The organism is Blautia sp. An46 (assembly GCF_002161645.1).
Taxonomy (GTDB): domain Bacteria; phylum Bacillota; class Clostridia; order Lachnospirales; family Lachnospiraceae; genus Blautia; species Blautia ornithocaccae.
Genome location: NZ_NFIF01000026.1, coordinates 1 through 47588, shown reverse-complemented (window position 1 = coordinate 47588; position 47588 = coordinate 1). Strand labels below are relative to the sequence as shown.

Annotated in this window: 46 protein-coding genes and 1 tRNA gene; 6 read left to right on the top strand and 41 right to left on the bottom strand. The window is 44.6% G+C overall.

Annotated features, from left to right (window positions below; translation table 11 throughout):
- Positions 1-124 precede the first annotated feature (124 nt).
- From B5G00_RS16790 to citC, 19 genes are all read right to left on the bottom strand, one after another.
- On the bottom strand, positions 125-970 hold the full coding sequence (locus B5G00_RS16790; protein WP_087274808.1) for a fumarate hydratase: 846 nt from the start codon (positions 968-970) through the stop codon (positions 125-127).
- A 31-nt stretch (positions 971-1001) separates the two neighbouring features.
- The gene (locus tag B5G00_RS16785) at positions 1002-1946 is read right to left on the bottom strand and encodes an alanine-tRNA synthetase second additional domain-containing protein (protein ID WP_087274807.1); all 945 of its coding nucleotides are present in this window, start codon (positions 1944-1946) and stop codon (positions 1002-1004) included.
- Positions 1947-2042: 96 nt separating this feature from the next.
- The gene (locus tag B5G00_RS16780) at positions 2043-3287 is read right to left on the bottom strand and encodes a methylaspartate ammonia-lyase (protein ID WP_087274806.1); all 1245 of its coding nucleotides are present in this window, start codon (positions 3285-3287) and stop codon (positions 2043-2045) included.
- Positions 3288-4305: 1018 nt separating this feature from the next.
- Complete coding sequence (locus tag B5G00_RS16775; RefSeq protein WP_087274805.1) at positions 4306-5754, bottom strand: methylaspartate mutase subunit E; 1449 nt, start codon at positions 5752-5754, stop codon at positions 4306-4308.
- Positions 5738-7126 carry a methylaspartate mutase accessory protein GlmL gene (glmL, locus tag B5G00_RS16770; protein ID WP_087274804.1) on the bottom strand — a complete coding sequence of 463 codons (1389 nt, stop codon included), beginning with the start codon at positions 7124-7126 and terminating at the stop codon, positions 5738-5740. Before glmL ends, B5G00_RS16775 begins: the two co-directional genes overlap by 17 nt.
- A 17-nt stretch (positions 7127-7143) precedes the next feature.
- Positions 7144-7575: a methylaspartate mutase subunit S gene (glmS, locus tag B5G00_RS16765; RefSeq protein WP_087274803.1), complete on the bottom strand. Its 432-nt coding sequence runs from the start codon at positions 7573-7575 to the stop codon at positions 7144-7146.
- Positions 7576-7609: 34 nt separating this feature from the next.
- A complete protein-coding gene (gene citF / locus B5G00_RS16760; protein ID WP_087274802.1) occupies positions 7610-9019 on the bottom strand; it encodes a citrate lyase subunit alpha in 1410 nt (469 codons plus the stop codon).
- On the bottom strand, positions 9016-9879 hold the full coding sequence (locus B5G00_RS16755) for an HpcH/HpaI aldolase/citrate lyase family protein (RefSeq protein WP_330396401.1): 864 nt from the start codon (positions 9877-9879) through the stop codon (positions 9016-9018). Before B5G00_RS16755 ends, citF begins: the two co-directional genes overlap by 4 nt.
- Positions 9880-9887: 8 nt before the next feature.
- Positions 9888-10160 (bottom strand): citrate lyase acyl carrier protein, encoded by a 273-nt coding sequence (gene citD / locus B5G00_RS16750; RefSeq protein WP_087274800.1) that lies wholly within the window; start codon positions 10158-10160, stop codon positions 9888-9890.
- 28 nt (positions 10161-10188) lie between these two features.
- Entirely contained in the window at positions 10189-10821 is a 633-nt protein-coding gene (locus tag B5G00_RS16745; RefSeq protein WP_087274799.1) for a cyclodeaminase/cyclohydrolase family protein, read from the bottom strand.
- A gap of 24 nt (positions 10822-10845) precedes the next feature.
- On the bottom strand, positions 10846-11736 hold the full coding sequence (gene ftcD, locus B5G00_RS16740) for a glutamate formimidoyltransferase (protein WP_087274798.1): 891 nt from the start codon (positions 11734-11736) through the stop codon (positions 10846-10848).
- Positions 11737-11785: 49 nt separating this feature from the next.
- Complete coding sequence (hutI, locus tag B5G00_RS16735) at positions 11786-13042, bottom strand: imidazolonepropionase (protein WP_087274797.1); 1257 nt, start codon at positions 13040-13042, stop codon at positions 11786-11788.
- A 16-nt stretch (positions 13043-13058) separates the two neighbouring features.
- The gene (locus B5G00_RS16730) at positions 13059-15104 is read right to left on the bottom strand and encodes a urocanate hydratase (protein WP_087274796.1); all 2046 of its coding nucleotides are present in this window, start codon (positions 15102-15104) and stop codon (positions 13059-13061) included.
- A gap of 214 nt (positions 15105-15318) precedes the next feature.
- Positions 15319-15561 (bottom strand): hypothetical protein, encoded by a 243-nt coding sequence (locus B5G00_RS16725; RefSeq protein ID WP_087274795.1) that lies wholly within the window; start codon positions 15559-15561, stop codon positions 15319-15321.
- 65 nt (positions 15562-15626) lie between these two features.
- Positions 15627-17681, bottom strand: a complete 2055-nt coding sequence (locus tag B5G00_RS16720; protein ID WP_087274794.1) for a beta-galactosidase — start codon at positions 17679-17681, stop codon at positions 15627-15629.
- A 32-nt stretch (positions 17682-17713) separates the two neighbouring features.
- Entirely contained in the window at positions 17714-18292 is a 579-nt protein-coding gene (locus B5G00_RS16715; protein WP_087274793.1) for a HutD family protein, read from the bottom strand.
- A gap of 52 nt (positions 18293-18344) precedes the next feature.
- Entirely contained in the window at positions 18345-19295 is a 951-nt protein-coding gene (locus B5G00_RS16710) for an alpha/beta fold hydrolase (protein WP_087274792.1), read from the bottom strand.
- A gap of 1 nt (position 19296) precedes the next feature.
- Positions 19297-20733: a citrate lyase holo-[acyl-carrier protein] synthase gene (gene citX / locus B5G00_RS16705; RefSeq protein ID WP_087274791.1), complete on the bottom strand. Its 1437-nt coding sequence runs from the start codon at positions 20731-20733 to the stop codon at positions 19297-19299.
- On the bottom strand, positions 20723-21781 hold the full coding sequence (citC, locus tag B5G00_RS16700) for a [citrate (pro-3S)-lyase] ligase (protein WP_087274790.1): 1059 nt from the start codon (positions 21779-21781) through the stop codon (positions 20723-20725). Before citC ends, citX begins: the two co-directional genes overlap by 11 nt.
- A gap of 168 nt (positions 21782-21949) precedes the next feature.
- On the opposite strand from citC, the gene B5G00_RS16695 reads away from it, so the two are divergent.
- Complete coding sequence (locus B5G00_RS16695) at positions 21950-23353, top strand: alanine/glycine:cation symporter family protein (RefSeq protein WP_087274789.1); 1404 nt, start codon at positions 21950-21952, stop codon at positions 23351-23353.
- A 71-nt stretch (positions 23354-23424) separates the two neighbouring features.
- Here the strand turns inward: B5G00_RS16695 and B5G00_RS16690 are convergent, their stop codons facing one another.
- From B5G00_RS16690 to B5G00_RS16680, 3 genes are read right to left on the bottom strand one after another with little or no spacing between them, the layout of a single operon-like run.
- On the bottom strand, positions 23425-23964 hold the full coding sequence (locus B5G00_RS16690; protein WP_087274788.1) for a hypothetical protein: 540 nt from the start codon (positions 23962-23964) through the stop codon (positions 23425-23427).
- Complete coding sequence (locus tag B5G00_RS16685; RefSeq protein ID WP_087274787.1) at positions 23955-24590, bottom strand: J domain-containing protein; 636 nt, start codon at positions 24588-24590, stop codon at positions 23955-23957. Before B5G00_RS16685 ends, B5G00_RS16690 begins: the two co-directional genes overlap by 10 nt.
- Positions 24580-25437, bottom strand: a complete 858-nt coding sequence (locus tag B5G00_RS16680; protein ID WP_087274786.1) for a DUF5685 family protein — start codon at positions 25435-25437, stop codon at positions 24580-24582. Before B5G00_RS16680 ends, B5G00_RS16685 begins: the two co-directional genes overlap by 11 nt.
- Positions 25438-25649: 212 nt before the next feature.
- On the opposite strand from B5G00_RS16680, the gene B5G00_RS16675 reads away from it, so the two are divergent.
- Positions 25650-26351 (top strand): GTP pyrophosphokinase, encoded by a 702-nt coding sequence (locus B5G00_RS16675; protein ID WP_087274785.1) that lies wholly within the window; start codon positions 25650-25652, stop codon positions 26349-26351.
- Here the strand turns inward: B5G00_RS16675 and B5G00_RS16670 are convergent.
- From B5G00_RS16670 to B5G00_RS16660, 3 genes are all read right to left on the bottom strand, one after another.
- Positions 26338-26961: a hypothetical protein gene (locus B5G00_RS16670; RefSeq protein WP_087274784.1), complete on the bottom strand. Its 624-nt coding sequence runs from the start codon at positions 26959-26961 to the stop codon at positions 26338-26340. The two genes, B5G00_RS16675 and B5G00_RS16670, sit on opposite strands and share 14 nt — an antisense overlap.
- Before the next feature lie 216 nt (positions 26962-27177).
- Entirely contained in the window at positions 27178-27534 is a 357-nt protein-coding gene (locus tag B5G00_RS16665; protein ID WP_087274783.1) for a P-II family nitrogen regulator, read from the bottom strand.
- Positions 27535-27549: 15 nt separating this feature from the next.
- Entirely contained in the window at positions 27550-28791 is a 1242-nt protein-coding gene (locus B5G00_RS16660; protein ID WP_087274782.1) for an ammonium transporter, read from the bottom strand.
- 335 nt (positions 28792-29126) lie between these two features.
- Here B5G00_RS16660 and B5G00_RS16655 point away from each other — a divergent pair, with 335 nt between their 5' ends.
- Positions 29127-29918: an N-acetylmuramoyl-L-alanine amidase gene (locus B5G00_RS16655; RefSeq protein WP_087274811.1), complete on the top strand. Its 792-nt coding sequence runs from the start codon at positions 29127-29129 to the stop codon at positions 29916-29918.
- A gap of 55 nt (positions 29919-29973) precedes the next feature.
- On the opposite strand, the gene B5G00_RS16650 is transcribed toward B5G00_RS16655, so the two are convergent.
- Positions 29974-30444, bottom strand: a complete 471-nt coding sequence (locus B5G00_RS16650) for a methylglyoxal synthase (RefSeq protein WP_087274781.1) — start codon at positions 30442-30444, stop codon at positions 29974-29976.
- Positions 30445-30600: 156 nt separating this feature from the next.
- Between B5G00_RS16650 and B5G00_RS16645 the strand changes: the two genes are divergently transcribed.
- The 3 genes from B5G00_RS16645 to B5G00_RS16635 all read left to right on the top strand — a co-directional run bounded on the left by B5G00_RS16645 (position 30601) and on the right by B5G00_RS16635 (position 33112).
- Complete coding sequence (locus B5G00_RS16645; RefSeq protein WP_087274780.1) at positions 30601-31524, top strand: diacylglycerol/lipid kinase family protein; 924 nt, start codon at positions 30601-30603, stop codon at positions 31522-31524.
- 13 nt (positions 31525-31537) lie between these two features.
- Positions 31538-32377, top strand: a complete 840-nt coding sequence (locus B5G00_RS16640; RefSeq protein WP_087274779.1) for a glycerophosphodiester phosphodiesterase family protein — start codon at positions 31538-31540, stop codon at positions 32375-32377.
- Positions 32378-32461: 84 nt separating this feature from the next.
- Complete coding sequence (locus B5G00_RS16635; RefSeq protein ID WP_087274778.1) at positions 32462-33112, top strand: phosphatase PAP2 family protein; 651 nt, start codon at positions 32462-32464, stop codon at positions 33110-33112.
- A 95-nt stretch (positions 33113-33207) separates the two neighbouring features.
- On the opposite strand, the gene B5G00_RS16630 is transcribed toward B5G00_RS16635, so the two are convergent.
- The 15 genes from B5G00_RS16630 to B5G00_RS16560 all read right to left on the bottom strand — a co-directional run bounded on the left by B5G00_RS16630 (position 33208) and on the right by B5G00_RS16560 (position 47421).
- Positions 33208-34224, bottom strand: coding sequence for a glycosyltransferase family 2 protein (locus tag B5G00_RS16630; RefSeq protein ID WP_087274777.1), 1017 nt, complete (start codon positions 34222-34224; stop codon positions 33208-33210).
- Positions 34225-35277: an A/G-specific adenine glycosylase gene (mutY, locus tag B5G00_RS16625; protein ID WP_087274776.1), complete on the bottom strand. Its 1053-nt coding sequence runs from the start codon at positions 35275-35277 to the stop codon at positions 34225-34227.
- Positions 35278-35294: 17 nt separating this feature from the next.
- The gene (sfsA, locus tag B5G00_RS16620) at positions 35295-35978 is read right to left on the bottom strand and encodes a DNA/RNA nuclease SfsA (RefSeq protein WP_087274775.1); all 684 of its coding nucleotides are present in this window, start codon (positions 35976-35978) and stop codon (positions 35295-35297) included.
- Positions 35975-36814: an HAD-IIA family hydrolase gene (locus B5G00_RS16615; RefSeq protein WP_087274774.1), complete on the bottom strand. Its 840-nt coding sequence runs from the start codon at positions 36812-36814 to the stop codon at positions 35975-35977. Before B5G00_RS16615 ends, sfsA begins: the two co-directional genes overlap by 4 nt.
- Before the next feature lie 79 nt (positions 36815-36893).
- The gene (locus B5G00_RS16610; protein WP_087274773.1) at positions 36894-37262 is read right to left on the bottom strand and encodes a DUF1667 domain-containing protein; all 369 of its coding nucleotides are present in this window, start codon (positions 37260-37262) and stop codon (positions 36894-36896) included.
- Complete coding sequence (locus B5G00_RS16605; protein ID WP_087274772.1) at positions 37262-38551, bottom strand: NAD(P)/FAD-dependent oxidoreductase; 1290 nt, start codon at positions 38549-38551, stop codon at positions 37262-37264. The genes B5G00_RS16610 and B5G00_RS16605 overlap by 1 nt, the downstream gene beginning before the upstream one ends.
- 26 nt (positions 38552-38577) lie before the next feature.
- Entirely contained in the window at positions 38578-40002 is a 1425-nt protein-coding gene (locus tag B5G00_RS16600) for an NAD(P)/FAD-dependent oxidoreductase (RefSeq protein WP_087274771.1), read from the bottom strand.
- Positions 40003-40106: 104 nt separating this feature from the next.
- Complete coding sequence (locus B5G00_RS16595; protein WP_087274770.1) at positions 40107-40673, bottom strand: glycerol-3-phosphate responsive antiterminator; 567 nt, start codon at positions 40671-40673, stop codon at positions 40107-40109.
- Between the two features lie 204 nt (positions 40674-40877).
- A complete protein-coding gene (locus B5G00_RS16590) occupies positions 40878-42521 on the bottom strand; it encodes a L,D-transpeptidase family protein (protein ID WP_242971402.1) in 1644 nt (547 codons plus the stop codon).
- Between the two features lie 249 nt (positions 42522-42770).
- Positions 42771-43985 carry an ABC transporter permease gene (locus tag B5G00_RS16585; protein ID WP_242971401.1) on the bottom strand — a complete coding sequence of 405 codons (1215 nt, stop codon included), beginning with the start codon at positions 43983-43985 and terminating at the stop codon, positions 42771-42773.
- Positions 43982-44863, bottom strand: a complete 882-nt coding sequence (locus tag B5G00_RS16580; protein WP_087274769.1) for an ABC transporter ATP-binding protein — start codon at positions 44861-44863, stop codon at positions 43982-43984. Before B5G00_RS16580 ends, B5G00_RS16585 begins: the two co-directional genes overlap by 4 nt.
- Positions 44847-45605, bottom strand: a complete 759-nt coding sequence (locus B5G00_RS16575; RefSeq protein ID WP_087274768.1) for a hypothetical protein — start codon at positions 45603-45605, stop codon at positions 44847-44849. The genes B5G00_RS16580 and B5G00_RS16575 overlap by 17 nt, the downstream gene beginning before the upstream one ends.
- Before the next feature lies 1 nt (position 45606).
- Positions 45607-46113, bottom strand: a complete 507-nt coding sequence (locus tag B5G00_RS16570) for an RNA polymerase sigma factor (protein ID WP_087274767.1) — start codon at positions 46111-46113, stop codon at positions 45607-45609.
- A gap of 515 nt (positions 46114-46628) precedes the next feature.
- Positions 46629-47171 (bottom strand): Uma2 family endonuclease, encoded by a 543-nt coding sequence (locus B5G00_RS16565; RefSeq protein ID WP_087274766.1) that lies wholly within the window; start codon positions 47169-47171, stop codon positions 46629-46631.
- Between the two features lie 179 nt (positions 47172-47350).
- Positions 47351-47421 (bottom strand) — tRNA-Trp (locus tag B5G00_RS16560).
- Positions 47422-47588 lie beyond the last annotated feature (167 nt).

Genomic DNA, 47588 nt, shown 5'->3' with positions numbered 1-47588 from the left:
CTATAGGATTTGTACTAACCAGCAAAGTCAGCAAATCTTATTTTACTCTGAGGTATCTTTTTTTCTCAACCACCTTTCGTGGAATTCCCTATATTTGTATTATACAGGAAGCTCCTGTAAATTCTTAGATGGTCCGCACTATATGGCGGTTTACATGGCAGCACATATTCACTGCCACTGGAAGTCCCGCAATGTGGGTAGCATAAGTATTGATATTCACTGCCAGAGCGGTAGTATCTCCGCCCAATCCAGCAGGGCCCAGACCAATCTCATTGATCTTTGCAAGAAGCTCCTCCTCCATCTCCTTTATATGAGGCAGGGGAGAATGGGTCCCGATTTCTCTTGTTAAGGCTTTTTTAGCCAGAATGGCTGCTTTCTCAAATGTACCTCCGATACCTACTCCTACGACTACTGGGGGACAGGCGTTAGGACCTGCTTCTCTTACTGTATTCAGAATAGCCTCTTTAACTCCTTCTGCTCCATCTGCAGGTTTCAGCATCAAGATTTTACTCATGTTCTCACTTCCAAAACCTTTTGGCGCCAAAGTGATCTCCACCTGGTCTCCGGGAACAATCTCATAGTGGATTACCGCAGGCGTATTGTCTTTCGTATTCACCCTCAAAAGAGGATCTCCTACTACAGATTTTCTCAGATAGCCTTCTTCATATCCCCGGCGAACACCTTCATTCACTGCTTCTTCTACACTGCCGCCTTCAAAATGTACATCCTGGCCGATTTTCAGGAAGACTACGGCCATACCTGTATCCTGGCAGATAGGAATCATATCCTCTCCAGCAATGTCCAGATTTTCCAGAAGCTGGCCCAGTATCTGCTTTGCCAGGGGCTTTGATTCCTTGTCATAAGCCTCCCGCATAGCCTTCTCCATATCAGGCGCCAGATAATGATTTGCCTGAATGCACATTTCTTTAATGTTTTCTGTGAGCAGCTCTGTATTTACGCTTCTAATCATATCTTTATTTTCCTCCAATGTTACTAGTGCACTAACTTCTATGAAGCTGCCGGTTCAGATCGATACGGTTCAGCTCATGGATATCTTCTGTTCTGTTTCCTCCGATCAGACCGATCAGCATATAATACCCTGTAGCCGGATCCTGTGGATAATCTTTAACCAGCGAAAAGTCCTCAATCTTTCCTGTGCTGGAAATATGCATTCTGGGTCCCAGGCACTCTATGATATAATCTCCGATCTGCACATGGTTTTCATCGTAATAAGATACCGGCAGGTCCTTTTTTACTGCTTCCCGGACCTTCTCCTCCAGCCATTCCAGATCTACAGAGGGCTTTTCCTCAAACAGCAGAACGAAGCCATGGCGTACATCTGATCTGGGGCCGTCCTGGGCATAGCCTTCCCCCATGAAATACACACACAGGTCTTCCAGGGTATGGGCCATTTTCCGGTAGGCTACAGACTTATGCACAATGCCGGCAATATTCTCCGGCAACGGCCCAAACATATTAGGCCTGGTAATAATGATCTCCTCTCCGATTCCTACCAGGAGATCCGCATTTCTGTTCAGGAAAGGATGAATGAGCTCAAAGTGCTCTACGATCACCATTTTCCCATACCTGGCAGCCTCCAGAATGGCATCTGCCAGCACATGCATCTGGGTAAAGGCAGACTCAAAACGGATATCCAGGTGGTATGTATGGGGAGAAAAGGGGTCTGACAAGTCTTCATGGAGAAGGGGAAGAGGACGGACATTGACGCCTTCGTCATCGTTGGTCAGGTCCAGTCCGGGAAACATTCCCTTAATGAGCAGGCTCTTTCCTGCTCCCGCATCCCCGATTATACCGATAATGTGATCAAAGGGGCTGAGGTACATCTGGCTCAGCTGCATCCCCAGATCTGCCATACGGCGGTTTCCTCTGGGGGCAAAATAAAAACTGTACAGGTTACTGTCCTGCATTTGTCTTGAATATGCCATAAAATTTTCCTCTCAGATTTAAAGCCAGAAGGCCAAACACGCTTTACGAATCCTTCTGCAAGCGGTTTGGCCTTTCCATATCCTATATACTTCCTGCTATTTTCTTGCTTTTCTCAGAGCAAGGATTCTCTCCATCTCATTGTAAACAATCATGTAGCCTTCGTCAACACCCATACCAGGCTTTGCCAGGATCTGATCCGGTTTTGTGGCCATCGCACAGTTTACGCATACCTGAGCAGACCGGTCTGTCTCATTGCAGGTTCCACCCTGGTAAGCGCCGAAGCCTTTCTCTTTGCAATAGAGAACAGCCTCTACGATATTGTTGATGCCTCCCAGATCCGGAGTCTTGATCTGAGCCATATGTCCGGCTTTATTGTCAGCAAAATATTTTACATCTTCCAGGGTATTGCACCACTCATCTGCAACCAGCTCTACGTTAATGCCCCTTCTGTCAACTTCTTCTCTGAGACCTTTCAGGCAGAGCATCTGTTTTTCTCTTTCCTCTGCATCCATAGGACCTTCAATTCTTAAATGGAATGGCTTAGCTGTCTCTTCCAGCTCTGCCAGATAATCTGCCATAGCCGGGTAATTGTCCACGCCGAAAACCGCTCCGATAGTTCCATATACGTCAATGTGGAAAATCGGCATATAATCTTCGTCATGGCGGAGCTTCAGCACACGGTCTCTCAGCCATGCCACATACTCCTTCAGAATCTCTCCATGCTCGCCCAGCTTTGTCTTTACATTATTGATCAGAGCATGAGGCATTACTGCAGCACCCTTTAAGATCATCTTGTCTGCATTATCATAACGGCTGTCACCAGACTGGGTGAAGATTGGAATCGGCTCCTCTGAAACTGTTGTGCCATACTCATCTGCCACTACTTCACACATAAGACGTTTGGTAGATTTTGCCACAGCATCCAGAATGGCCTGGCTTACACCGTAGCGGATAGCTGTGTGAAGACGTTTTCCATCTACCTGGATATTCTCCAGCATCTCACACAGTCCCTTGAAGCTGTCTGCCTCTTTGCCAACCAGTTCCGGTTTGATATATTTCTCAATAATGGGGATAAAATCCTCAGCCAGGAACAGAGGATCACGTCCGCCTGCTCCAGAATACTGTACAGCGGCGCAGTCACCCCAGGCAATCTGGCCGTCTTCCAGGATCAACATAACGGAGATAGCCTCTCCCGCCTGTCTCACAGACTTAAACCCAGGGGTTACAGTCTCACCAAAATAAGCTGCACCGTCAGAAACGGCACCTTTTTTAATTGCTCTCTGATCATCAAAGAAAAATCCTGTTCTGGCTTTGGAACACACAAGATCTACTATTTTCATTTTTTTCTCCTTTTTTGCGGAGCCGAAGGGGATTTTTGGCGAAAACGAAAGGAGTGGGAAAGGGAGGTTATAATGGTCAGTCCCTTCAATGCATTGCATTCGCCTCAGGGGACATAGGCGTCTTTTCTTGCTCAAAACCCTTTTCAATTCGCAGAAAAGACGCCTATATCCCCTGAGGTGTTCAGATTTCTTGCAGGGACTGGGATTTAGGTTTTCTTTTCCCTGGTTTTCATTTTCGGCAATATGCAGCCGGCGGCTTCGCTAATATTTGCCAGCCGCCCATCCGGCTGTTGGTTTTTGGCTCCGATTTGTTTATGATTTGTTTTTTTGGTTTTTGATAATTCGCAAGGGGTGGACAGTCCCTTCAATGCAGCATGTTCGCCTCAGGGGATATAGGTGTCTTTTCTTGCTCAAAACCGTTTTTCATTCGCAGAAAAGACACCTATGTCCCCTTCGGCGTTCATTTTTTTTGCAGGGACTGGGATTCAGGTGTTCTCTTTTCTGAAAATACCATTCTCAGAAAAGACTTCTGCAGCAGTTCCAAAAAACTGCCTGTAGCTTATCCAACATAGCCACAGAACTATATCCCAGCCTCAGTGGACCCAGGTGGTGGGGGATAGGCGAATTTAAACGCCTTTGAGCCTAGACCCCACTTCCTGGGACCTCTGGGGCTGTACACCACCCTAAGTTTTCCCCGCAGCTCTGAGGTACAGTCCCGACCTGCGCTATAAAACTGTATCCCAGCCCCAACGGTCCCTGGTAGTGGGGGATAGGCGAATTTTAAACGCCTTTGAGCCTAGACCCCACTTCCTGGGGCCTCTGAGGCTGTACACCACCCTACGTTTTCCCCGCAGCTCTGAGGTGCAGTTCCTCTCTGCGCTATAAAACTGTATCCCAGTCCCGGTACGCCAGGCTGGGGAGCCCAGGCGAATTTAAAACGCCTTTGAGCCTGAGCCCCCAGCCTGGCGCTCCGGGACTGAACACAGCTATATCACCGCCCGGAACTGCCCCCTCAGTCTCATTTCGGCTTTCCTACCAGTCTTCCTTTGCTGATGGCATATACATCGTCGATGACCATCTGGAAAGAGGCTTTTCTCTTTTCCATTTTTGCTCTGTGCTCAATCTTATTTAAGTTGTAATTTACCAGTTCTTTTGGCAGAGGCACGTGTGCCGGGTTCAGATACCGTACTGCACCTTCAAAGTCACGAGCCGGAAGCATTTTTCCGTAATTGTACTTGCTGGGTGCAAATGGAATATCAATAACGCCTGCTTTTACCGCCCGGATAGCGCCAAGGGCCAGGTCTCCCTTTCCAAGCTCAAAACTCTTGTCTACGATGGCTCTGGTTTCTTCCTTGATGATCGCTTTTTCCAGCTCCAGTGCAGAACTCTTCAGTTCCTGATCTGCCAGAAGGGAAATCGCCTGTTTTGTACATCTCAGACCCTGAGCGTTAGCCTCCATAGTCGGCACGCCGATAGCCTCATGAGGAGTCTTTACAATAACTTTTGTGGCTTTTGCCAGAGCTGCTACAGAGCTTCCCCAGGAAATAACTGCAAAAGCTTTTGCCTCGTCCTGAGGGAATCCGCCCATCCACTGATGGAGAACAGTGGTTACGGTTGTATCCTCGTAGCCGTACTGCTCCAGATATTCCTCAGTCAGCTCTTCCAAAACACGGAGAGCGGCTACGTCCTGAACCAGATTTCCGCACTGTCCGTATCCCACAGTGATATTCTTTACACCCTGTTCTGCTGCCAGCATAGCCTCAATAATTGCCACTGCGTTAGACATAGACGGGGGTACCAGGGTACCGGTAAGAGGTCCGTAAGGCTCACGGTTAATGGATACTCCGGCTTCTTCATAAATGCCGGTCAGTCTGTCCACATACTGCCAGTCATAGATTGTTCTTTCAAGAGGAACATCTTTTGCGTATGGAATATTGTAGGAAATACCGCCTCCCTCATAGCTGGTAAATCCTCCTGCGTAACAGATTTCTGTGAGAAGGCGGGCATCCGGAGTTCCGTGACGTACCTGTACCGGAATATCCAGGTTTTCGATAATCTGACGGCAGCCGTACACTCCATGGTTTACTGCCGGGAAGCCATTGAGCATAGACTTCCTGGTATGTATAGACTCTTTGATTCCATTCTCCGCTTCTTCATAGCGGTTCTGTCTGGTATAGGAATCAATCGTGGTAGGAAGCAGGTCCGCTTCTCCGTTATTCTGAAGATACTGGAGAAGTTTAATATGCTCATCGATCAGAGCTACTCCGGCTCTTGGCTGGATTAAGGTTTTCCGTTCTTTTTTTGCTTCTGACAATTTTCTTGAAAAGCTCTTTGATTCCGGCATGCTTTTGTGATATTCAATAGCCTCATCTAAGTCTACATCTTTGCCAGTGGACCACTGTCCCAGAATTTCTTTTCGGATTCCGTAAAACTCGTCATCCGACAGCTTCTTATTCATAATGTCCATAATCAGCAATCTCCTTCTTCATTATTTCCAGAGCAGCCAGGGGATAGTATTGAGAAAGCAAGCCCATAGCTGCCAGAATATACTTATCATCAATCAGAATCTTGGCGTTTTCCGGTCTCAACGACTCCGGTGTCTGAGGATCATAGAGAGCCTTCCCGGCAATCTCCCTGACATTTTTGGCATGGATCAGTGCTCCTCCTGTAGCCACCACATATTTCACGCTTCGCAAATCTTTTCCGCTTTGGAGGAAGGTCAGCCCTGTAGGGGTATAAACCTGCTCCAGAGTACCTGCATGACGGGAAACTGCTGTTTCTACCGCTCCACAGGCCAGAGCGAAATCCATCTTTTCCATTTCTTCGTTATCCGGTATATAGTCTGTATGGCTGCCCAGGAAATCCACCAATTCTGCAACTCTTTTCCTGTTAATACCTGAAAGTAAAGACAGTTTTCTGTCCCCTGCCGCTTCCAGGATTCCATGAACGCTGTACCGCATTCCAATATCGCCTTCTACGCTTCTCTTGGAATAGGGCTCTTTAAGTCCTTTCATGACTGTGCCTATATTGGCAGGATTTCCATCTGCAATAGAATATACGTCTGTAGTAGCGCCTCCCAGGTCGACAGCTACCAGCTCTCCGATTCCCGGATGGTCCTCCCACCCTTCGGACAGCAGTTCCATAGCTGCCAGCATGGCAGAAGGCGTAGGCATAATGATCCCGGATACCAGGTCCGCCGCTTCTGAAAGCCCTTTTCCCTGAACAATTCTTTTCAGAAAAATCTCCCGGATCTGCTTCTGGGCAGGAAGCACATTCAGCTCTCCCAGCCTTGGCATCACATTTTCACATACATACACGCTCCGGTCTTTCAGAATCTCCTCACACTGGTCAGCTGCATTGCGGTTTCCCGCAATTACAATAGGGCAGTCGTAGCTCAGCCCGGAAAGAACCTGGGCGTTATACAGAATGGTTTCTGTATTTCCCCCGTCAGTTCCCCCTGTCAGAAGAATAATATCGGGATGATATTCCTCAATCTCCCTCATATCCCCTTTAGTAAGCTGAAAAGAATAAGTCTTCCATACTTTGGCTCCGGCTCCCAGGGAGGCTTCTCTGGAGGCCTGAGCAGTAAGCTCCGGCACCAGGCCTATAGAAATCATCTTCAGCCCTCCTGCTGCACTGGAGCAGGCGTACCGCTCTGCAAATTCTAATGGTCCTGTGGTTTTCTCCAGGATTTTCAGAGCATTTTCCAGTCCTTCATTAATGTCTGTTTCTACTGTGGTATAAGCAGTGGCTGTACCCAGGACTCTGTATTCTTCCACATCCACAGCCGTTACCTTTGTATTGGTACTTCCAAAATCCACCAACAGGATTGGTTTCATTTTCTTCACCGCCTTGCTTATGCTTCTTCTTCTGGTTTCTGCATGCCAAAGTCTTCATATAAAGCGGCAATGGTAGTCTCTGGAGCAGTTCCGGGACCAAATACCCTGTCAAAGCCCATGGCTTTAAACCGCTTTTCCACCTCGTTAAAAGGCTGCTTTCCTACTACAATATTCCCTCCTACATAGAGAAGGATTCCTTTCAGGCCTGCCTCGTCGCATTTATCACGCAGTCCCCGGCAGTCCAGTTCTCCATGTCCGTACAGAGAAGAAACCAATATAGCATCTGCTGCTGTCTCAATAGCAGCGGAAATGTATTCTTCCTGGGATACCATAACCCCCAGATTGGTCACTTCAAAACCTGCGTCTTCGAAAGCATGCTGAAGTATAGTATTTCCAACTGCATGGACATCCGCACCGATAACGCCGATCACCAGTTTTTTCTTATCCACTGTAAAACCTCTCCCTTCACATTGTTCTTATCTGTTATATCTTTGGCACATTTCGGATCGTATCCAGCAGAGTGCCGTCACGGTAGAGAACCTTTGCTACAACTCGGTTCCCCATCTCAATCTGACGGGGAACTCCGGCAATTTCCTCTGCCATTTCTTTCAGCTCACGGATATCCTTTACAGGAAGTCCTGCTTTGAGCAGTTTCTCTTTCAATTCTTTCTGTCTGGGGTTTACTGCAATTCCTCTCTGAGTAACCACCACATCTACCGTTTCACCCGGAGTGGATTTACAGAGAACCTGATCTACGATCAAAGGCAGTCTGGCCCGGATCAGCGGCGCCACGATAATGGACAATTTAGAACCTGCCGCTGTATCGCTATGTCCTCCAGAGCCTCCCATAATATAACCGTTGGAATCTGTATGTACATTTACATTAAAGTCCAGATCCACCTGGGTAGCGCCCAGGATTACCACGTCTAGGCTATCCACTGCAGCGCTTTTTGCTGCCGGTGAAGCGTATCGCATAGCGGAAATCTCCCGATGTCTGGGATTCTCCCGGATAGATTCAATAGCTTTCAGATCAAAGCACTGTACGTCTAATATGGTATCAAAAAACCCTTTATTTGCCATGTCGACCATGTGTCCGGTAATACCGCCCATACAGAAGCTTCCCTTGATATGGTCTTTTTCCATCATCTCTTCTACATATTTCGCCACTGCCAGTGAGGCGCCTCCGGCTCCTGTCTGGAAAGAAAATCCGTCCTTTAAATAGCCGGAATGTTTTACTACCTGAGCAGCCAGACCGGCAATCCGCAGCCCTACCGGGTCTCTGGTAATCTTCGTCGTTCCTGAAACGATTCTGGCAGGATCTCCAATCTGTTCTGTCTGGACTACATAATCCACATACCCCTCTTCAATAGAAGCATCTCTTAAAGGATAGGGAACCAGATGATCCGTAACTGCCACTACTTTTTTAGCATACATCGCATCAGAAAAAGCATATCCTAAAGAGCCGCAGGCCGAAGGTCCATACTTTCCGCTGAGATTTCCCATGTCATCGGCACAGGGTGCTGCCAGAAAAGCAATGTCGATTTTGGAAGAGCCATTTTCCATATCTCCGGCACGGCCTCCATGAGTCCGGAAAATCACCGGTTTTTCCATGATTCCCTGGGAAATAGCCTTTCCTACCTTGCCGCCCATATAGTTACACTCGATCTGAGTCACCACTCCATTTTTAATGTGCTCGATAATGGGTTCATGGATATCAAAGATAGAGCTGGCATTTACCGTAAGGTCCCGGATTCCCATAGCCGCCGCTTCTGCCAGGACCATGTTCAGCACATAGTCGCCGTTGCGCATATGATGGTGGAAGGATATGGTCATCCCGTCTTTTAATCCGGCTTTTTCTATAGCCTCCCGGATGGTTCCGATTAATTTACTCATCTGCAGCCACCTCCGTATATCGCCTTTTCCATTTCCAGCACCTGCTGAGCTCTTTTTACAATAGGTGCGTCGATCATTTTTCCTCGAAGGGAAATTACGCCTTTGCCCTGACGCTTGCCATCCTCAATGGCGTCCATAACATCGTGGGCGTATTCAATCTCCGCCTCTGTAGGGGAGAATACTTCATTGACGATATCCACATGCCGGGGAGAAATTACTGCCTTTCCTGCAAATCCAAGGCTTTTGGCAAATTCCGTATCCTTTCTCAGTCCCTCCATGTCTTCTACATCTGTAAAAGGTGTGTCATAAGCCTCTATACCCCAGGCTCTGGCCGCACAGACAAGACGTGTCCTGGCGTAAAAGATTTCCTGACCTTCTTTCGTTCTCTTACAGTGCATATCTGCCGTAAAATCTTCTCCTCCCAGGAATAGTCCGGTCACCCGCACATCTGACGAAGCAATCTCAAAGGCCTTTTCCACACCTAAAGCTGTTTCAATAAGAGGAAGGATCTTCACACTGCCTTTTTCAATGCCGCTCCTTTCCTCTACCTGGCCCATATAAGCAGAAACTTCCCGGATCATCTCTCCTCCGCTGACTTTTGTAGGCATGATCATGTCCGGCTTCAGGGGGATCACTGCATCCAGGTCTTCCTTCCAGAATTCTGTATCTGTAGGGTTGATCCTTACAACTACCTCGCAGCCTGAAAAATTCTGATATTTTAAAGCGTTTCTCACCAGGATCCTGGCGGCGTCCTTTTCATCGGGGGATACTGCATCTTCCAGGTCGAAGATCACCGTATCCGCTCCCAGAGTGTCACCGTTTATCAGCATATTCGGGGTATTCCCCGGCAAAAATAACATTGTCCGCCTCATTCTTTTTCAACGCCCCCTCTTTTCAGCGCAGTTTCCATGCGGGCTCGTATCACACAGTCCAAAGCACCCTTATCTTTAATAAAAATCTTTCCTGTAGAAACATCAAATTCTTTTAAAGTATCCAGGACTGCTCCCCGGATAGCATCCATATACTGGTTTGCCACTACAGAATCAATTTCCAGCACCAGTTCTGTATCGTCCGGCTCGATCTGGATAAACAGGTCGCTGGACTCCAGAGTCCCTGCTACTGCATTTTTCAATATTTTCACAGGTCTCCTCCTTTCCTTACCCCGAAACTTATTCTACTGCACTTCTGGAAACCTGAGCCTGAGCCAGGATTTTCTTTTCCTGTTCTATAGCCTGTTTTTCCAGTTCTGCCACTTCTTTACCAATTCTGTCTACATATTCCTGATCCTTAATAGATTCCAGGTTGATCTTTACGTTAAACCCGGCTCCCAAAACCGCTGTTCTGGCCATCATAGTAGCTACAAGGGCATCTGTCACTGCTGTTTTGTTTCCTTTTACTACCATAGTCTCAGCGTAAGGCAGGATACCGCAGGCTGCCTTTGCCACAGATAAAGGAACTTCTACTGCTGCTTTCAGGCCGTTCTGCATAGCTTCTGTTCTGGCTGCTTTCTCCTCTTCTGTTTCTTTTGGTAGAGTCAGCGCCTGCATATACTGATCAAAAGATTCGCTGTCTCTCTTAATGTCGTCTAAAAGCTGTGCGCAGACTGCTTTCATAGGCTCTACAGCCTCTTTCATCTCTTCTTCCACATCCGCATATTTTTTCTTTCCTATGGTCAGACCTGCCACCATTTCTGTCAGAGCAGCCGCCAGAGAACCTGCGAGGGCGGAAATACTTCCGCCCCCTGGTACTGGTTCATTAGAGGCTGTCTGCATGGCAAATTCTTGAATTGTCATATTTTTCATGGCATATACCTCTTATTATCTTTTTTACAGTCTTGTCTCTAATACCTGTTTGGATTCAAAACCTTCCAGTCCTAAATAATATTCTGCACAATCTACCAGAGCCTGAAGCGGGATCAGTCCTACTACTTCGCTGCCCAGAACGTTTACTCCGTAACGTCTTGCTTCCATCCGTACAGTTTCAAATACTGTATAAACAGATGTCTTTGTGTAATCTGTAAGGTTCATGGATACCTGTGCGATATTTCTGTCTTCCAGCATTACGCCCATGGCTTTGCAGTAACGGAAACCGCCTTTGATATGACGGATCTTGTCTGCGATCCTCTGTGCGATTTCCAGGTTGGAAGTATCCAGATTGATATTGTAAGCGATCAGCGGCATTCTGGCTCCGATAGCAGTAACGCCTCCGGTTGGATGAATGGTGTCGGGACCAAAATCTGGTTTCCACTGTGGATCTTTCATCTTCTCAGCCATTCCCTCAAACTGTCCCTGGCGAACTTTAGCCAGATTTTCTCTGTGAGGAGCTGTGGCAGATTTCTCATAAAGGAAGAAAGGCTGTCCGAATTTCTCAGAAGCTTCTTTGGCTACCGCTTTTGCCAGAGCATCTGCTTCTTCTACTGTAGTATTGCGGATAGGGATAAAAGGAACTACGTCTACACAGCCCATACGTGGATGCTGTCCCTGATGTTTTGTCATATCGATCAGCTCTACTGCTTTTCCGATAGCGGCAACCATAGCCTGTCCCAGTGGTTCCGGCTCACCGATCACGGTAACAACGCTTCTGTTGTGGTCTTCATCAGAGCTGTAATCCAGCAGTTTTACCCCTTCCACATTCCGGAAGCAATCCACGATCTTCTCGATTTTTTCCTTGTCTCTTCCTTCACTGAAATTTGGTACGCATTCAATAATTTTCTCCATGGTCTTTTCTCCTTTATTTCTTACGCATTTTCCATGTTTACAATTACATTTATAACCATTCTTTGTGATATACGGTTTCTCCGTTCTTAATTACCGTTTCTACCAGATTAATCCCTGTATGGTAAGGCAGATAGTAGACAGAAGGATACTTGAGAAATACCATATCCGCCTGTTTTCCCGGCTCAATGCTGCCAATCCTGTCTGCACGGTCCACAGCTGCCGCACCGTTTATAGTAAGGGCTGTGATAACCTCTTCCACAGACATATTCATATAGATACATCCAAGGGCTATAAGCAGAGGAATGGAGTTGGTAAAGCAGCTTCCCGGATTCAGGTCTGAGGCAATTGCTACTGCACAGCCTTCATCGATCATCTTTCTTCCCGGGGCATATTCCTCTTTAAGGCAGAAAGCCGTGGCAGGAAGAAGTGTGCTGATCACACCCTGCTCCTTCATCTGCTGGATTCCTTCATCAGAAGCTTTCAGCAGATGGTCTGCTGATACTGCTCCTACTCTGGCTGCCAGCTGGGCGCCTCCAAGAGGATACATCTCATCTGCATGGATTTTCAGCTTAAATCCCATCTCTTTGGCCCTTGTGAGATAATACTCTGAATCTTCAATATTAAATACGCCCTGCTCTGTGAAGATATCTGCAAATTCTGCCAGATTTTCTTCTCTGACCTTGGGCATTACATTGCAGAGCATCTCATCCAGGAATTCTCTTTCTCTTCCTTTCCACTGAGGAAGAACACTGTGAGGTCCCAGGAATGTCCTTACTATATCTACCGGATGTTCCTCATCCAGCTCTTTCATAGCCCGAAGCTGCTTCAATTCTGTATCGCAGTCCATGCCATATCCGCTTTTTCCCTCTACAGTTGTGACTCCGAACTCCAGCATACGGTTCAGTCTTTCCCGTCCAGCCTCTTTAAGCTCTTCCTTGGAAGCCTCCCGGGTGGGATTTACCGTGGCATTGATGCCCCCTCCTCTTTCCATAATGGACATGTAGCTGTCCCCTTTTAATCTCCAGGAGAATTCATCTGCCCGGTATCCGCCGAAGATAAAGTGGGTATGGGAATCTACGAAGCCCGGAAGCACCGTTTTTCCCGATGCATCCAGAACCTCATATTCCTCCATGTTCACTTTTTTATCCAATTCTTCGGTGGTTCCCACTTCTATGATCTTATCATCATGAATGATCACAGCTCCATCCTTGATCAGGCCGATATCCGCCATTTCTTTTCCGAATTTCGGTGCCTTTCCTCTGCAGGTAACAAGTTCAGAGGCATGGCGTATATATCTTTTTTTCATATTTTGTCTCCTGTTATCAGTGATGTTTGTGATGGTGAACCTCTGGAACTACATCTTTGCATACTCTCTCGATCAGCTCTTCGCTGGCAAGATAAGGCATAGTGATATAGTCCTCTCCGTTTCTGATCTTATTGTATTCTGCTACAGTCTCGATAGAGTGCTCGCATCTGCCCCAGCTTCTTCTGGAAACACCGATCATGGTATCCCACGGAATTGCTGCCTTAAGGATCTCGTCAACTCTCTCGCTTCCATCCAGAACCATGCCAAATCCACCGTTAATAGATTTGCTGATACCTACGCCGCCTCCATTGTGGAGAGCTACCAGGCTCATGCCTCTGGCTGCATTTCCTGCATAGCAGTGTACTGCCATATCTGCAGTAATATTGGAACCATCATAAATATTTGATGTTTCTCTGTATGGAGAATCTGTTCCGCCTGTGTCATGGTGGTCACGACCCAGCATAACCGGTCCGATTTCTCCGTTTCTTACCATTTCGTTAAATTTCAGAGCAATGTCTCTTCTTCCCAGAGCATCCTGATATAAGATACGGCACTGAGTACCTACTACCAGTTTATTTTTCTCTGCGTCACGGATCCAGATATAGTTATCTCTATCCTGACTTCTTCTGTTCGGATCAATGATTTCCATTGCCGCATGGTCAGTCTTTCTCAGATCTTCCGGTTTTCCGCTTAAGCAGCACCAACGGAAAGGTCCATATCCATAATCAAACAGTTCTGGTCCTAAAATGTCTTCTACATAAGATGGGAAGATAAAGCCTTCGCTGGTATCTTCGCCGTTTTTAGCAATGTCTTTTGCACCTGCATCAAATACAGCTTTCATAAAGCTGTTGCCGTAGTCGAAGAAGTAAGCGCCTCTTTCTACCAGAGTCTTGATCAGGTGGTAATGTTTGATAAGTGTCTGATCTACCAGCTCGCAGAAACGATCTTTGTCATTAGCCAGCATCTCTGTTCTTTCTTCAAATGTCAGGCCCTGTGGGCAGTAGCCGCCGTCATATGGCACATGACAGGATGTCTGGTCAGACAGCAGTTCGATCTTAATATTATTGTCTACTGCATACTGCAGAAGATCTACAATATTTCCATGGTAAGCAATAGAAATGGTTTCTTTCTTATCCATGTATTCCTGAGCAACTCTGAAGGCTTCTGCGGCATCTTCGATTACCAGGCTTACCCATCCCTGGTCATGACGTGTCTTGATTCTGGAAGCATCTACCTCTGCAACGATACCAACACCTCTTGCAATTTCAATGGCTTTTGGCTGAGCGCCGCTCATGCCGCCAAGACCGCTGGTAACGAACAGATGTCCTGCCAGGTCTCCGTCCTGAGGTACGCCCAGGAATTTACGTCCTGCGTTCAGAATTGTATTAAATGTACCATGAACGATTCCCTGTGGTCCGATGTACATCCAGCCGCCGGCTGTCATCTGCCCATAGGAAGAGCAGCCCATTGCTGTAGCTTTTGCCCAGTCCTCCGGATTATCAAACATACCGACCATAAGACCATTTGTGACAATAACTCTTGGGCTGGATTCATGAGATTTGAATAATCCCATAGGATGTCCGCTCATCATGACCAGTGTATGATGATGGGTCAGTTTTTCCAGATATTTCTTGATCAGCTGATACTGCATCCAGTTCTGGCATACCTGTCCTGTCTCCCCATAGGTAACCAATTCATAAGGATAAAGAGCTACCTCATGATCCAGATTATTGTCGATCATTACCTGGAAGGCTTTTCCCTCGATACATTCTCCCTTGTACTCATCAATGGGTTTTCCGTAAATCCTTTCCTTCGGCATAAAACGATATCCGTAAATACGGCCTCTTGTCAAAAGCTCATCTAAAAATTCGGGAGCCAACTGTTCGTGAAGTTCTTCCGGCACATATCTCAAAGCATTTGCTACTGCAAGTTTAATCTCTCTTTTATTCAGTGTCAGTTCTCTTTTCGGTGCTCTTCTTACGCCCTCTTTGAAAGTAGGGTACTCCGGAAGCACCGGATCCAGCTTAATTACCATTGCTTTTCCGATTTCCGCATTGTTCATTTTTCATCGTCTCCTTTACTTTTTTTACGATTGTACCATCAACACAGTCTAAAAAACGTCTATTTCTTGGTGATTTTTCAAAAAACCCACAACTTCTTTGGTGATTTTTACTTATTACTCTTTCTTCAATCTACTGTGATAAAGTGATTTTACACAAATTGGCGTTTTATTGTCTCCCCCTCAGATAAAAGAACGCAAAAATACCGCCATATTTTCACAGAGGAGAATAAAGCATCAGGCCGGCAATCATCTCCACCGGAAGTCTGGCAGCCAGGTCTTTTGCCCGTTCTTCATATCCCAGTCTCCAGTCTTCATATGGAAGAAGCTCCCCTGTTCCAGCCAGATCTTTAAAGACGCATCCGTCCTGGATGATCACTCTGTCTTTAGAGGTGCCGATTTCAGGTCCGTTTTCATTTTGGTACAACACATACCCCTTTTTCACCTTTTTGCTGAACATAAAAACCTCCTTGATAACATATGTTTCGTTTATAACTACCATGTTACCAAGGAGGTTCTGATACGTCAACAGCAGCAGTAGACTTTTGTCTCGTATCCTTTTAGCACTGCCTGCCCCTGAACCTTATCTCCTGTATCCAGGTCTGTCACCGGCACCTTCAGCACAGCCTTCTGTTCTTCTGGAGAGTAATTTAAAATGATGATATATTGCTTTCCATCCTTTTCTCTTACACAGAGTTCGCACATTTCCGGCAGTTCCACCATCTCTTTAAAAGCTGAAAGAACTCCCCCATAGGCCAGAAAATCTTTTATATTTTCTCTTGTAAAGGTTCCTCCAAAATGCAGGACTTTTCCTTTTCCTGTATGATTCTCGATCAGCGCAGGACGGCCCTGATAATAATTAGAAGAATAGGAAGCCAGTACTTTGGCTCCAGGGCCTGCTGCAAGAATATCGTTAAAGATTCCTGTCTCTACCTGTTTACCCTCCCATTCCATAGAAACCTGGTCATCTGCCGGACCTAGAAAGGTAAATTCTTCTACTGTAGTTCCTGTGATATCTTTCAGAAGTCCCGGCATCACATCCATGACGCACTTCCCTGTCTCGTCCTTTAATCCGGTGCGGGCTCCCAGGATCAGGCAGCCGCCTTCTTCTGCATAGCGTCTGAGAAGCTCTGCCTTTTTCTCTGACAGGATCATAGGATGCGGATAAATAAGTACCGGATATTTCAGCAGTTCTTCCACTTCTGTGGAATCCAGAAGGTACACATAATCCATAGGCGTATGGCTTAACTGAGCCCCTATAAAAATTTCTTCCTCACTGGTCCAGGCCAGCCTCTGGTGCCATTTATCCACCTGGGCGTCCCATACATTACTGTAATCCCGTATCACTCCAAAGGCAGCCTTGTACTGGGCCCCGGTGATCTCTTTCATTTTTTCTACTCTCTGATGGATTTTCTTCACTTCCGCCAGTTTCCGGTTGTCCCTGTTATCATAGTCCAGGATACCATGCCAGTAGATCTCTGTTCCCATAGTACAGGTCCGCCACCTAAAGAAGCTTACATAGTCTGCGCCGTGGCCGATACTCTGCATAGCCCAAAGCATCATCTGTCCCGGTTTGGGAGCCGGAGCTTCCATGCGGGTATTCCATCCGTTGGCACCTGACTGCTGCTCCATAATACCAAAGTGAGGGCAGATAGAACGGACTTCTGTCAGCTTGTCACTCCAGCGTCTGTCATTCAGATTTTTGGAATGCTTTGGATCTTCGCAGAGACAGTAGGCGAAGTTTGGATAGGAATCATAAGTATAAACATCCAGGGCTTCGTCTGTCATAGCATGATTGTCCAGATTCTGGAACATACCATTGGTCGTAATAAAGTCTCCCGGCTTGATATATTTTCTTAAAATATCACTTTGCATCTTGCAGAAACTAATAGCGCTGTCTGATACAAACCGGATATAATCCAGGGTCTCATGGGGATTCGTGGAATTATGTATGGTAGTTCTGGGAACATACACCTGTTCCCACTGGGTATACTCCTGATTCCAGAACACTGCGCCCCAGGCCTTGTTCAGTTCTTCCAGAGTTCCGTATTTCTTCTTCAGAAATTCCCGGAATGCCAGAGTGTCGCTCTCAGAATAAAACTCCGCTACCTCACAGTTGATCTCATTGTCGATCTGCCAGCCCACTACATTTTTATGTGGAGCATAGTGTTCTCCGAATTTTTCCACGATTTTGGCACTGAGCTCCCGGTACACTTTGGAATTATAATTGTAATGCCGGCGCATACCGTGACGGTATTTTACCCCATCCATGCGGCAGTTCAAAACTTCCGGATACTTATCTGTCAGCCAGGCAGGAGGTGTGGCCGTAGGCGTTCCAAAAATCACCTTCATCTCTGTCTGGGCCACTACCTCCAGAAAATCGTCAAAAAATGCAAAGGTAAATTCCCCTTCTCTGGGTTCCACTTTGCTCCATGCAAACTCTCCGATACGAATTGTGTGGATACCATTTGCCAGCATCCTGTCCAGATCTTCCTTCCACAGGTTTCTGTCCCAGTGCTCCGGATAATAGCAGGTCCCCAGGGACAGTTCTTTCCATTGATAGTTTTGTGCTTTTCTCATAATACCTCCCTTTTGGCTTTCCCGCAGTTCTTTTAAAGAACAGCTCTGCAGATTCCTATTTTACTATTGGCATTCCCCACACTATAGATGACAGCTTTTTCACTCCACCTTTTTATAACAATCATTTGATTCTCTTTTACTTCATTTTCACCTATCTGTATTTCCCCTTTTCTCACATAGACTGCCAGAAAATTTTCATCTTCGTCAGGAATAATTTCAAATTTCTGCCCTGCCTCCAGGCAAAGAGCCTCCATTCTTCCTTTGGCCCCGTTTTTCAGCATCAGATTAAAGTCCACCACTCTTCCATAACTGACTGTAGGCACCCCGCCGTCGAAGCGGTCCACTTCATAGGGTTCCAGGGAAACTTTCTTTTCTTCTCCATGGACCATATCCAGATGTCCCTGAAAGATCATTAGATAACGCTCCACTCCCGGCAGACTGGTAAACTCTGACCGGTCTACATCTACTGTAGCACTGCTGATCCGCAGCTGAAAATTCCCGGATTTATAATCTCCATCTTCAGGGTACAGGTAAAGCTCTGTAGTATCTCCTCCTGACCATCTGGAAACCTTATAGTCTTTCTCTGTTCTCACAATCATTTTCTCACACATCTGTAAAAACCTCCCATTTAGTAAGTTTGATATTCTGCTTAGCTCATTGCTCTCAGGAATAAAATTTCAGCACCTTATTGAGATAAGGTCTCAGTATATCATTTCCACTTCTGTAGATCTCGTGTTTCGCTCCCGGCACTCTTATGAGCTTCCCCTGGGGCAGCCGGCGGATAAATCTCTCCTGAGGTCTGGGGTAGACCAAAGTATCCCGCTGAGCCTGAAAAAGGACCACAGGTATGTCTATCTTTTTCCAGGAACGGGCTAAAATTTCACGGCTCATGCGGTAAGCCTCCAGTCCCCACTGATAGCTGGCTCCATTATTCTGAAATTCCGGCACCCTTCTCCTCTTCTCATAGTAATGATCAAATCTGGCTCTGGAGAGACAGGAACTTTTTTCAAAAGTTTCTTCATCCCGAAATCCATGCTGTCCCAGAGCATATTCTTCACCCTTTCCCAGGGAACACATAAGAAAAGACGCCATATAGGCCAGAACAGGAGGAATATTTCCTGTACGGTGGAGAATCATAGGGGGGTTTAAAATTCCCTTCTGAAATCTCCCCGGATTTTCTGCCAGTGTTACCGCAGCAATGGCTCCTCCCATAGAATGTCCCAAAATAAACATGGGCAATCCGGGATTTTCCTCTGCCGCCCTGTCAGCAATAAAACTCAGATCTTTCACATATCTCCAGAAATTGTCTATATGAACCTTGCTGGGGTCCTTAGTCAGCCGGTAAGACCGTCCATGGCCGCAGTGTTCCGGAATATACACGGTAAAACCTGCCTGATAAAAATACCAGGCCAGCTCTTTATATTTTTCTGCACTCTCACAGAAGCCATGAGAAATCAGGATGACTCCTTTAGCCTCTTTTTTATGTAGAGAAAGGCAGAAAATCTTCTTTCCCATTTCTCTGGTATAGTAACTTTCTCTTCCCCAGGCGTCAAAGCAGGACTCTACATAGTACTGCATTTCTTCTGAAAAATTTTTCTCATCTAAAAGTCTCAACTCATTCTCCCCTTTCTGTGTCAAAGGTTTCAAAGGGACATTGTATATTTTTGAGGAAATGCAAAAAATAGGTCAACGCCAGCATGTCTGCACTTCCACCAGGACTGATATTCTTTTTAACAAAACATGTATCCAGGGCTGGGATTATTTCCAGCTGTTCCTCAGGTCCGGATGTCTTTAAAAACTGTTCCAGCTCTTTCTGTATTTTCAAAACCGTGTGGTAATCAGACCGTATGATCATATTGGTATCTTCCACAGAAGAAATATACTGGAGCAGGGTAAGGAGACCGGCATCATTCAGACTGTAACCTTTCTTCAGGAGTTTCTCAAAGTAAAAAATCCCTCTTTCCAGGACATGAGGAAAACCTCTCCAGGCTTCTCCCCGTATTCCTTCTACCTGGTGTTCTGCATAAAGTTTTTCCCCGTGGGTCCTGGGACCTCTCTCTTCCAATCCCTTATAATCTTCCATCAGATTGGCGGTGAGACTCCTGCACACTTCCCCCAAAATCTTTGGAAAATCATTGTTGCGAAAATCTGCCATCAGACTTCCTGCTCCATATCCGGCGCAGCAGCAGAATATCCCGCCGGAGAATACCATGCCTTTATGGGTATTGACTCCTCCCGTTGCCTCCCTCATGTTTTTTTCTCCTTCTATTCCCAATGCCCTTAATTTTTCAAAGAGTCCTGGAAGTTTCTCCTTTTTCCCGGTAAAAGCCAGCCCTTCCCTGGCGCATTGAATAAAATAAGGGGTCAGGGCATATGCGCTGTCTGCAAAAGTTATAAGGCTCATATCCTGATGGGCTCCGTTGTGGGCCCGGTCTACAAGCCCCGGCTTTAATGTGGCGTTTACTTCGTAAAGAAGGCTTTTCTGCATCAAAAGTCCAATATGGGAGGCCATTCTTTCTATATAAAAGTTTTCCATCATCTGGATTTCCCGGTGAAAAACTTCTTTGGCAGAATGTCTTCTGGACCGGCTGCAGTAAAAAGCCGACTCACCGCAGAGAAGACACTTTCTTTCTGAGAATCCCAGTTCCTGCCTGGAAACTTTTCTTCCGGTGCTGTCCAGCACATCAAAGTCAAAGAGCCTTCCCAAAGGGTGCTTGTCTTCCGCTGTGGTAAGGCTTCTTTTTATTTTTTCAGGGGACAGTGTCAGTGAATAAAAACTCTCACACCCTGTATTTTCTCTGTTTTCCAGGCTATAGATAATCTCTCCCTCTTCTTCTTTCACCGCCTGCTGTATCAGCTTATTTCCCACATCAAAAAGCCAGACTACAAAAGGAAATGTTTTCACCGGCCCTGGAATGTTCAGTGTAAAGCTCACCAGAGAAGCCGGTTTCTCTTTCATAAGTTCTCTCTGAATTTCTCCCCGTCTTTCCCTTGCGTCTAAAATTTCCCCCAGAGAAGCTTCTTTTCCCTCTGTCCATAACTCAAGTCTCATCTCTACTCTCCCTGTTCAGCAGTTTTTCTCTCAGCCCCCGTCCTTCTTCGGAAGTCAGATAAGCATAAGTTGTTTCAGGCACCATTTCTTTCAGAGTCTCCCAGTCTCCCTCCAGAAACTTTTTCCGCACATATGTGGCGCTGATTACCTGTTCCCGGTTTCTGCACCGGGGAATCTCTGTTACCTCTATCCCATAATCCGGAAGGATTTTTTTCATTTCCTGATTATACACTCTTGTGATTTCTGAAAAAGGCTCCTCTCCCACATAGCGGCAGTCTATGTGAAAAGCCTCCTTAAAATAAGTTCCGAAAATTTTCAGATCCAGCAGCACTGCCTCACCTGAAGCTTTTGCCTTGTCTTTCAGAAAATAATCCGGGAAGGTGGCATGGGAAATAAGATAATCTGAACTGCCATGGACATAGACATTTTTCAGATCCTCACAGCCTTTTTTTACCAGGTCCAGTCTTACCTTTGCCGGAAACTCCGAGGCGTCCTCTGACAGTACGAAAACATGAAGAATCTCACAGCTTGCCGCCGCATATTCCACCAAATACCTATGGCCCTTGGTAAAAGGATTGGCATTCATCACAATAGCTCCTGTCTTTAAGGAAAAATGTTCTTCATAAGGAGCAGCTTCTTTTTTCAGATAATCTCTGATCCCGTTTATTTTATTTTCCATAAGCAGCATATCCTGGGTATCCATAATGGGCCAGAACCCAAGATCCTGAAAATAGCTTTGATTGACTGGCTTTGTAAACACAAACAGATGGGTAATCCTCTCTTCCCAGGCGTTTTTCATAAGGAAGGACATCAGTTTCACCATCAGCCCTTCTCCCTGAAACCCAGGGTCTACAGCAATACATTTCAGTACATTCCCCTGCCGGGAGCCACAGGCTGCAATCTCTCCCTCCCTGGTACGCAGCACTACAGAATACTGAACCTTTGTGTCAAAGTCCAGCCCCTGCCGGGCTAAAAAATCCTTCATTTTCTCCAGTTTTCTTCCCCGAAAGGGACGTCCTTCCTCCTGATAAAACTCAAATCCCTCCATGTCATTCCCCTTTCTTCTGAACTAATCTGATTCTACCATATCCTACTCAAAACAGCCAGGCCCTTATTGTCTTTCCGTCCTTTTGAAAAATTCTTGTAGACAAGCATATCTTATTACGATATTATAGGAGAGCGATTCTATAAAGCAAAAGAAGGGAGACTGATAATCATGCTGACTGATTTTATCAACGGACTAAGCGACCTGCTCTACAGTTATATCCTGATCATCCTCCTTTTAGGAACAGGAATCTTTTTTACTTTCAGAACACGTTTCGTGCAGTTCCGTCTTTTCATCGAATCAATCCGTGTTGTGGCTCAGCCTGGCTCTGATGAGAATGGACTTTCCTCCTTCCAGGCGCTGATGGTATCCACTGCCTCCCGGGTAGGAACCGGAAACATTGCCGGTATCTCAACCGCCATCTGTCTTGGCGGACCAGGGGCTGTTTTCTGGATGTGGCTTACCGCCATCCTTGGAAGCGCATCTGCTTTCATCGAAAGTACTCTGGCACAGATTTATAAAAAACGTGCTGAAGACGGAAGTTCTTACGGCGGCCCTGCTTACTATATTCAGGCCGCTCTCAAAAAACACTGGATCGGGGCCATATTCGCTGCATTCCTGATCCTGACCTATATGGGCGGCTTCAATCTGGTAGCCTCCTTTAATATCGCAGATTCTTTCCGTGCTTACAGTTTTTTTGACGAAGCAGCTACTCCTCTGATCGTAGGTTTCATCCTGGCTCTGATCTTTGCTCTATGCATCTTCAGAGGCAGCAAACAGATTTCTAAGATTACAGAAGTACTGGTACCTTTTATGGGAATCTTCTATCTGGCAGTGGCTCTTTTTGTAACTGTGACCCACTATACCCTGATTCCCAGGATGTTCTCTGACATTTTTTCCAACGCCTTTGATTTACAGGCCATTTTTGGAGGATTTACAGGCTCCTGTGTTATGAATGGTATCAAAAGAGGGCTTTTCTCTAACGAGGCCGGTGTAGGCTCTGCTCCTAATGCTGCTGCCAGCGCTTCTGTTTCTCATCCGGTGAAGCAGGGTCTTGTGCAAATGCTTTCTGTGTTTATTGATACGATCCTGATCTGTACTGCTACTGCCTGTCTGCTGCTGTGTTCCGGCGTAGCCCCAAGTGAAGAACTGAAGGGTATGCCCTGGGTCCAGGCGGCTGCTTCAGAATCTCTGGGCAGTTTTGGAACCGTTTTTATCACCGTAGCCCTGTGCCTCTTCGCCTTTACCACACTGATCGGTAATTTCTATTACGCAGAAATGGGACTGAAATACCTGTGCGGAAAAACTCCCGGAAAGGCTCTTCTTAATCTTTTCCGTGTCATTGCTTCCCTGATCGTACTGGCAGGAGCTGTCATGGAATTCGGCCTGGTATGGAGTACAGCAGATGTTCTCATGGGCTTTATGGCTCTCATCAATCTGCCCGTTATCCTTATACTGGGCGGCACTGCTGTCCGCTGTATGCAGGATTACGTAAAACAGAAAAAAGAAGGAAAAGATCCGGTATTTAAAGCCTCAGACATAGAACTGAAAGATAAAACCGATTTCTGGAATTAAAAAATGAGGAGCTGCTGTGCCAGGTTACTGGCTGCCACAGTTCCTCATTCCATATTCTTTTAATTTTCTTTTTATCCTTTTCCAAAAAGCTTTTCTCTTACCTGTCCCCACAGATGTATCAGAAAATAATCATAAGCCCGGTCATACACAAACAGGGCCGCCTGGCCTCCAAGAACAAATACCAGAAGCATGGTTTTCGGTATTTCTCCGGCAAAAAGGAGTTTTGGAAACAAAAAAAGGGCCGGAAGATACATGATATTAAAAAGGAGCAGCTTTCCCAGAATAAGAAGTATTTTTCTGCTTTTCCACCCCGGATGTTTTCCAAGAAAGTCCCAGAGAAACTCTACTCCCAGGACATAAATGCCCATCATTGCATAAGTAATACAGTAAAGTTTCTGAGGCGCCAGGAGTACTCCCAGAACAAGGCTTCCCACAAAGAAAGCCAATCCATATTTCAGATCAAACTCCCGAATGATCACCCCAACAAGAAATGCTGCTGCTGCCAGAAGAAACAGCGTATTAAAATCAATAATGCCGCTTAATATGATCAGTACCACGTCGAAAGCCATAAGAAGCCCTGACACAGCAAGTTTTCTGGTATTTACATGCATGAACAAAGATCCCCTCCCATGCACTCACAAAGAGTATCTGCACACCACAGGTCGCAGCACATATTTCCGGTTCCGCAGGAAGAACCTCCGGTTCCGCCGCCATAGTAGCTTCCTCCCTGATACCGGTTGCTGTTCCACTGAAGACGATTTACCAGGTTGGCATACTCCGGATTTCCCGGGTCCATGCTCTGAGCCTGGCGGGCCAGATTTAAAGCATTTACATTATTGCCCAGTCCCATATTGGCACAGGCGCTTAAATAGTACCACTGAGCGTTTCGGTTCTGCATTCTGGACAGAACATTCAGGGCCTGCTGGTACTGACGTCCGTTAATATAGTTGTAAACAGCCTGATACTGGAGGTTATCCTCGCTGGAAGCAGTATTCTGATAGCTGCTGTTGTTTCCATAGCCTTCATATCCGCTCTGATAGCCTCCGTCTCTCTCTTTCATGATCTGGTCATAGGCTTCCTGAACTTCTTTAAATTTTTCTTCTGCCAGATCTGCCAGAGGATTATCCACATAGGAATCAGGATGATATTTTCTGCTCAGATCCCGATAAGCCTTCTTTATTTCGTCGTTAGTGGCGTTTGGTGAAACGCCTAATATTTCATAAGGATTATTTACCATGGTTTTCTTGACTCTCCTGTCTTTCTTTTTGTATTTTATTATATTTTGCCCAAACACCGCTGTACAGAATATTTCTCAAAAGCTCTGCATCCTGAAGGCAGGGCAGTTTTTCAAAAGCACCTGTGGCCTCTCCCATCATCATGATGAGCATCCGGCGCACTTCCTGTTCATACTCTTCTTCACTCCGGCATTTCTTTCTGGTCACACTTAAAGGATTATACGCCCCTGTCTCTCTGTCCTTAGGGAGGTCATCATAGGCATCCATAATATATATAAATTTTCCCAGATAAAAACCGAATTTGCGGAGAGTTTCTTCCCAGTAATCCTCCCGGATCACAAACAAATCTTCCATCAAAGCACCAAAGGCCCCTGACACAATATCAATATCCATCAATTTCTGTTCTTCATAAACAGCCAGCTGGCGAAGCTGTTTTTTGATCACACTGGCCTGTCTTGGATATTCTTTGCAGATTTGGGCTGCCTTTTTTCTGAACAAATGGATTCCTGCGATTCCCGGCAGGCTTCTATCATCCTTCCAGTCATCTTCAAACTTAAAATAAGTAAGAAGAATGTTCATCTTCGCCCCGTATTCTGAGATATCATTCTGGAGCATGGGGATTTTTTTCACCGGATGTAAAGGACAATGAGACTGAAATTCCCTGTTGTCCGCCTCATAAAGAGAGGAGAGAAATATGATCAGAAAAGTCATATCATAAGTCAGGGTCATCCTCCCTCTGAATCCGTACTCTTCTTTCAGCTTCCGACACAGCCCGCAGTAATAGGCCTTGTATCTGTAAAACTCCTTTACCTTCAGTTCCGGCTTATCTATCATTACATATCCAAACATTTTATTACTGGACCTTTCTGCAGAACCTCTGCGTATATGATGTTACAGTTTCCATTTGCTTTATATGCCTGTCAGCATCATATCAGTCTATTATACTATAAGTTATTTCAAATTGCTATCTTTTCTTGCCATTGACGGACATACGTTTTTCCGCTATACTGAGGAAAGCTTTTAACGGAATGCAGCACACAAGAAAGAGGTGTTAAAGTACTATGAAAAATAATATTAATCAAAAATTCCCCCTGGAGGAAAAACTGGATATCGCTTCCCCGGAAAAGTTTATCAAAAATACAGATCATTTCAATTCCCTGATGATGCGTTACCGCTGTGCTATTCGTGAGATAAGCACCAAGCTGGAAGTCCTAAACGACGAGTTTTCCATTAAATATAACCGCAATCCTATCTCCTCAATTAAAAGCCGCATTAAAACTCCTCTGAGTATCTATAATAAACTTCAGCGTCTTGGCTACGACTTTACTGAGCAGAATATTGAGGAACAGCTCAATGATGTTGCAGGAATCCGGGTAATCTGCTCTTTCATGGACGATATCTATATTATGGCAAAACTTCTGGCCGATCAGGATGATATTACCGTCCTTAGGATTAAGGACTATATTCAGAATCCTAAAGACAACGGCTACCGCAGCTATCATATGATCGTGGAAATCCCTGTGTTTTTCGCAGAGGGAAAAACGCCTATGCGAGCGGAAATTCAGATCCGCACCATTGCTATGGACTTCTGGGCCAGTCTGGAACATCAGCTCCGATACAAAAAAGAGCTGGGCAGCAATGATCAGTATGCCATGATCAGTCAGGAATTATATGACTGCGCATGTACCATTACTGCCGTTGACAAACAGATGCAAAATATCAAAAATCTTATTGAAGAATACAGCACCCTCACTCCCCAATAAAAGCCTGCAATAGTTTTTCATTGGCGGAATAGTAATCCTGTATTTCTTCCTTTTCACTCAGTCCGCTCTCACCATCTATAATGCGTAAAGCTACCTTATATTCACTGGCGGACTGAGGGCTTCCCGCATCCTTATATCCCTGGCATTCCTGGATGGATACGTAATCCTCTTCATTTTCCGGAAAAACGCCCTGGTCTTTATACTCTTCATAGTTTTCCTCATTCATGAAGAAAATCATACTGGTACCTTCCTGAACATCAACGATAAATCTTGTCTGCATGGCAGCAAAGACCTGGGGATCAAATCCATCATCCTCTTCATCCGGACAGCTGTAATCAGAAATCTGTACATGGACCTGGCCGTCACCATTCAAATCCTCACCATGTTCCTCAAACCATGTCTGAAGAGCCTGGCTGTCTTCTTCGGTCATAGAATAATCTCCCAAAAACGCAATGCTATAATCATAATCAATTTTAGTCACCATGTCTCTGATAAAGATAATTACAAAAAACAGGATAAAAGCCCCGATCAGCACATGGAACTTGTAGTAGTAGAAAAAGTTTTCTATCTTTTTCTTTTTTTCCTCTGAAAGTAATTCTTTTTTCTTCATTTTTTCTGTTTCCTTTACTCTGTTGTAATTCACTGCTCAAAATTTTAACACTTTCCTGTGGACAAAGGAAGTCCAACAGATAAAATTTATGAGATTTTAATATTCTTTTCATATTGTGCTGACTCTTTCACGCAAACCGCCCTGCAGAAAAGAAAGGAAAGCTTCTTTTCTGCAGGGCAGTTTCTGCCAATATTTTATCCTATTTCTGTTCCGTCATCAGTCACTTGCCTGGATCGCATCATATCCTGTCTCTTTGGTACGGATCTTATATGCGCTTTTGATCTCGTAGCTGAAGATTTTTCCATCGCCGGCCTCTCCGGTATAAGCGGCTTTCTGTATGGCATCAATGGTTTTCTTCTCCCATTCCTCAGAAGAAACCACAATCTCAAACTTAATCTTGGGCTGCATCTGCATATCCACCTGCATACCTCTGACTACCTCTTTATATCCTCTCTGGATTCCCACACCCATTACCTGGGATACGGTCAATCCGTTTACTCCAATCTCGTCCAAAGCTGCTTTTACATCTTCAAATTTTTCTTCTCTTACCATTGCTTCTATTTTAATCATCATACATCTCACCTCACACTACTGATCCAGTCCATTAAAGCTCGGATATGCACTTTCGCCATGCTGTGTAATATCAAGACCAATCTGCTCTTCTTTGACTGTAACGCGAAGAGGCGTGATCACTCTCACTACTGCCGCACATATCAGCGTTCCCACCACTGCTATGGCAATAGTCACCAAAATACCGGCAATCTGGGCAAGGAAAAGACGGTAATCTCCGAATACCAGCCCATTCCACTGAGCAGTATCATTAATTGAACTCATACCGAAAAGACCTGTAGCAATACCTCCCCAGATACCGCCAAGCCCATGGCAGCCAAAGGCGTCCAGGGCATCATCAATTTTCAGTTTTTTCTTCACTAATTTTACCCCAAAGTAGCAGATAGGACTTACCAGTCCTCCGATAATAAAGGATGACCAGATTGGTACAAAACCTGCGCCGGGAGTAATTGCCACAAGACCTACTACAAGACCTGTAGAAGCGCCTACCAGAGTTGGGCGTTTATCTTTGAGCACATCCAAGAGCATCCATACCAGCATGGCCGCTGCAGAGGCAATACCAGAGGTCATAAATGCATGAGCAGCCAGGCCGTCTGCGGCCAGAGCGCTGCCTGCATTAAATCCAAACCATCCGAACCACAGCATGGTTGCCCCAAGTACCACAAAAGGAATATTGTGTACACGATATACGGTAGTCTCATATCCCCGGCGTCTTCCAAGGATAATAGCCATAGTCAAGGCGCTGACTCCGGAACTGATGTGTACCACATTTCCTCCCGCAAAGTCTACGGAACCGATAGAAGCCAGAAAGCCTCCTTCTCCCCATACCATATGGGCCAGCGGATAGTACACAATAATTGACCATAAAATAATAAACAGGAATAAGGCTTTAAAACGGATACGTCCAACCAGGGATCCCGTTAAAAGGGCCGGTGTGATTACCGCAAACATCATCTGAAAAGCACAATATACCAGATGGGGGATATTGTCTGCATAAGGTCCTGCTTCCATGTCTACACCGTTTAGCCCGAACCAGCGGAAATCACCGATAACTCCTCCGTGGTTTCCTCCAAAAGCCAGGGAATATCCGAACAGACACCACATTACAATAGCCACTCCCATGATCGCCACACAAGCCATCATGGTATTTACTACATTTTTTCTTCTAACAAGACCTCCGTAAAAGAAGGCCAGACCGGGGGTCATAAAAAACACCAGCGCAGCCGAAATAATCATAAAAGCAGTATCTCCACTATTCATAAACTCTCACTTTCCTTTCTCCTCCCAGAACTTCTCTGCCATAAAGGCAAAAAGGTTCTGTCATATTTTCTTTTTCATCTGTGGGCAGAGAAACTATGCCCGATGAAGATCGTTTTTTTGATTTTTACTGCGCAGTGTTTCAATGCTACGGAAACTTTCATTTCCGAAAAAAGAAAAGGCGTTCAAAATGCTCCTGCATTTCAAACGCCTTCGTTTTAACAAACTTTAGTCTAGCACAGTGTTAACAAAAAAGCAAGTGTTTTTTTTAGATTTTGTAACTCTTTTTCATTCTCTGCATATCCTGAATGGAGAGAAATTCCATGGAGTGCAGACCTATGGCCTATAAAATCATGATTGACAGCGGGCACGGGGGTAATGACCCGGGCGCCGTATATGAAGGACGGCAGGAAAAAGATGACGCTCTCCGACTGGCTCTTGCGGTGGGAGATATTTTATCAAGAAACGGCGTAGATGTAGAATATACCCGGACAGGAGACGTTTACCAGACACCTTTCGAAAAAGCACAGATTGGAAATGCCTCTGATGCTGACTTTTTTATTTCTTTCCACCGAAATTCCAGTCCTACACCTAACCAGTACAGCGGGGTAGAAACTCTGGTTTATGACCAATCAGGGCGAAAGCTGGATATGGCAGAAAACATTAACGGAGCTCTGGGAGAATTAGGTTTCCAGGAGCTTGGTGTAAAGTCCCGGCCCGGTCTGGTGGTGCTGCGGAGGACAAAAATGCCGGCAGTCCTTGTGGAAGCCGGATTTATTAACAGTGATGAAGATAATGAAATCTTCGACTCTCAGTTTCAGGATATAGCCCAGGCAATTGCCTCTGGAATTCTGGGAACTCTGAATGAAGAGACAGTAGAAACCCCAGGAAATTCTCAGGATATTTTCTATCGTGTTCAGACAGGGAGCTTCAGAGAGCGGGCAAATGCTGATAATCTCCTTTATGAACTGGAAGATCAGGGATTTCCCTCCTTCATCCTTCGCGAAGACGGTCTGTATAAAGTGCAGGTTGGAGCTTTCAAAAATCTGGAAAACGCCGTAAAAATGGAAAGGTCTCTTAGGAATGCCGGGTACAGCACCTGGATTGACGCTGCCCCTGCTACTTACTGATGAAAATCCAAATACAAAACGGAAAGAGGACCGGGGATATCCTCAGTCCTCTCTTTTACATAGATTCTGCTCTTTCTTTTATATTCTTCTTAAAATTAATTACTTCGTGATCATATTCTTTATCCATATACAGAGAAGTGATCATGAAATCTGCGGTAGCTCTGTTAACAGCCATGGGAATATCATAGACCTGGGCAATCCTCATCAGGGCTTTTACATCTGGGTCATGGGGCTGAGCGGTAAGTGGATCTGAAAAGAATACCACAAAGTCAATGACGCCTTCTACAATCTTGGCTCCTATCTGCTGGTCTCCTCCTAAAGGTCCGCTGTTATAGCCTTTTACCCTAAGACCTGTTCTGTCAGCTATCATTCTGGCGGTGGTTCCTGTTCCATAAAGATTATGATTCTTTAAAACCTCACTGTGGTCCATACACCACTGTATGATCTTGGCTTTTTCATTATCATGGGCAATCAAAGCAATATTCTTTTTCTTTTTGATCGTAAATGTCATATACTCATCATTCATCTTTTTTCTCCGCCTTCCTTTGCATATTTTTTGATTTCTTTCGCCTTTTTTCAGGAATTATTTAATAATAATTTCATCTTATTCTAACATAATTTCCTTGTTCTCACAATGGGAAACTGCTACAATGGTACCCAGAGGAAAGCAGGTGTTTGAATAATGTTTTATTTCATTGTAAATCCCCATGCCCGTTCTGATCAGGGCATGGATATCTGGAAAAAGGCAGAAGAGATTCTTGCCGCTGAAAAAGTAGAATATGAAGTATTCTTTACTAAATATACTGGGCATGCCAAAGAACTGGCAAAACAGATCGCTGTTCTTTCTCTTCCATGTACTTTGACAGTACTGGGAGGAGACGGGACTCTGAACGAAGTCATTGACGGCCTTGCCCAGACAGATTTTTCTCGTATCACCCTGGGCTATATTCCCACAGGCTCAGGAAATGATTTTGCCAGAGGTCTGGGAATTTCTTCAAATGTGACAGCATGTATGAATTCTATACTTTCTCCTTCAGACTATGCTCTGGTAGATGTAGGGATGTCCAGGACGTCAGCAGGAAAACATTATTTTCTTGTAAGCAGCGGCATAGGATATGATGCGGATATCTGCCGCAATGTAATGAAAACACCTATGAAAAAAGCTTTGAACAGGCTCCACATGGGAAAACTCACTTACGTTTATGTAGCTCTGAAGCTGCTGCTGGGCTACCAGTGCTGTCCTGTGTCTGTCCGGATTGATAAAAAGGAAATCCACCGGCTGCCCCGGTTCTACTTTCTGGCTGGTATGAACATGAAGCAGGAAGGCGGTGGGGTAAGATTTTGTCCCGGAGCCCGATACCAGGACGGCCTTCTTGATGTCTGCCTGGTAGGAGACCTTCCCAAAGCCAAAATCCTTACACTTTTCCCTACAGCCTTTATAGGGAAACATACCAGATTTCACGGAATTCATATGTATCGGTGCCGCCGCATAGATATTATCAGTGAAAAACCTCTTCCCATCCACTGTGATGGAGAATCAGCAGGTTCTCACCGGCACCTTACTATTTTAAATACACAGAAAAAGATAAAGGTTATTCTAAAGTAACAGGAGGAAACATATGAAGATACTTTTTATTATTCCAATTGTCTTACTTGTACTTTTTTGTCTCTATTTCTACTGTATCATGCCGCGGCTGACCAGAAAGAAAGAGGCTCAGGACTTCATTCATCATCTTTTTGCCCACAGAGGGCTGTTTTCCAAAGATCAGTCCATCCCTGAAAATTCTATGGCTGCCTTTGCAAAAGCTATAGAACACGGATACGGCATTGAAATGGATATCCAGCTTACAAAGGATAATCAGCTGGTAGTCTTTCACGATCACACCCTTACCAGGATGTGCGGCATTGACCTTCCTGTGTGCGAAATGACTTATGAGCAGCTGCAGAAATACACACTCTTTGATACAGACGAAAAAATTCCTCTGTTTAAGGATGTTCTGAAGCTGGTAAAGGGCAAAGTTCCTCTTCTGATTGAGATCAAACTGCCTACTCTGCGTACATATACCTGTCAGGCGGCAGATGAATTATTACAGAATTATCAGGGAAAATATTGTATAGAGTCTTTTAATCCACTGGCTTTAAGATGGTATAAAAAGCATAGAAAAGAGGTTGTCCGGGGACAGCTATCTGCCAATCTGACAAAGCCCGTGACAGAAGCAGGATTTCTGCTCTCTTTCCTCGTAAAATACCTGCTGCTGAATTTTTTAGGCAGACCAGACTTTATCGCATACCGCTATACAGATACCCAGAACGTAAGCTTTATGTTAAACAAATGCCTATGGCGAACCCCGACTTTTGCCTGGACAGTACGTTCTCAGGCGGTTCTGGAAAAGTACCGGAGCAAATTTGATTCCATCATTTTTGACGGTTTTGTTCCTTCTCATAAACATTCTGTTTAAAATATTAAACTAGTGTAAATTCCATTGTTATCAGAAATCTACTGTGCTATAATGGGTTCAGATTTAGATGTGTGAGGTGAACTTATGAATTTTCTGAAAAAGTACCGACATACTCTGGCAATCCCCGCATATGGAATTCTATATTTGCTGGCTTTTCAGTATGTGGAGCAGCGTTCTGTACGCCATCATATTATCCACATGAAGATAGATGATTATATTCCATTTTGTGAGTATTTTATAGTACCTTATTTTTTATGGTTCATTTTTATTGCAGCCACAGTATTTTATTTTGCCTTTATCAATAAGAATAAAAAAGAATACTGGCAGCTTGTTCTGTCTCTGGGTATAGGTATGACCCTGTTCATTATCATTTCTCTGATTTTTCCAAATGGACAGGAACTGCGCCCTTCTCTTTCAGGAGACAGCATATTTATAGAAATGGTCCGGTATTTATACAAAATAGATACTCCTACCAATATATTTCCCAGTATCCACGTTTTTAACACTGTGGCCTGCTGTATTGCTGTTTTCCGGCACAGAGGATTCCGGTTTAAAAGACTTGTTCCCATAGCCGCAGGCATTCTGGGAACACTGATCGTTTTATCCACCATATTCCTGAAACAGCATACACTGCTGGATGTAGTTGGCGCTGTTGTTTTAAATGTTTTCTGTTATCAGCTTCTTTATAAGCCAAAGGCAGTTCAGGAAAAACAGCCTGCCAGAGTCAGAGTGTAATGTGAATATATTATTTTTAAAAAATATCCCGGAAGTCTCATGTATACCAGTTAAGACTCCGGGATATTTTTCGTCCGCCTTTTTAATTTCTGCTTTTAATTAAATCCATAAAACTTCTGTGCCAGTTTATAAATTGCCACAGAAATATTTCTTCCGCTTCCTCCTGGAAGATTTACGCCTCTTCCCAGGATTCCCATTCGCAGCTTTCTGTAAATATGAATATCTGCGCTTTTCAGATACTTCCAAAGTTCATTTTTCTTCTCCAGGTTTTCCTCAGTTCCTGAACGAATAAGCATAATAGAAGAAACTGTTGTAATGATTTCCAAATATCTCAGCATATATCTACGGATATTTTTTCCTATATTTTTCTTCCCTGCAATGGCATCGATCATCAGCTTATTTACTCGAATCTGCTGGTCAATCCGCCGTATCATCACATCCTCATGGACAGACTGATCTTCCCTGCCGATAAAATAACGGTAAAAATTCACATCCATATAGTACATAGTCCGTACACTGGGCAGGGGCTGATAGACAAATAGATTGTCTACGTAAAATGTATGTTTTGGCAGTACCAGGCCGCATTCTCTTAACAGTCCGGTACGGTAGATTACAGAATGCATGAGAATATATTTTCCCAGAGGCATCCTTCCCATCTCTTTCCAGGTAAAAATCTCTCCCTCCGGCATATACTTGGTATACCGCATAATTTTCTTTCTTTTGGCTCCCTGTTTCTCATAGACAAAATTGCTGATCATCATATCCAGTACCTGGGGACCTCCGGCAATCTCCTGAAGCTTATCCAGGATTGCATGATAGGCTTCAGCATTAACCCAGTCATCACTATCCACCACTTTGAAGTAAAGCCCGGTGGCATTTTTGATCCCTGTATTTACCGCTTCACCGTGTCCTCCGTTTTCCTGGTGAATCGCTCTGACAATATTGGGGTATTTAGCGGCATACTCATCGGCGATCTTCCCTGTATCGTCCTGTGAGCCGTCATCCACAATGAGAATCTCCACCAGATCTCCGCCTTCTAAAAGGGAATCCACACAGTTTCTCATATACGCCTGTGAATTATAGCAAGGTACTGTAACCGATAACAATTTCATCTAAAAGTCCTCCTCAATATACTTTCTGTAGGCTGAAAATGCGGAAGGAATAGGATATCTTCCCCTGGATTCTTTTTTATCCGCAAAAATCAGTTCCCCAATCTTTTTCTCCTCTGTAGAGGCTACTTTGATAAAATAGCCCTTCATCCTCCACTCCACATGGGAAAAGATATGTTTTGCCTCTCCCGCACCGGAAATATGAAGGGGGATAAGTCCCAGGCTTTCCACATAAGCAAGAATTTCTTCTCTGGAATGGTAACCCTCCAGATTCGGCAGCTCATAGAGTCCTCCCAGAAGTCCTCCTGCCGGTCTTTTATGAATGGCATATTCTTGTCCGTTCTGAAGGATCAGCACGGTTTTCTCTTCTATCCGCCTGGCTTTTTTTGGTGCTTTCCGGGGGTATTCTACCACTTTTTCATGGGCTTTGGCAAGACAAAACTCATTCACCGGACAGGACTGGCATCGGGCCGGTCCGTTAGGGACACAGACTGTAGCCCCAAGCTCCATCAGGCTTTGATTAAATTCCCCTGGACATCGGGCCGGCATGATCTTCTCTAGCATGTCCTCAATCTTTTTTCTGGTTCTCTGTTTTAAAATGTCCTCCGGCTCCTCTGTGATCCTGGCAATAACCCTAAGCACATTTCCATCTACTGCAGGCTTTGGAATCTTATATGCAATAGAAGCAATGGCGCCTGCCGTATAGCTGCCGATTCCCGGCAGTCCCAGGATCTTCTCATAGTCTTCCGGTATCTCTCCGCTATACTGCTCCACAATTTCAAGAGCAGCTTTCTGCATATTCTTTACCCGGTTGTAGTATCCCAGACCTTCCCACAGTTTTAGAAGTTTTTCCTGGGGGCACCGGGCCAGGTCCTCGATTCGGGGAAGGGCCTCCAGAAATCTGGCATAATATCCCTTCACTGCCTCTACCCTGGTCTGCTGGAGCATAATTTCTGAAACCCACACATGATAGGGTGTAGGGTCTGCCCTCCAGGGCAGCTCTCTTTTATTTTCCTGGTACCAGGAAAGCAAAGGCTCTACGATTTCTTCCAACATACCAACTCCTGATTATTTTATACTAGTAAAACCCTAACAGGTTTTGACAAATTAATCAAGTCTTTTCTTACATGACAGTCATAAGCCAGGATGTTGACACCTTCCTGTTCTGCTTTTCGAAGAGCCTGACCAAATTCCGGATGAGTCTCGTCGTTGGGTTCAAAATATTTTACCTTCTCCATCTGAATGACAAACATAATATATGCCTCATAGCCATCCTTTATACACTGACACAGTTCATGGATATGCTTTACGCCCCTTTCTGTAGGCGCATCTGGAAAACGCACTACTCCCTCTTCCTCCAGAGTCACTCCCTTGACCTCCATAAAAATCTTCCGCTCTCCCGACTCAATATAGAAATCAAATCTGGATTTTCCGTATACAGTCTCCCTTTTCACCACAGCGCCTTCTCCGAAAAGTTCTCCTTTAAGGAGCCACTCTTCCACCGCCCTGTTAGGCGCCTGGGAATCCATATTGATCAGGCGCTCTCCTTTTTTCACAGCAATCAGATCATACTTGGTCTTTCTGGCAGTATTACTGCTTCTGCTCACAAAAACAGTGGTGCCGGGAATCAATAATTCCCGGCATCTTCCTGTATTTTTCACATGACAGATTTCTTCTTTTCCCTGAATTTCCACATGGGCAATAAAACGATTTGGGCGTTTTATAAAAATTCCCGTCTCAACGTTTTCATATCTCATAACTCTCTTCCGTCCTTATCTTCTGTCAGTCCTTCATATATTTCCTTTACGCTTTGGAAAATATAATCCGGCTTTACTTCTCCCTGGCGGATGTCTTCCATAGAAGCCTCTCCGGAAAGAACACAGATGGTATCTACTCCCGCCCTGGCTCCCGTCTTAATATCCGTATACAGCCGATCTCCAACAATAACAGCTTCTACTGGCCTTTTCTTAAATTTCTTCAATACACAGTCTACCATAATGGGCTCTGGTTTTCCAATAAAGAACGGCTCCTTGCCTGTAGCGTTTTTCAGCATAATGCTCATGGAGCCGCAGTCCGGAATATATCCGAAACTCACGGGACATACCAGATCCGGGTTAGTGGCAAGATAAACCACATCTTTTCCAAGCATAATACAGGTATTGCGGATTTTTTCCGAGGTATTCTCCGTATCAAAGCCTATAAGAACAATAGAGGCTCTGTCATCCACCTCTGTGACCACATCAATCCCTTCCCGGCGGAGTTCTTCCACCAGGGAACGGGTTCCCATACAATATACTCTCTGTCCCGGATAATTTTCCTTTATATACATGGCAGTAGCCTGGCTGGAGGTATAGAAATTTTCATAGTCAGCCTGGATTCCCATAGCCCTTACCTTTTCCACGTAATCTGCCGCTGATTTGGAAGAATTATTGGTAATAAAAATATATTCTCCTCCTCTTCGGCGGATTTCATCCAGAAAATCAAGGGTTCCTTCAAAGATTTCGTTTTCATTGTATATTGTTCCGTCCATATCCAGAAGGTAAAGGGTCTTTTCCTTCAGTCCGTCACTGTTCTTCCCTGTTATATCCTGCATAGTCTCTCCTTTTCATATTCCCAGTCCTGCCATTGTCCGAAATCTGCCGGTACTTTCTGAGTATGTTTCGTCTGATTTCTCAGGCGGCTGAAACATTTTTTGTAGCGATAATGGAAACACCTGTGCCGCATATATTCTCCAGCACCACATCTCCTATGGCAACCGGTGCCTGGACCTTCACATCCTTCAAAACTCTGGCACAGTCCATAATCTTTTCTTTCGGTATGTCAGAAGCTGTTTTTACAGAAACCACCGGCATAAGACCTCCTGAGACTCTCACTGTGGAAGTCACAATCCTTGTAGGATTCGTTACCTCTTTCTTTCCGTAAGCCTCCCCTTTTGGGCAGGTATTTCCCTCTACTTTTACAACCTCTCCGTCCTTCATCGTTACTGTCAGTCCACAGCCTAAGGGACAGTTAATACAGATCAGTTCTCTCATCTCTGTCATCACGCTTCCTCCACTTTCACCACAATTTTATCCAATCCTTCTGCTGCTGTCAAATCCGATTTTTTCAGCACCAGCTGTTCCATCTCCCCAGGAGCCATTTTTTTCTTTTTCTTATGCAGTATCCTTTCCTCTCCCCGGTATACGCTGACATAAACATCTTTAAAAACACTTCCTACCCGAAAGCGGAGAGTGACTGTCTCCTCCATATGTTCCGGCCTGATAAGCTGTGGAACACTGTAACGGATACCTCCTTCTGTCTGAATCCTGATTACCGGCTCTTCCTTTTCTCTTTCCTGGTCCTTACCCCAGTTACAGATATACTCTGCTGCATGGATACCAGCTCTTCCTGCCTCTTCAGATACATAATCCACCAGGTCATGTACATGGAGTACATTTCCGCAGGCAAACACTCCTTCCACACTGGTCTCCAGACTTTCATTTACTACCGGCCCTGAAGTAATAGGAGAAAGCTGAGCCCCCAGCTTAGAGGACAGCTCATTTTCCGGAATGAGTCCGCAGGACAGCAAAAGGGTATCGCAGGAATAGAATTCTTCTGTTCCCGGAATGGGCTTCCTGTTTTCATCAACTTGAGCGATGGTAATTCCTGTTACTCTTTCCTTTCCCTGGATATCTACCACAGTATGGCTGAGCTTCAAAGGGATCTGAAAATCCTCCAGACACTGGACAATATTTCTCTGAAGACCGCCAGAATAAGGCATGAGCTCCGCCACTACCTTTACCTTAGCCCCTTCCAGAGTCATTCTTCTGGCCATGATCAGACCAATATCTCCGGATCCCAGGATCACAACTTCCCTGCCGGGCATATATCCTTCCATATTTACCAGCCTCTGGGCGGTTCCTGCAGTATAGATTCCTGCCGGACGGTATCCGGGAATATTCAGGGCTCCTCTTGGCCGTTCTCTGCATCCCATAGCCAGGATCACTGCTTTAGCCCGGAGAAATACAAGACCTTCCTCTCTATTCATAATGGTAACCACTTTTTCCCGTCCTTCCAGAGAAATATCCAGCACCATAGTATTCAACCTGTATGGAATAGAAAGCTCCATAGCCTGGTCGATATATCTCTGAGCATATTCCGGTCCTGTCAGCTCTTCTTTAAAGGTATGAAGGCCGAATCCATTGTGGATGCACTGATTCAGAATGCCGCCCAGTTCATGGTCTCTCTCCAGTATCATAATGTCCTTTACACCGGCTTTTTTCGCCTGGATGCCTGCGGCCAGTCCTGCCGGGCCGCCGCCTACTATGATCAAATCGTATGTATTCTTCATATCTATGTCCCTTTCCCCTATCTTTTCTACCTTTCACCTGTAAGCAGATTTGAATTTCCTCCTGCCTTTGTCAGGGCCAGAGGAGATACCTTCAGCTCTCTGGCTAAAATCTCCATAGTCCTGGGTGAACAGAATCCTGCCTGACACCTTCCCATTCCTGCTCTGGTCCGCCGCTTCACGCCATCCAGAGACCTGGCTCCCAGAGGTCTGCGGATAGCATTCAGAATTTCTCCTTCTGTAACCGTTTCACACCGGCAGATTACATTTCCATAAGCTGGATCTTTAGCGATAAGCTCTCGTATTTCCTCAGGAGTAGACTCTGCAACACAGGGAATATCCTCTCTTCTGGAAATAAAGTTTTCCTTTTTTTCTGCCTGGAGTTTCTCTGCGATCATTTCTGCCAGGTATTCTCCTATAGCCGGAGCGCTGGAAAGCCCTGGAGATTCAATTCCTGCCGCATTAAAGAATCCGGGAGCATCCTGAGCTTCTCCAAGAACAAAATCTTCACCTTTCTCTGTAGCCCTGAGCCCGGCAAAAGAAGTGATCACCATTCTGAGCGGCACTTCCCCTGCACTAAGCCTGGCCTGGGCCGCCACCTTATCCAGTCCCTGGGCCGTAGTATTTACTCCTTCTTTATTTTCAATATCCTCTGCTGTAGGGCCTACCAGAAGGTTTCCATGTACAGTAGGTGTGATCAGCACGCCCTTTCCCATCTTTGTAGGAAGCTGAAAGACTGTATGAGACACAAAGTTACCTGCCTTTTTATCCAGAAGACAATACTCTCCTTTTCTGGGAGCAATGGAAAGCTTTCTGGCACTGACCTTGTTGTTCCATACATCTGCGTAAACTCCTGCTGCATTGACTACACATTTTGTGTCAAATACTCCCTTTTCCGTAGTGATCCTGTAGCCGCCTTCCATAGATTCTATGTCTTTCACCTGAGTATCAAAAGAGAATTCCACTCCGTTTACATTGGCGTTTTCTGCCATAGCAATAGTCAGCTTAAAGGGACATACAATTCCGCCTGTAGGAGCATAAAGCATGGCTTTTACCTCCCGGGAAAGATTGGGTTCTATTTCCCAGATTCTCTCTCCTGTAACGATTTCCAGACCTTCTACTCCATTTTTCTCTCCTCTTGCTTTCAGTTCTTCCAGCTTTGGCATATCCCCTTCCTGGAAACAAAGTACCAGGGATCCATTCTGCTTGTATGGGAAATCCAATTCTTCAGACAAGGCCTTCATCATTTTGTTTCCCCTTACATTCATAATCGCCTTCATAGACCCTGGCTCTGCATCAAAGCCGGCATGAACAATGGCGCTGTTGGCCTTGGATGTGCCACAGCATACGTCCTCCTCCCTTTCCAGCACCAGAACCTTTAACTGGTATCTGGATAATTCTCTTGCCACGGCGCTTCCAGTTACTCCCGCGCCGATGATCACTACATCATACATATCTGCTTCTCCTTTCATCTAAATGAAAAAAGACAGCACAAATACCGGTGAGTTCTTCACCTGTATCCGCACTGTCTCAGTTCTCCTGCGTAAAATATTCTTTTTTACATAAACCATACTTTCTGATTTGTGGTAGATATGGAAATTGCTCCGGCTCCCAGAGCTCCCATAATATCCTCTCTGTCTGTGATCAGGCCTCCGGCAATGACCGGCACTATGCTGTCCCGGCAAATATGCCGGATTACTTTAGGCATCAGTCCCGGAAGTATCTCGATCATATCTGGACGGACAGATTCTGTCTGCTTTCTGATACTCTCATAAGCAATGGAATCAATCACAAAAAATCTCATGATCGCAAACATGCCTTCTTCTTTTGCCTTCTTTATAATTCCGGGTTTCGTGGAAATGAGCCCGTCAGCATGAGTAACTGATTTCAGATAAGTTACGGCAATCTCTTTGCTGCTTAATCCTGTGAGCAAATCCAGATGAACGATTACTATCTTTCCTGCTTTTTTCAGTCTTGATACAATTCCACTGATACTGCATATATCCCCATATAAAACAAATACAATGGGGATCTCCGATTCCAGACACTTTTTCAGTCCTTCTTCATCCTTGACAGCCGCAATCACCGGACAGTCCTCAAAGACCTCTAACATTTTATGGTTCATTTCTGTCTTTCCTTTGCTGTGTAGATAAATTAACCTCCAGTCTGCTGCCTCATCGCTTTTTCACCAAAACATTATAAAATTATGTACTGCAGCATACTGGGATTTACGGAAAAAGACAAGACCATAAAGCTGTCTTCACAGCCTCTGTTCTTGTCTCCGTCTCTTGTTTCATTATACTACAGTAAATTTCCCGTTGCAAGTAAATTATCTGTAAAAGCAGACAATGGGACATCCTGCCTCCAGACTCTCATAGAATCCTCCTGCAAAAGAAACGGGAAGATTAATACAGCCATGGGAGCCGCCGTATAAATAAATATTTCCCCCAAAGCTCCATCTCCAGTCTGCGTCATGGAAACCGATTCCTCCGTTGAAGGGCATCCAATAGTCCACAGGAGATTCATAATCATAGCTTCCATCAGGATTTGGGGCCGGGCGAAGCACCTGGTCCCTCTGCTTATACTTAAGATAATAGGTTCCTCCGGGGGTTCTCCGCTCATAATTGTAATAGGTTCCTGATACAAAATCTGAATCCATCAGCAGATTCCCATCTTTATAATACCAGAGATGCTGCTCCGTCAGATCCACCTCAACATATGTATTTCCTACATCATTCTCGCCATAAACAACGCCTTTCTGCGCATAGACCGGTTCCCTTTGGGTATTGACATGATTCTGAATGTCGTACAGAAGCTGGAAGCTCTCTCCTTCCTGGTCAATGCTGAAGCCGTAATTTCCCCCTTCAACAGTTACGTTTTCCCCGGTAGCCGTACTTTTTATCACTCTGTTCTTTCCTACTGTATTGTATTTCGCCGCCAGTTCTGCCGTATATTCCTGAATATTTGCCATCAGTCCATCTGGATTTTCCACATAATTTCCGGCCTCATCATAAGTAAACCAGTCTTTTACACGCATTCCGTCTAAAACTTCCTGCTTATCTCCGAAAAGATATGTCACCGTCACTGCCGCACAGCTGTTCCAGACCTCCTGCTGTTTCTTCAGATTTTCGTTATCCTGTTTCACAGCCGGCACAGCATAGACGCCTTCCTCTTCCGCAGAAATGCTATCTTCACCTTTTTCTATAGCAGTTTTCACCTTTTCTAAAAATAGATTTTCATCTATCACTGTACCTGGGGTCTCTTTCTTTATAACAAATTGATTATCTTCAAAAGCAATATAAGCATCTTTTGCCGGTACCATATGCTCCTTTTTCATGCTGTCAAAAGACAACAGCTTTTCTCGCAGCTTGTTTTCATCAAAAGCAGCTCCATAAGATACCGGATGGTCTTCTCCTATAAAAAGTCCCTTCACCCAGAAAATAGCATTCTGTTTTTCAAGGACCGTCCGGGGCAGGTTTTCTGACTGGTATGTGTAGCCGATATCCTTTCCCCGGATCAGCTCCTGGTTATCCTTAAAAATAACCTCAATAGAATATTTTTCCACCTGCTCTTTAATGGCCTTCTCCGCCTCTTCCACAGTCATATTTCCACAGTCCAGTGTTCCAATCTTTGTTCCATCCAAAAGTCTGCCGCTGTAGTACCAGACACCGCAGAGATAGATCACTGCCAGAGTGCCTGCCGCAACGGCTGCACCTGCATACAGCTTTTTCTTATCCCATTTTTTCTTTTTAAACAGCTCTGTATATTTTCTCTTTAGCTGTCTTAAAATCTCTTTTACTTCCCAGCTTCCTTTTCTCCTGCTCTCCTCTATTCTTTTCTCCTCTGGCTCCGCTTCTGTTTCTGTCTCGCCGTTCTTTTCTGTCTGTTTATTGTAAGCATCTTCCCACTGCGGCTGGTCCTTTAAGGTTTCTTCTACAATCTGCTCCATAGCCCTCTGTATTTTCTCATCCATTAACGAAAACTCCTGACTATTCTTTTTATATCTATTCCGTCTTCTGTTAAAGTCTTTTATGTAAAAAAATGAAATTGTAAAGGTATTATAACATGTAAAATCTGCTTTTTCCTGGGATTTCATGAACTTCATAATATTTAAGATATTCGTTACAGACTGTAATATCTTTTATATTTTCTTGTTAAAGAAATAAGCATAGGAACCCTTAATATTCCTATGCTTATCATAAAAATTTGAGACCTTATTATATTATATCCTGGCTCTTTTTGACCATAAATACACAGCGAAAGGTAAAGAGATCAGCCCTAAACTGATTGGCGCCGTAATCAGCAGATATGGAGACCATATCCTTAGCCCGAACAAAGGATATGTATTTGTCCGGAAAATATCTGTTGAACTCCCTACAAAAGGTATGAGATCCAGCAGCCTTTGCCCCCACAGGGGAAGAAACTGTGAAACTGCCATTGGCATAAAAATAATCGCCAGACTAATCAGAAGAGATACATAATTGGATTTTGTAAGCGCTGAACACAGCAAAACAATGCCTGTATATCCAAGTGCTGCCAGCAGAAGATAAATATATTCATATATTTCTGCCTGCAGTACATTCCAGGGAGCAGCCGCCAGGATTTTTATACACTGTATCGGCATATCCCATCCTTCTGTGCCTAAAAAGAGAATTTGCAGAAAAACAGAACTGACCGTAATGATCCCATACAATTCTAAAGTAAACAGAAATGCAGCCATCACCTTGACACCTGCTATTTTCTTCCACCCGTTTTTTGTGGTCGCAATAAGGGCCTTTGTATGATCATGCCATTCCCCGCAAAACATAGGTGCGATCCCAATGGCAAGGAAAATCCCGAGGACCACTCCGCACTGGCTTACAAAATCTGCGGTGACAAAGGTCCATCCCTTTGTCCAGCGGTACTGTAAAGGAGTATCCACTTTTGTATTCATATTCAGAAAATATTCCTTCTCTTCTCCTGTCTGTCCGTTCATATCGAGAAAATTTTCCAGTGCCTTTTCACGTCGTTCTTCAAAACCCGTTAATTGTGAGGGATCCACATAGCTGAGCATGATATAGGGCTGATCGGTTTCTTCAAGTTCTGGCCAGAGTGTCTGGACCCATGCATTTAAGGCCTCCCAATCGGTCATTTCATACTCAGAAATGTCATTGGATCCTGCCCGCTTCTGATAGTCTCTGACCATTGCCTGCAATGTTTCATCTGTCAGATCTCTTTCCCATTGTTTTGCATATTCCTGTTTTTTTCGGATATTCGTATAGCCATCAAAATGGTTGCCAAATGAACTGGTAAAATCATCTGCCGAACCAAATGTGAACCACTGGTAGGAAAGCAGATTGCCAAAGATAATAACATATAAAAAACAGAACAAAACACCTATCTGAACGCTTCTCTTATGCCATAATTTTTTATGTTCTAATCTCAGTAACTCCATCATCTTTGACCTCCATCCTCTGTTGGAAAATACAATAGATACAGATCTTCTAAACTTGGTTCACAGGATACAGCCACTGAAGAAGGACACTTATCGGATATGATCCTCAGGGTTGCAAATCCCCTGTCCGAATGACGGAGATTTGCAACTGTATAGTTGAGTTCCCATTTTTTCAGATCCTGCTCCTCTATAGTTAATTCCCACACTTTCCCCTGTGCGTGAGCCACCAGTTCCTCAACAGACCCCCGGAGGACAAAAGATCCTTTTTTCATCAGAAATACCTGATCTGCAATAGCTTCTATGTCTGAAACAATATGTGTAGAAAGCAAAACGATTTTATCATTGGCAAACTCAGATAGAATATTCCGGAAACGGACTCGTTCTTTGGGATCAAGGCCTGCAGTAGGTTCATCTAAAACCAGGATTTTAGGACTATTTAGCAGTGCCTGGGCAATTCCAAGGCGCTGCTTCATCCCTCCAGAAAAGGTCTTGATCTTTTTGTCAGCCACATTTGTCAGGCTTACCGTATCCAGCAGGGAACTGGAACGTTTTAGTGCAATATGCCGGGGGATCCCTTTTAAGGCTGATATATAAAGCAAAAATTCTTTAGCTGTATAATTGGGGTAATATCCGAACTCCTGCGGAAGATACCCCAGAAGGTTCCGGTAAGTGCCGCCCATGTCAAAAATACTCTGTCCGTTATAGAGAACATCTCCGCTTGTGGGTTCCAGGACGCCGCAGAGCATACGCATCAAAGTAGTTTTCCCTGCTCCATTTGCCCCTAAAAGTCCGTAAACTCCCGGAACCAAAGTAGTACTTATACAATCCACGGCAATTTTAGAATGGTAGTGTTTTGTCAGCCGGTCAAGAGACAATTCCATAGATTTTACCTTCTTTCCATATTTTTATCAGTAACCACAGTTCCTTTATAAAAAATCCTGCGAATATCACAAATGTCATGATCCACACTCCAAGAGCAGAAATCTCATATAGTGCCGGAAACCCATATGCTAGTGTACCCCCAGATGCACTGACTCCCAGGCAGGAAAGGGCACTAAGCTGCATGGCATAACGTTCCCGTGTCCGCATACTCCAAAGAGTCATAATCAGACAGGCTAAAAGAGGAACTGCCACATACAAAATAAGCTGGATAAGTGTAACAGGATATTGGGCAGTAAAAATCGCAAACCAGCAGATAACCGTTAGGCATATGATCTCCGAAGCACCGGCCAGCACAAGTTTAGCTAGAATGATCTGCGCACTGGAAGCTCTGGTAACGGCTTCCAGTTCTCTCATTCCAAAGGCAGTACTCTGGTAAAAAGATGGCAGACAAGCTAATATAAACAGGGGCATAAACACCGGAATAATCTGGGGACTTTCTGAAACAGAAAAAATCCCTGCACAAACCAGCAGTAGCAGAATTCCCTGGGTTACCCACAGCAGCCAGCCAGTATGTCTCAAAACATCTGACAGGAACTGCCAGAAATCTGTCCGCTCTTCCGGGAGGATATCCAATTTCCTCTGTTCTTCTATCAAAGCAGAACACATTTCCTGAGTTTCTCTTAAACGTTTTGGATTCATAGTCTGGTTTTGTAATATAGAACATAATTCCCGCTTATTCATATTATTTTTTCTCCTTTCTCAATATGGTTATAGCAGCCCGAAAACGGCTTTGTGCAGTTCTTGCCGGTATATCGAGGATTTGTGCGATTTCACGAAAGCTAAGCTGTTCACCGCAATGAAGGAGAATCACTTCTCTTTGCACCGGAGTCAGTAATTTTAGCAGGTGTTTTATCTGTTCCCGGTCTTCAACCTGCTGTAATCTGTCATCTTCTATTGGCAGATCCTTGTCCAGTTCAGATGTAATATGTTTGCGGTTTTCATCTATACACAGATGATGGGCAATGGTATATAGATACGCCTTAAAAGAACCCTTTTGTTCATATATGTAAATATCCCGGAATACCCTTAAAAAAGTTTCCTGTGTTAAGTCCTCTGCCCGGTCTGCATGATAGCAATGCCAGGAACAATAGCGGAGAACAGCGGAATAATAGCGTTCTACCAATTCATCTGCACACCTCTTGTTTCCACGCTGAATTTGTAAGATCAGCTTGTTGTCATTCAACGGCATCAGGCCTCCCTTCTAAATATATATAACGGATAAATCTGCAAAAAGGATTAAACTAATTTCTTTGCCCGCCCGTACAAGCACGGCAGTGGCTCTCCAGGCGTATTACATAAAATAAGCACAGGAATATTAACATTCCCATGCTTATTTTTTAATATTTAGACCTTTAATTCATTTCTACAGGTGATATCACATACCCATACCGGAGAGATGGTCCTGCCGCCTATACCAGAGGCTGTATCTTTGCCCATTCCGAGGGTATCGTCCTACGGACAACTTACCATGTTTTTAATCTTTATACTAACTATATGGGAGATATCGTTTTAAATACATGGTGTGAAGATATGCCTTTTATGGATGTAGAGACCAAAGACCATCGGCAAATATCTCTTCCTGTTTTAGATATCTTGGCATCCAAATGGTCTGACCTATGTTGATGATTTTGCAACACTCCCTCTATAGTCAAAAAATTTCTGAGTTACTCTTCTTTGGGAGATTAACCCAGAATTCTTTTCAATCTATAGCAAATCTTGAATAACAATAGACAGCTCCGGATAAATTCCAACTTGTATTTTCTGTTTAAAACTATATTGTCCAGAATTAAAATCATTGTCAAAGCCATATACGGTAACCGTATAGGTATCTGGATTTACAATCCAATATTCTTTCACTCCGGCAGTACGATACTTAAAAAGTTTTATCTGATAATCCATACGTTGACTAGAAGGTGAGACGATTTCTATTATCCAGTCAGGAGCCCCTTGGCAGCCTTTATCGTTTAGCTTATTTATGTCACAGATAACACTGATATCCGGCTCTACATAATTTTTTTCATTCTCATTTAGAAATACAGCAAATGGAGCGATATACGCTTTACAAGAACCACCATTCTTTCCAATATGGTTTCTGATTACTGTAAAGAGTTCTCCGACAAGTTCCTGGTGCAAACGACTTGGCGGTGCCATCATATATAGCTTTCCATCAATCAGTTCTGCTCGTTCTCCTTCCGGAAGAGCATAGATATCATTGATCGTATAAGTAGATTCATTTGATAATGGCATAAAATCTCTCCTCTTATTTCTAAAAATTCTTTAATGTTTCATAGCAAGGCAAAATATTTTATTGTGCTTTGTTTATATCGTAACACAGAGCAATTTGAAAGTGAAGAAGAAATATTTTCAATCGACTACACAGCATAAATTTAAATATAAAAAAGCTTGGATTATACCAAGCTTTTTTACAGGGGATGAGGGATTCGAACCCCCATCGACGGTTTTGGAGACCGGTGCTCTACCATTGAACTAATCCCCTATTCTTATTAAGAAGGTCTGTACCTTCAAAACCACACATGTAAAACTGTTTATATCCAACTTTTGCCGTTTTACTTAGGTATTGGCCCCGTCCGCTTAGCAACCGGTCACTCATAAGCCTACGGCTTATTTCGTGTCCTTTGCTTCGCAAATGACTTCGGTCCGTCT

Excerpts from the sequence above, each read along its gene's own strand:
- B5G00_RS16790 (WP_087274808.1), bottom strand. The coding sequence starts at position 970 with ATGATTAGAAGCGTAAATACAGAGCTGCTCACAGAAAACATTAAAGAA.
- B5G00_RS16785 (WP_087274807.1), bottom strand. The coding sequence starts at position 1,946 with ATGGCATATTCAAGACAAATGCAGGACAGTAACCTGTACAGTTTTTAT.
- B5G00_RS16780 (WP_087274806.1), bottom strand. The coding sequence starts at position 3,287 with ATGAAAATAGTAGATCTTGTGTGTTCCAAAGCCAGAACAGGATTTTTC.
- B5G00_RS16775 (WP_087274805.1), bottom strand. The coding sequence starts at position 5,754 with ATGGACATTATGAATAAGAAGCTGTCGGATGACGAGTTTTACGGAATC.
- glmL (WP_087274804.1), bottom strand. The coding sequence starts at position 7,126 with ATGAAACCAATCCTGTTGGTGGATTTTGGAAGTACCAATACAAAGGTA.
- citF (WP_087274802.1), bottom strand. The coding sequence starts at position 9,019 with ATGAGTAAATTAATCGGAACCATCCGGGAGGCTATAGAAAAAGCCGGA.
- B5G00_RS16755 (WP_330396401.1), bottom strand. The coding sequence starts at position 9,879 with ATGTTATTTTTGCCGGGGAATACCCCGAATATGCTGATAAACGGTGAC.
- B5G00_RS16745 (WP_087274799.1), bottom strand. The coding sequence starts at position 10,821 with ATGAAAAATATGACAATTCAAGAATTTGCCATGCAGACAGCCTCTAAT.
- ftcD (WP_087274798.1), bottom strand. The coding sequence starts at position 11,736 with ATGGAGAAAATTATTGAATGCGTACCAAATTTCAGTGAAGGAAGAGAC.
- hutI (WP_087274797.1), bottom strand. The coding sequence starts at position 13,042 with ATGAAAAAAAGATATATACGCCATGCCTCTGAACTTGTTACCTGCAGA.
- B5G00_RS16730 (WP_087274796.1), bottom strand. The coding sequence starts at position 15,104 with ATGAACAATGCGGAAATCGGAAAAGCAATGGTAATTAAGCTGGATCCG.
- B5G00_RS16725 (WP_087274795.1), bottom strand. The coding sequence starts at position 15,561 with ATGTTCAGCAAAAAGGTGAAAAAGGGGTATGTGTTGTACCAAAATGAA.
- B5G00_RS16720 (WP_087274794.1), bottom strand. The coding sequence starts at position 17,681 with ATGAGAAAAGCACAAAACTATCAATGGAAAGAACTGTCCCTGGGGACC.
- B5G00_RS16715 (WP_087274793.1), bottom strand. The coding sequence starts at position 18,292 with ATGTGTGAGAAAATGATTGTGAGAACAGAGAAAGACTATAAGGTTTCC.
- citX (WP_087274791.1), bottom strand. The coding sequence starts at position 20,733 with ATGAGACTTGAGTTATGGACAGAGGGAAAAGAAGCTTCTCTGGGGGAA.
- citC (WP_087274790.1), bottom strand. The coding sequence starts at position 21,781 with ATGGAGGGATTTGAGTTTTATCAGGAGGAAGGACGTCCCTTTCGGGGA.
- B5G00_RS16695 (WP_087274789.1), top strand. The coding sequence starts at position 21,950 with ATGCTGACTGATTTTATCAACGGACTAAGCGACCTGCTCTACAGTTAT.
- B5G00_RS16690 (WP_087274788.1), bottom strand. The coding sequence starts at position 23,964 with ATGCATGTAAATACCAGAAAACTTGCTGTGTCAGGGCTTCTTATGGCT.
- B5G00_RS16685 (WP_087274787.1), bottom strand. The coding sequence starts at position 24,590 with ATGGTAAATAATCCTTATGAAATATTAGGCGTTTCACCAAACGCCACT.
- B5G00_RS16680 (WP_087274786.1), bottom strand. The coding sequence starts at position 25,437 with ATGTTTGGATATGTAATGATAGATAAGCCGGAACTGAAGGTAAAGGAG.
- B5G00_RS16675 (WP_087274785.1), top strand. The coding sequence starts at position 25,650 with ATGAAAAATAATATTAATCAAAAATTCCCCCTGGAGGAAAAACTGGAT.
- B5G00_RS16670 (WP_087274784.1), bottom strand. The coding sequence starts at position 26,961 with ATGAAGAAAAAAGAATTACTTTCAGAGGAAAAAAAGAAAAAGATAGAA.
- B5G00_RS16665 (WP_087274783.1), bottom strand. The coding sequence starts at position 27,534 with ATGATGATTAAAATAGAAGCAATGGTAAGAGAAGAAAAATTTGAAGAT.
- B5G00_RS16660 (WP_087274782.1), bottom strand. The coding sequence starts at position 28,791 with ATGAATAGTGGAGATACTGCTTTTATGATTATTTCGGCTGCGCTGGTG.
- B5G00_RS16655 (WP_087274811.1), top strand. The coding sequence starts at position 29,127 with ATGGCCTATAAAATCATGATTGACAGCGGGCACGGGGGTAATGACCCG.
- B5G00_RS16650 (WP_087274781.1), bottom strand. The coding sequence starts at position 30,444 with ATGAATGATGAGTATATGACATTTACGATCAAAAAGAAAAAGAATATT.
- B5G00_RS16645 (WP_087274780.1), top strand. The coding sequence starts at position 30,601 with ATGTTTTATTTCATTGTAAATCCCCATGCCCGTTCTGATCAGGGCATG.
- B5G00_RS16640 (WP_087274779.1), top strand. The coding sequence starts at position 31,538 with ATGAAGATACTTTTTATTATTCCAATTGTCTTACTTGTACTTTTTTGT.
- B5G00_RS16635 (WP_087274778.1), top strand. The coding sequence starts at position 32,462 with ATGAATTTTCTGAAAAAGTACCGACATACTCTGGCAATCCCCGCATAT.
- B5G00_RS16630 (WP_087274777.1), bottom strand. The coding sequence starts at position 34,224 with ATGAAATTGTTATCGGTTACAGTACCTTGCTATAATTCACAGGCGTAT.
- mutY (WP_087274776.1), bottom strand. The coding sequence starts at position 35,277 with ATGTTGGAAGAAATCGTAGAGCCTTTGCTTTCCTGGTACCAGGAAAAT.
- sfsA (WP_087274775.1), bottom strand. The coding sequence starts at position 35,978 with ATGAGATATGAAAACGTTGAGACGGGAATTTTTATAAAACGCCCAAAT.
- B5G00_RS16615 (WP_087274774.1), bottom strand. The coding sequence starts at position 36,814 with ATGCAGGATATAACAGGGAAGAACAGTGACGGACTGAAGGAAAAGACC.
- B5G00_RS16610 (WP_087274773.1), bottom strand. The coding sequence starts at position 37,262 with ATGACAGAGATGAGAGAACTGATCTGTATTAACTGTCCCTTAGGCTGT.
- B5G00_RS16605 (WP_087274772.1), bottom strand. The coding sequence starts at position 38,551 with ATGAAGAATACATACGATTTGATCATAGTAGGCGGCGGCCCGGCAGGA.
- B5G00_RS16600 (WP_087274771.1), bottom strand. The coding sequence starts at position 40,002 with ATGTATGATGTAGTGATCATCGGCGCGGGAGTAACTGGAAGCGCCGTG.
- B5G00_RS16595 (WP_087274770.1), bottom strand. The coding sequence starts at position 40,673 with ATGAACCATAAAATGTTAGAGGTCTTTGAGGACTGTCCGGTGATTGCG.
- B5G00_RS16590 (WP_242971402.1), bottom strand. The coding sequence starts at position 42,521 with ATGGATGAGAAAATACAGAGGGCTATGGAGCAGATTGTAGAAGAAACC.
- B5G00_RS16585 (WP_242971401.1), bottom strand. The coding sequence starts at position 43,985 with ATGATGGAGTTACTGAGATTAGAACATAAAAAATTATGGCATAAGAGA.
- B5G00_RS16580 (WP_087274769.1), bottom strand. The coding sequence starts at position 44,863 with ATGGAATTGTCTCTTGACCGGCTGACAAAACACTACCATTCTAAAATT.
- B5G00_RS16575 (WP_087274768.1), bottom strand. The coding sequence starts at position 45,605 with ATGAATAAGCGGGAATTATGTTCTATATTACAAAACCAGACTATGAAT.
- B5G00_RS16570 (WP_087274767.1), bottom strand. The coding sequence starts at position 46,113 with ATGCCGTTGAATGACAACAAGCTGATCTTACAAATTCAGCGTGGAAAC.
- B5G00_RS16565 (WP_087274766.1), bottom strand. The coding sequence starts at position 47,171 with ATGCCATTATCAAATGAATCTACTTATACGATCAATGATATCTATGCT.